Source organism: Pseudomonas sp. IPO3749 (genome assembly GCF_013386605.1).
Lineage (GTDB): Bacteria > Pseudomonadota > Gammaproteobacteria > Pseudomonadales > Pseudomonadaceae > Aquipseudomonas > Aquipseudomonas azotoformans_A.
On sequence record NZ_JACARN010000019.1, the window covers coordinates 1 to 56946 of the forward strand.

Annotated in this window: 52 protein-coding genes (1 of these 52 only partly in view); 19 read left to right on the forward strand and 33 right to left on the reverse strand. The window is 61.0% G+C overall.

What is annotated here, in order from left to right; all coding sequences use genetic code 11:
• Positions 1-68: 68 nt before the first annotated feature.
• The 7 genes from HX812_RS09375 to HX812_RS09405 form a co-directional block, all read right to left on the reverse strand.
• Complete coding sequence (locus HX812_RS09375) at positions 69-2510, reverse strand: penicillin acylase family protein (RefSeq protein WP_038849500.1); 2442 nt, start codon at positions 2508-2510, stop codon at positions 69-71.
• A gap of 227 nt (positions 2511-2737) precedes the next feature.
• Positions 2738-3382, reverse strand: coding sequence for a glutathione S-transferase N-terminal domain-containing protein (locus HX812_RS09380; RefSeq protein ID WP_038849696.1), 645 nt, complete (start codon positions 3380-3382; stop codon positions 2738-2740).
• A gap of 105 nt (positions 3383-3487) precedes the next feature.
• Complete coding sequence (locus HX812_RS09385; RefSeq protein ID WP_038849698.1) at positions 3488-4273, reverse strand: ABC transporter ATP-binding protein; 786 nt, start codon at positions 4271-4273, stop codon at positions 3488-3490.
• Complete coding sequence (locus HX812_RS09390) at positions 4270-5328, reverse strand: iron ABC transporter permease (RefSeq protein ID WP_038849700.1); 1059 nt, start codon at positions 5326-5328, stop codon at positions 4270-4272. Before HX812_RS09390 ends, HX812_RS09385 begins: the two co-directional genes overlap by 4 nt.
• The gene (locus HX812_RS09395; RefSeq protein WP_038849703.1) at positions 5325-6437 is read right to left on the reverse strand and encodes an ABC transporter substrate-binding protein; all 1113 of its coding nucleotides are present in this window, start codon (positions 6435-6437) and stop codon (positions 5325-5327) included. The genes HX812_RS09390 and HX812_RS09395 overlap by 4 nt, the downstream gene beginning before the upstream one ends.
• A 28-nt stretch (positions 6438-6465) precedes the next feature.
• Positions 6466-7146: a Fe2+-dependent dioxygenase gene (locus HX812_RS09400; RefSeq protein ID WP_038849706.1), complete on the reverse strand. Its 681-nt coding sequence runs from the start codon at positions 7144-7146 to the stop codon at positions 6466-6468.
• Positions 7147-7149: 3 nt separating this feature from the next.
• Positions 7150-9531 (reverse strand): TonB-dependent siderophore receptor, encoded by a 2382-nt coding sequence (locus HX812_RS09405; RefSeq protein WP_038849708.1) that lies wholly within the window; start codon positions 9529-9531, stop codon positions 7150-7152.
• 198 nt (positions 9532-9729) lie between these two features.
• On the opposite strand from HX812_RS09405, the gene HX812_RS09410 reads away from it, so the two are divergent.
• Both HX812_RS09410 and HX812_RS09415 read left to right on the forward strand, forming a co-directional pair.
• Positions 9730-10440 carry a response regulator gene (locus tag HX812_RS09410; protein WP_038849710.1) on the forward strand — a complete coding sequence of 237 codons (711 nt, stop codon included), beginning with the start codon at positions 9730-9732 and terminating at the stop codon, positions 10438-10440.
• The gene (locus tag HX812_RS09415; protein WP_038849712.1) at positions 10437-11831 is read left to right on the forward strand and encodes an ATP-binding protein; all 1395 of its coding nucleotides are present in this window, start codon (positions 10437-10439) and stop codon (positions 11829-11831) included. Before HX812_RS09410 ends, HX812_RS09415 begins: the two co-directional genes overlap by 4 nt.
• 24 nt (positions 11832-11855) lie before the next feature.
• On the opposite strand, the gene HX812_RS09420 is transcribed toward HX812_RS09415, so the two are convergent.
• From HX812_RS09420 to HX812_RS09435, 4 genes are read right to left on the reverse strand one after another with little or no spacing between them, the layout of a single operon-like run.
• A complete protein-coding gene (locus HX812_RS09420) occupies positions 11856-12056 on the reverse strand; it encodes an SEC-C metal-binding domain-containing protein (protein ID WP_003189235.1) in 201 nt (66 codons plus the stop codon).
• Positions 12053-12535, reverse strand: coding sequence for an LEA type 2 family protein (locus HX812_RS09425; protein ID WP_038849715.1), 483 nt, complete (start codon positions 12533-12535; stop codon positions 12053-12055). Before HX812_RS09425 ends, HX812_RS09420 begins: the two co-directional genes overlap by 4 nt.
• Before the next feature lie 20 nt (positions 12536-12555).
• Positions 12556-13026 (reverse strand): YchJ family protein, encoded by a 471-nt coding sequence (locus HX812_RS09430; protein WP_033902756.1) that lies wholly within the window; start codon positions 13024-13026, stop codon positions 12556-12558.
• 4 nt (positions 13027-13030) lie between these two features.
• Positions 13031-13528 carry a DUF6231 family protein gene (locus tag HX812_RS09435; RefSeq protein ID WP_038849717.1) on the reverse strand — a complete coding sequence of 166 codons (498 nt, stop codon included), beginning with the start codon at positions 13526-13528 and terminating at the stop codon, positions 13031-13033.
• A gap of 190 nt (positions 13529-13718) precedes the next feature.
• Between HX812_RS09435 and HX812_RS09440 the strand changes: the two genes are divergently transcribed.
• Both HX812_RS09440 and HX812_RS09445 read left to right on the forward strand, forming a co-directional pair.
• Entirely contained in the window at positions 13719-14414 is a 696-nt protein-coding gene (locus HX812_RS09440) for an OmpA family protein (RefSeq protein WP_038849718.1), read from the forward strand.
• 160 nt (positions 14415-14574) lie between these two features.
• Complete coding sequence (locus tag HX812_RS09445) at positions 14575-15333, forward strand: collagen-like triple helix repeat-containing protein (RefSeq protein ID WP_038849720.1); 759 nt, start codon at positions 14575-14577, stop codon at positions 15331-15333.
• Positions 15334-15390: 57 nt separating this feature from the next.
• Here the strand turns inward: HX812_RS09445 and HX812_RS09450 are convergent, their stop codons facing one another.
• A complete protein-coding gene (locus HX812_RS09450; protein WP_038849723.1) occupies positions 15391-15855 on the reverse strand; it encodes a CopD family protein in 465 nt (154 codons plus the stop codon).
• A 99-nt stretch (positions 15856-15954) separates the two neighbouring features.
• On the opposite strand from HX812_RS09450, the gene dinG reads away from it, so the two are divergent.
• From dinG to HX812_RS09480, 6 genes are all read left to right on the forward strand, one after another.
• Positions 15955-18099 carry an ATP-dependent DNA helicase DinG gene (dinG, locus tag HX812_RS09455; protein ID WP_038849724.1) on the forward strand — a complete coding sequence of 715 codons (2145 nt, stop codon included), beginning with the start codon at positions 15955-15957 and terminating at the stop codon, positions 18097-18099.
• An 89-nt stretch (positions 18100-18188) separates the two neighbouring features.
• Positions 18189-20486: a beta-galactosidase gene (locus HX812_RS09460; RefSeq protein ID WP_038849725.1), complete on the forward strand. Its 2298-nt coding sequence runs from the start codon at positions 18189-18191 to the stop codon at positions 20484-20486.
• Positions 20487-20568: 82 nt separating this feature from the next.
• On the forward strand, positions 20569-21714 hold the full coding sequence (locus HX812_RS09465; protein ID WP_038849834.1) for an EstA family serine hydrolase: 1146 nt from the start codon (positions 20569-20571) through the stop codon (positions 21712-21714).
• A 143-nt stretch (positions 21715-21857) separates the two neighbouring features.
• Positions 21858-23003, forward strand: coding sequence for an OmpA family protein (locus HX812_RS09470; RefSeq protein ID WP_080642430.1), 1146 nt, complete (start codon positions 21858-21860; stop codon positions 23001-23003).
• A 27-nt stretch (positions 23004-23030) separates the two neighbouring features.
• On the forward strand, positions 23031-23678 hold the full coding sequence (gene pdxH, locus HX812_RS09475) for a pyridoxamine 5'-phosphate oxidase (RefSeq protein ID WP_038849730.1): 648 nt from the start codon (positions 23031-23033) through the stop codon (positions 23676-23678).
• Between the two features lie 269 nt (positions 23679-23947).
• On the forward strand, positions 23948-24412 hold the full coding sequence (locus tag HX812_RS09480; protein WP_003189251.1) for a glycine zipper 2TM domain-containing protein: 465 nt from the start codon (positions 23948-23950) through the stop codon (positions 24410-24412).
• 703 nt (positions 24413-25115) lie between these two features.
• Here the strand turns inward: HX812_RS09480 and nhaA are convergent.
• Positions 25116-26303 (reverse strand): Na+/H+ antiporter NhaA, encoded by a 1188-nt coding sequence (nhaA, locus tag HX812_RS09485; protein ID WP_038849732.1) that lies wholly within the window; start codon positions 26301-26303, stop codon positions 25116-25118.
• A 216-nt stretch (positions 26304-26519) separates the two neighbouring features.
• On the opposite strand from nhaA, the gene HX812_RS09490 reads away from it, so the two are divergent.
• Positions 26520-27614, forward strand: coding sequence for a PLP-dependent cysteine synthase family protein (locus HX812_RS09490; RefSeq protein ID WP_038849734.1), 1095 nt, complete (start codon positions 26520-26522; stop codon positions 27612-27614).
• 43 nt (positions 27615-27657) lie between these two features.
• Here HX812_RS09490 and HX812_RS09495 read toward each other — a convergent pair whose 3' ends face one another.
• Both HX812_RS09495 and HX812_RS09500 read right to left on the reverse strand, forming a co-directional pair.
• Positions 27658-29271, reverse strand: coding sequence for an NAD(P)/FAD-dependent oxidoreductase (locus HX812_RS09495; RefSeq protein ID WP_038849735.1), 1614 nt, complete (start codon positions 29269-29271; stop codon positions 27658-27660).
• Positions 29272-29377: 106 nt separating this feature from the next.
• Positions 29378-30049 (reverse strand): COG3650 family protein, encoded by a 672-nt coding sequence (locus HX812_RS09500; protein WP_038849737.1) that lies wholly within the window; start codon positions 30047-30049, stop codon positions 29378-29380.
• 182 nt (positions 30050-30231) lie between these two features.
• Between HX812_RS09500 and HX812_RS09505 the strand changes: the two genes are divergently transcribed.
• Positions 30232-30612: a hypothetical protein gene (locus HX812_RS09505; RefSeq protein ID WP_050572485.1), complete on the forward strand. Its 381-nt coding sequence runs from the start codon at positions 30232-30234 to the stop codon at positions 30610-30612.
• Here HX812_RS09505 and HX812_RS09510 read toward each other — a convergent pair.
• Positions 30597-31196, reverse strand: coding sequence for a short chain dehydrogenase (locus tag HX812_RS09510; RefSeq protein ID WP_038849739.1), 600 nt, complete (start codon positions 31194-31196; stop codon positions 30597-30599). The two genes, HX812_RS09505 and HX812_RS09510, sit on opposite strands and share 16 nt — an antisense overlap.
• Positions 31197-31300: 104 nt before the next feature.
• Between HX812_RS09510 and HX812_RS09515 the strand changes: the two genes are divergently transcribed.
• The gene (locus tag HX812_RS09515; RefSeq protein ID WP_038849741.1) at positions 31301-32209 is read left to right on the forward strand and encodes a LysR family transcriptional regulator; all 909 of its coding nucleotides are present in this window, start codon (positions 31301-31303) and stop codon (positions 32207-32209) included.
• Here the strand turns inward: HX812_RS09515 and HX812_RS09520 are convergent.
• From HX812_RS09520 to HX812_RS09560, 9 genes are all read right to left on the reverse strand, one after another.
• Positions 32206-32691: a DoxX family protein gene (locus tag HX812_RS09520; protein ID WP_038849743.1), complete on the reverse strand. Its 486-nt coding sequence runs from the start codon at positions 32689-32691 to the stop codon at positions 32206-32208. The two genes, HX812_RS09515 and HX812_RS09520, sit on opposite strands and share 4 nt — an antisense overlap.
• Positions 32688-33464 carry a DNA-binding domain-containing protein gene (locus HX812_RS09525; RefSeq protein WP_038849745.1) on the reverse strand — a complete coding sequence of 259 codons (777 nt, stop codon included), beginning with the start codon at positions 33462-33464 and terminating at the stop codon, positions 32688-32690. The genes HX812_RS09520 and HX812_RS09525 overlap by 4 nt, the downstream gene beginning before the upstream one ends.
• Entirely contained in the window at positions 33461-34339 is an 879-nt protein-coding gene (locus tag HX812_RS09530; protein ID WP_038849747.1) for a DUF692 domain-containing protein, read from the reverse strand. Before HX812_RS09530 ends, HX812_RS09525 begins: the two co-directional genes overlap by 4 nt.
• 23 nt (positions 34340-34362) lie before the next feature.
• Complete coding sequence (locus tag HX812_RS09535) at positions 34363-34659, reverse strand: DUF2282 domain-containing protein (RefSeq protein ID WP_012722651.1); 297 nt, start codon at positions 34657-34659, stop codon at positions 34363-34365.
• Between the two features lie 171 nt (positions 34660-34830).
• Complete coding sequence (locus HX812_RS09540) at positions 34831-35532, reverse strand: ABC transporter ATP-binding protein (RefSeq protein WP_010212366.1); 702 nt, start codon at positions 35530-35532, stop codon at positions 34831-34833.
• A 1-nt stretch (position 35533) separates the two neighbouring features.
• Complete coding sequence (gene livG, locus HX812_RS09545; RefSeq protein ID WP_016975067.1) at positions 35534-36301, reverse strand: high-affinity branched-chain amino acid ABC transporter ATP-binding protein LivG; 768 nt, start codon at positions 36299-36301, stop codon at positions 35534-35536.
• Positions 36298-37551 carry a high-affinity branched-chain amino acid ABC transporter permease LivM gene (locus tag HX812_RS09550; RefSeq protein WP_016975068.1) on the reverse strand — a complete coding sequence of 418 codons (1254 nt, stop codon included), beginning with the start codon at positions 37549-37551 and terminating at the stop codon, positions 36298-36300. The genes livG and HX812_RS09550 overlap by 4 nt, the downstream gene beginning before the upstream one ends.
• Positions 37548-38471 carry a high-affinity branched-chain amino acid ABC transporter permease LivH gene (gene livH / locus HX812_RS09555; RefSeq protein ID WP_028619257.1) on the reverse strand — a complete coding sequence of 308 codons (924 nt, stop codon included), beginning with the start codon at positions 38469-38471 and terminating at the stop codon, positions 37548-37550. Before livH ends, HX812_RS09550 begins: the two co-directional genes overlap by 4 nt.
• A gap of 226 nt (positions 38472-38697) precedes the next feature.
• Positions 38698-39825: a branched-chain amino acid ABC transporter substrate-binding protein gene (locus HX812_RS09560; protein ID WP_016975069.1), complete on the reverse strand. Its 1128-nt coding sequence runs from the start codon at positions 39823-39825 to the stop codon at positions 38698-38700.
• 340 nt (positions 39826-40165) lie between these two features.
• On the opposite strand from HX812_RS09560, the gene HX812_RS09565 reads away from it, so the two are divergent.
• Together HX812_RS09565 and HX812_RS09570 are read left to right on the forward strand one after the other, a co-directional pair.
• Entirely contained in the window at positions 40166-40477 is a 312-nt protein-coding gene (locus HX812_RS09565; RefSeq protein ID WP_038849750.1) for a DUF2288 domain-containing protein, read from the forward strand.
• Between the two features lie 252 nt (positions 40478-40729).
• Positions 40730-41818, forward strand: a complete 1089-nt coding sequence (locus HX812_RS09570) for a hypothetical protein (RefSeq protein ID WP_038849752.1) — start codon at positions 40730-40732, stop codon at positions 41816-41818.
• 39 nt (positions 41819-41857) lie between these two features.
• On the opposite strand, the gene HX812_RS09575 is transcribed toward HX812_RS09570, so the two are convergent.
• The 3 genes from HX812_RS09575 to HX812_RS09585 form a co-directional block, all read right to left on the reverse strand.
• The gene (locus HX812_RS09575; RefSeq protein WP_038849754.1) at positions 41858-44035 is read right to left on the reverse strand and encodes a hypothetical protein; all 2178 of its coding nucleotides are present in this window, start codon (positions 44033-44035) and stop codon (positions 41858-41860) included.
• A 204-nt stretch (positions 44036-44239) separates the two neighbouring features.
• Positions 44240-46504: a bifunctional diguanylate cyclase/phosphodiesterase gene (locus tag HX812_RS09580; RefSeq protein WP_038849756.1), complete on the reverse strand. Its 2265-nt coding sequence runs from the start codon at positions 46502-46504 to the stop codon at positions 44240-44242.
• A 140-nt stretch (positions 46505-46644) separates the two neighbouring features.
• Complete coding sequence (locus HX812_RS09585) at positions 46645-47010, reverse strand: YkgJ family cysteine cluster protein (protein ID WP_038849758.1); 366 nt, start codon at positions 47008-47010, stop codon at positions 46645-46647.
• A 251-nt stretch (positions 47011-47261) separates the two neighbouring features.
• On the opposite strand from HX812_RS09585, the gene HX812_RS09590 reads away from it, so the two are divergent.
• Entirely contained in the window at positions 47262-48608 is a 1347-nt protein-coding gene (locus tag HX812_RS09590) for an MFS transporter (protein ID WP_038849761.1), read from the forward strand.
• A gap of 150 nt (positions 48609-48758) precedes the next feature.
• Here HX812_RS09590 and rapA read toward each other — a convergent pair whose 3' ends face one another.
• Positions 48759-51605 (reverse strand): RNA polymerase-associated protein RapA, encoded by a 2847-nt coding sequence (gene rapA / locus HX812_RS09595; protein WP_038849764.1) that lies wholly within the window; start codon positions 51603-51605, stop codon positions 48759-48761.
• A gap of 219 nt (positions 51606-51824) precedes the next feature.
• Here rapA and HX812_RS09600 point away from each other — a divergent pair, with 219 nt between their 5' ends.
• The gene (locus tag HX812_RS09600) at positions 51825-52166 is read left to right on the forward strand and encodes a hypothetical protein (protein ID WP_033902733.1); all 342 of its coding nucleotides are present in this window, start codon (positions 51825-51827) and stop codon (positions 52164-52166) included.
• Here the strand turns inward: HX812_RS09600 and HX812_RS09605 are convergent.
• The 3 genes from HX812_RS09605 to HX812_RS09615 all read right to left on the reverse strand — a co-directional run bounded on the left by HX812_RS09605 (position 52163) and on the right by HX812_RS09615 (position 54768).
• Positions 52163-53344 (reverse strand): aminotransferase class V-fold PLP-dependent enzyme, encoded by a 1182-nt coding sequence (locus HX812_RS09605; protein ID WP_038849766.1) that lies wholly within the window; start codon positions 53342-53344, stop codon positions 52163-52165. The two genes, HX812_RS09600 and HX812_RS09605, sit on opposite strands and share 4 nt — an antisense overlap.
• Positions 53341-53811 carry a RidA family protein gene (locus HX812_RS09610; protein ID WP_038849769.1) on the reverse strand — a complete coding sequence of 157 codons (471 nt, stop codon included), beginning with the start codon at positions 53809-53811 and terminating at the stop codon, positions 53341-53343. Before HX812_RS09610 ends, HX812_RS09605 begins: the two co-directional genes overlap by 4 nt.
• Before the next feature lie 90 nt (positions 53812-53901).
• Positions 53902-54768 (reverse strand): LysR substrate-binding domain-containing protein, encoded by an 867-nt coding sequence (locus tag HX812_RS09615; RefSeq protein WP_038849771.1) that lies wholly within the window; start codon positions 54766-54768, stop codon positions 53902-53904.
• Between the two features lie 98 nt (positions 54769-54866).
• Between HX812_RS09615 and HX812_RS09620 the strand changes: the two genes are divergently transcribed.
• Together HX812_RS09620 and ccoM are read left to right on the forward strand one after the other, a co-directional pair.
• A complete protein-coding gene (locus HX812_RS09620; protein ID WP_141537463.1) occupies positions 54867-55061 on the forward strand; it encodes a hypothetical protein in 195 nt (64 codons plus the stop codon).
• A 143-nt stretch (positions 55062-55204) separates the two neighbouring features.
• Positions 55205-55321: a cytochrome c oxidase subunit CcoM gene (gene ccoM / locus HX812_RS32245; RefSeq protein WP_003172387.1), complete on the forward strand. Its 117-nt coding sequence runs from the start codon at positions 55205-55207 to the stop codon at positions 55319-55321.
• Between the two features lie 150 nt (positions 55322-55471).
• On the opposite strand, the gene HX812_RS09625 is transcribed toward ccoM, so the two are convergent.
• A protein-coding gene (locus HX812_RS09625; RefSeq protein ID WP_028619266.1) for an inorganic phosphate transporter crosses the window boundary here: on the reverse strand, positions 55472-56946 show its 3' portion. The gene runs 1 nt beyond the window's last position; 1475 of the gene's 1476 nt are visible here — the last part of the coding sequence; the start codon is cut by the window's right edge — 2 of its three bases fall inside, at positions 56945-56946; its stop codon occupies positions 55472-55474.

Genomic DNA, 56946 nt, shown 5'->3' on the forward strand with positions numbered 1-56946 from the left:
GCAAGCCCGCTCACCACAGCCACAACAAGCCCGCTCGCCACAGTAAAAGCCAGCCCCACGCTTTCCGGTTACTTGCCCGGCGTCAGGGTCAACCGGGTTTTCCCATACACCTTCTCGAAGTTCTGCGGCTGCATCGGGAAGCTCAGGTATTGCGCCTTAAGCGACGGGTCGATGCCATTGGCATAGTTCGGGCTGGCCGGGTTGCCGGACTGGCCGATGCCACCCTGGCCCATCATCGGCTCCACTTGGCCGAAGTCGACGATCATGCGCAGCGCCGGCACTTGGGTGGTGCGGAAGTCCTGGCCCCAGCTGTACGGCGCCGGGTTCAGGGTATTGTGGTCACCACCGGCGGCCAGCGGACCGCGAATCACCTGGCCGTTGGTGTTTTTCCAGGTGGTGGTGTGCAGCTTGCCCCACTGCCAGGCCTTGTGATCGGCGCCCAGCTGGCTGTCACCAGCCGTGATTGCGGCGGCCAGGCTACGGGCGAGGATCGCCGGTTTGTCTTCTTTCTGCGGGGTGCGCACGTCGTCCCAGAACGGGCTGTCTTCGCGGCCCAGCAAGTGGTCGGCCTGGGCGGCGTAGGACAGGTTGGCATTGCTGACAAACGCCTTCCAGCTGGCACTGTTTTCCGGGCCGAGTTCGTCGAGGAAGATCTGTTTGGTGCTTTCCTGCAGGAACAGTTCATAGATCGCCGCGTCGGCGGAGGTGGACACCAAACGGCCATCAAAGGCCATCAGGCGGCCCAGTGCTTCACGTGCCTTGGCCTGCTCAGCGGCTGGCAGCGCGTCAATCGCCTGCTTCAGCGGCTGGGCCATGCCTGGCGCCTGGAACATGGTCTTGAGCTTGGCGGCGAAGGTGGTGGTCTGGTCGTACTGCATGGCGATCACGCTGCGGCTGTCGTGCTTGCCGGCGTTGGCCAGTTGCGCCAGACGTTCGCTACGCTCCGGTGCATCCCAGGAGTTGGACAGCTGCATGCCATAACCACGCGGCGCGGTGCGTTGGTTGGCGGTGCCGATCCAGCCTTGGGCCGGGTCCTGGTCATACGGGTGCAGCATTGCGTCGGCGTAACCGTCCCAGTCAAATCGCGTGTCCCAGCCCGGCGACGGCAACAGGCCTTCGCCCTCGCGACGGTTGGGGAAGCGTCCGGTGACTTGCCAGCCAATGTTGCTGGCGTCGGCGAAGATCATGTTCAGCGCAATGGCGCGTATTTCGCGGGTGGCGTCCGAGGCCTTGCCGGCGTTTTTCGCACGGGAAAGGTCGAAGAACGCATCCAGGCTCTTGTCATCCTTGAAGTCGGCGGTTTGCAGCGCCAGGCCCAGGCCGGTGGTCAGCGCCTGGCTGCTGTTGAGCAGGGCGCCGTGGCGGGTTTCGTACACCACTTCGCGAATCGAGCGTTGGCCTTTGATGAAGAAGGTTTCGTTACGCACCCCGGCGGGTAACCATTTGCCGTTGTTCTCGTAGTACAACGCGCTGCCCTGGCGTCTGACTTTTTCCAGGAACAGGTCCTGGGTGTCGCCCTTGACCGTGCTCATGCTCCACGCGACGTTACCGTTGAAGCCGGACAACAGCGTCGGCAGGCCGGCAATAGAGGCGCCCACGGCCTGGTATTTTGGCGCACGGATCTGCACGTAGCTCCACGGCGACGGTGCTTGCGGCTGGGCGGCGAGGTCGCCGGCCAGCAGGCTTTTACCGCTGCGGCTGCGTTGCGGGCCGATGGCCCAGTTACTTGAGGTGGTCACTGCCAGCGAATTGAGGCTGCTCAGTTGCTGGCTGACCGCGTCCAGCCCGGCCAGGCCGGTGATCTGGCCCAGGTTCACGCCCTTGAGTTTCTCGGCCTCGGCCAACGGGATCGCTTCGTCCGGCGCACTAGGCGTGAGCCACGCGAGTTTGTCGACGCCGACTTTCTGCGCCAGCACCAGCGAGGCAATTTCTTCCTGCAGGTTGGCCGACTCGCTGAAATTCAGCAGGCAGAACAGCAGTGCCGAATCTTCCGGCTTCCAGTACTCGGGCTTGTAGCCGGTCTGGGCCAAGTCCGGCGGCAGCTTGTCGCGGTAGCGGAACAGGTAGGCGTTGACGCCACGCGCATACACTTCAAAGAAGCGCTTGAGGCGCGGGCTTGAGGCGTTGTACAGCTCGCCGGCGCTTTTTTTCAGGTTGACCGCGCGCATGAACCGGTCGACATCCAGCACCTCAGGCCCGGACATTTCTGCCAGGCGGCCCTGGGCCAGCAGGCGCAAGGTGACCATCTGGGTGATGCGGTCACTGGCGTGCACATAACCGAGGCTGAACAGCGCGTCATGGAAGGTGTTGCTTTCGATCAGCGGCATGCCCTGGGCATTGCGGCGCACAGAAACATTCTGTGCCAGGCCTTTGATCGGCTGCACGCCGGCGACCGGTGGCAGGGTGTCCTGGGTGCTCTGGAGCTGGCAACCGGCCAGGCTTAACGCACTGGCCACTGCCGCGGCAACGCCGAACCGGGGAAGAAAATGTGAGAGGGCTGGCGAGGCCATGGCAAAGCTCCTGCGGGGGTAGCGTCAGTAAAGGCGCTACGTTAGTGAGCGCGGCGAAACGACGCAAGCGGGAGTTTGGGTTAACCGTTAGATCTTGAGTCTTGCACAGAATAATGTGGGAGCGGGCTTGCTCGCGAAGGCAGAGTGTCAGTCACTGAATATGTCGACTGACAGATCGCCTTCGCGAGCAAGCCCGCTCCCACATTTGGATCGAGCAAGGCTTCAACTCAGGATTTAGGCGGGTTCACCTTCTGCACCAGCTCATACGCCCGGACTGTTGCCGGCCGTTCCTTGATGCTGTTGAACCAGCGATGCAGATGTGGGAAATCTTCCAGGCGCTGGCTCTGCCACTTGTGGGAAACAATCCACGGGTAGATGGCCATGTCGGCAATGCTGTAGGCCTCCCCTGCCACGAATGCACGGTCTGCCAAACGTCGGTCCAGCACGCCGTACAGGCGGGCGGTTTCGTCCACATAACGCTTGATCGCGTAGGGGATTTTTTCCGGTGCGAACTGGCTGAAGTGGTGATTCTGACCGGCCATCGGGCCCAGGCCGCCCATTTGCCAGAACAGCCATTGCAGCGCCTCCTGGCGACCGCGCAGGTCTTTTGGAAGGAACTCGCCGGTTTTTTCCGCGAGGTACAGCAGGATTGCACCGGATTCAAACAGCGAAATCGGCGCGCCGCCGTCGGTCGGGTTTTGATCGACGATGGCCGGAATGCGGTTGTTGGGAGCGATCTTCAGGAAGTCAGGCTTGAACTGGTCGCCCTGGCCGATGTTGATCGGATGCACCTTGTAGGGCAGGCCGGCTTCTTCCAGGAACAGCGATACTTTGTGACCGTTAGGGGTAGTCCAGTAATACAGGTCGATCATGAAGCTCTCCAAAAGTGGTGATGCTTGAGCGGATGCCTGTAGGTATAGGTAATGTTGGGTGTGCGAAAATTCAATGAAACATTTGCGCATACCCTTAGAAGCAAATCAAAAAGCGCCATCCACCAGCACCTGCAACGATTGCTGCGAACAGCGCTCGATGCGCGCCCGCACGCGATACACCTCGGCAAACAACAACGGGTTGAGCACCTCATCCGCCGCACCGCTGGCGTACAAACGTCCCTGGCGCAGCACGGCGATATGGTCGGCGAAGCGCGCAGCCAGGTTGATGTCGTGCAGCACCACCACGGCGATCAGGTTGTGTTCGCGCACCAGCCCGCGCACGCAGTCCATCACCTTCAGTTGGTAATTGAGGTCGAGTGCGCTGGTGGGTTCGTCCAGCAGCATCACCTGAGGACGACGGGCGATCAGTTGCGCGAGGCTGACCAGTTGGCGTTGGCCACCGGACAGTGTGCTTAACAGTTGATCGGCCAAATGCGCGATGCCAATGCGCTGCAAGGCGTCGAAGGCTTCACGCAGGCACGCATCGCTGGACAAGGGAATGCCCTCGACATTCGCCACGCGCAGGGCGGCGATCACACTTTCCATCACGCTGAGGCTCAAGCCCGGCGGCAGGTTCTGCGGCATGTAGGTCACGCGTCGCGCACGTTCGGCGACGGACATGGCCGACAGGTCGAGGTCACCCAATCGTACAACGCCTTGCATCTTTTCCAGCCCGGCCACGGCACGCAACAGGGTGGACTTGCCGGCGCCATTGGGGCCGATCAGGGCGGTCAAACTGCCATGGGGCAGGGTGGGCAGGCTCAGGTCGTGCACGATCTGCCGGCGCCCGTAACTCACCTGGGCGTTGTGTACGCTCAAACCTTCGCTCATAACTGCCTCCCGCGCTTGAACACCAGCACCACAAAAATCGGCACGCCCACCAACGCGGTGACGATACCCACCGGCACGATCACACCGGGCATGATCAACTTGCTGGCAATCGACGACAGCGCCAGCAGCAACGCGCCGGTCAAAGCGCTGGCCGGCAACAGGAAACGTTGATCTTCACCCACCAGGATCCGCGCGATATGCGGACCGACCAGGCCGATAAATCCGATGGTGCCTACAAAGGCCACGGCGGTGGCCGACAGCAGGCTGATGCGTAGCAATGAGAAAAACCGTAGCCGCTTCACATCCACGCCAAAGCTTTGTGCGCGGTCCTCACCCATGCGCAACAGGGTCAGGCGCGGTGCGGCGGCAAAGGAAAACGGTATGACGACCGCCACCACCAGGGCCAGGATGCCGAGCTTTTCCCAGTTGGCCCGGGTCACGCTGCCCAGGGTCCAGAACACCAGTTGTTGCAGCACATCTTCGGTGGCAACCAGTTGCAGCAAGGCCACCACCGCGTTGCAGCTGAACACTAGGGCGATGCCGAACAGCACCAGGCTTTCCACTCCGGCGCCCCGCAGGCGCGACATGGCTTGCAGCAAAAACACCGAGGCAGCGGCGAAGATGAAGGCCGAGATGGAAATCGCCGTGTTGGCCGACACCCACAGCGTCGTCACCGGAAACACAATCACCAGCGATGCGCCCAACGCTGCCGCCGACGACACGCCCAGGGTGAACGGGCTCGCCAGCGGGTTGTTCAGGATCGCCTGCATCTCGGCCCCGGCCAGCGACAACGCGCAGCCCACCAGCACCGCCATCAGCGCGTAGGGCAGGCGCACGTTCCAGATGATCACCTGGTCGGTGGCGCTCAGATGCGACGGGTGCACAATCCCGTCAAGCAGCGCCAGCAGGCCCATGCCCGACGGGCCGCTGGCCAGGTCCACCAGAATGGCGCAGACCAGTGCGGTGCCGAGCAGGCCCAGCAGCCAGGTACGCCGCGCCAGCAGGCGGCGGTAGCCGTGGGTGGCGCTGGCGAGGTCGAGTGTCTGGGTGGTCATTTAGGGGTGTCGATCCAGTACGCACCCTGCAACGGCATCCCCAGGAACTGCGCGTTGATCTGCTCCATGGTCGCGTGCGGATCCAGCTTGGCGAACAGTTCTGGGTGCACCCATTTGGCCAGTGACTCAATCGCCAGCAGGTTGTACGGCGAGTTGTAGAAGTCATGCCACAGGCCGTGGGCATTGCCTTCGCGGATGGCGCGAAGGTTGGCGAATTCCGGGCGTGCCAGCACGCGGTCGAAGGCTTCACGCGCCTCGTCGTTGCTGACGCCAGCCCCCAGGATCAGCCCAGGCTTGTGGTTGCCGGTGGCGACATAAATATCCGGATCCGCTTTCAGCGCGTACTCCACACTGATATCCCCCAGCGCCCCCGGCACCACGTCGGCGGCGATGTTGCGCCCGCCCACCAGCTTGATCACTTCACCCATGCCGCTTTTGCCGGTGGTGTGCCCCGGCGCCTGCCAGGCCCCGGCCAGCAGTTCGAGGAACACACTCGGGCGCGGCCCCGCCGGCAAAGTGGCGACCGCATCGGTGATGACTTTGAGGTGCTGGTCATAGAAATCCAGGAACCCCTTGGCCTGGGTTTCACGCCCCAACGCCTGGCCCAGCGCGGTCATGCTGGTGTGGGTGCCCTGCACCGGATTGATGCGGAAGTCGACGAACAGCACGGGGATGCCGGCCTTGGCCAGCACGTCGGCGACCGGGCTGTGTTCGGTGGGGCCGTGGCCGGAAATGCTGAACACCGCCAGGTCAGGTTTCAGCGAGAGGATTTCCTCGGCGCTGACGCTTTGTTCCGACGCTTGGCCGATCAGCGGGATGTCTTTCACCGTGGGAAATTTCGCCACGTAGGCGTTATAGGTGTGCTGGTCCAGCAGCTTCAAATCGTTCTGCCAGCCGACGATGCGTTGGAACGGCGCGTCTCGGTCCAGCAGGGCAAACGCCGAGATCAACCGGCCTTCTCCGAGGACCACGCGTTTTACGTTGTCAGCCACTTCGACCTTGCGGCCCAGCACGTCGGTGACTTCATGGGCGGCAGCGGTTTCAGCGTGGCCGAGGACCAGGGCGCCGAACAGCACACCCAGCTTGAGCAGGTGACGGGGTTTCAACATGGCAGGGACTCCAGGTGAAGGCGGCGCATCAGACATCGCTCCAGCGCCGCAACAGGTTGTGGTAGGCGCCGCTCAGTTGCAGCAGCGCGTGGTGGTCGGCGTCGTGGGCGGTGAGGGTCTGGATGGCGACGTCCATGTCCAAGAGCAACTGGCGCTGGCTGTCTTCGCGCACCAGGCTTTCGATCCAGAAGAAACTCGCGATGCGTTCACCGCGGGTCACTGGGTTGATCTTGTGCAAGCTGCTGCCGGGGTAGATCAGCAGGTGCCCGGCGGGCAGCTTCACTGCGTGCTCGCCGAAGGTGTCGCGGATCACCAGTTCACCGCCGTCGTAGCTGGCCGGGTCGGCCAGGAACAGCGTGGCGGAGATGTCGGTGCGCACCCGCTCGCGCACGCCCTTGATGCCGCGAATGGCGTTGTCGATATGCCAGTCGAACGCTTCACCGCCGCTGTAGCGGTTGAACAGCGGCGGGTAGATGCGCTTGGGCAAGGCGGCCGACATGAACAGCGCGTTGTCCGACAGCCGCGCCAGAATTTGCTCGCCGATGCGCAGGGCCACTGGCGACTCTTCCGACAACTGTCGGTTGTTTTTCGCCATGGCCGAGCGCTGTCCGGCGGTCACCTTGCCGTCAACCCAGGGCTGATCGAGCAAGGTGACCACGGTGGTTTCGACTTCGCTGGCGCTGAGCAGCGCCGGGATTTCGATCAGCACGCTTCAGAACTCATAGTCGACGCTGGCGGTGAGGGTGCGCCCGGCACCTGGGATGCCGTAGAGCTGGAAGCCGTCGAGGGATGCGCCGACCTGGCTGTAATAGAACTTGTTGAACACGTTGTTGAGGTTGAGGTTGACCGTGGTGTCCTTGTTCACCTTGTATTGCGCGGCCAGGTTGCTCAGCCAGTAGCCGGGGGCTTTTTCGTGGTCGCGGGTGTAGATCGCGTACACACCGGACGGGCCATTGGCGTAGCTGCTGTTGTTGTTCAAGCCGCCGACGTACTTGTTGTCGGTGTAGCGGCGTCGGCCCACGTATTGCTCGCCGTAGCTGAGGCTCAGGGCGTCGGTGACGGCATAGGTGGTCCACAGGTTGGCGGTCAGGTCGGGGACGTTCTTGGCTTCGGCGCCTTTGTTGATGCCTTTGGTCTGTGTGCTCTTGAGTGCCGAGAACCCGCTGTAGGCGGTCCAGCGCGGGGTGATATTGCCTTGCAGGCCAAGTTCGATGCCGTCTACACGCTTGGCGGGCAGGGCACGTACCGGGGCGGATTCGCCGTCCTGGTATTCCCAGGCATTGTCCAGTTCGGTACGGAAGATCGCCGCCGTGACGTTGAGCCTGTCGTGGGCAATGTCCCACTTGGTGCCCAGTTCATAGGTCTTGGACTTGGCCGGGCTGTAGTTGCTGGTGCTGGCCGCGCCGTAGATCTGGTTGTTGGTCGATGCGCCCAGTGCCGACGGCTGCGCCGCTTCGCTGTAGGACACGTAGATACTGCCGTTGGGCAGCGGTTTGAACACCGCGCCAACCCGACCGCTGACGGCACCGTCAGTGCTGCTGATGCTGGCCTGGCCACGCTGGCTGGTTTGTGCGCGCCAGTTGTCATAGCGCAACGAGCCCAGCACTTGCCACTGATCGTTGAGGGTGATGGTGTCGCCCAGATAGATCCCGGCGTTGTCGATCACCGAGCGCGGGTCGCCTTCGCCTTTGGTCACGTAGGTGCTAGCGAAGCTGTGGCTGGGGTCGTTCATGTCGAACAGCAGGTCGCCGGCCGGCACCTTGGCGTTGCGTTTCAGGCCGCCGTAGGTCTCGTGATAGAACTCCAGGCCGCTGACCACGGCGTGTTGCAGGCTGCCGGTGGTGAGGTTGAAATTGAAGTCGGTCTGGTTGTCGAGGATGGTGTAGCGCTTGGACAAACCGAAGTCACTGCCGCGCAGGATGCCGTAGGCGGTATTACTGTTATTTACATAATCGGTGTAGGCATTCACCGTGCTGCCCGGCACTTGGCTGATAGGTCCTACACCGGTGTAGCCCAAGGTCGCACAGCGGGTGCCGGTGCAGGTCTTCTGGCCGTTGGCGTTGGCGGCGAAGAATCGCGCCGGGGAGAGCACGGCAAAATTGTCGCTGCGTTCCCAACGGGTCTGGTTGCGCAGGTTGGCGTCATTCCAGTCGAAGTCATGCTCGAAGCGTGCGGTGAGCGAGGTGGTTTTGTTCTCTTGGGTGTAGAGGCTCGAGTCGCCGTACCAGTTGGAGCGCTTCACGCCGGGCATGCGGTCGCCATTCGTCCCACGCTGGATCGGCACGCCGCCGTCCGGGGTGTTGGTATCTTTCTGATAGAAAGTGTCGATGAAGAAGCGCGTGTCAGTACCCAGGCCGAAGCCGAACGAGGTGGCGATGCCCCAGCGGTCGTAGTCCACGTCGTCACGTTCGGCCACCTGGTTGTAGTGCTTCATCAGGTTGACGCGTACGGCGGTGGTGTCGTTGATCTGTTTATTCAGGTCAGCGGTGAGACGGCGGTAGGCATCGGTGCCGATACCGGCGGAGACGCGGTTGGCATCACCCAGGTGCGCTTCTTTACTCACCAGGTTGACGCTGCCACCCACGGCGGACACGCCGGACTCGATGGAGCCGGTGCCCTTGAACACTTCCGCCTGTTGCAGGTTGAAGGTGTCGGTACGGGTGGACATGCCCGCATCGCGCACGCCGTCGACGGTCAGGCTCTGCTCTGAAGAAAACCCGCGAATCGAAAACAGGTCGCCCCAGCCCAGGTTGCCCTCGCCGGACATGAAGGTAATGCCCGGCACGTTGCGCAACACTTCCTGCAGGGTCTGCGCGTTCTGCTCCTTGAGCACCTGCTGCGGCACGATGGTCACGCTTTGCGGGGCGTCCAGCAGCGGTTGGCTGATTTTTGCCGAGGTCACCCGGTCCACCTTGAAGGTGGAGGTGGCTTCGCCATCGACCTTGATTTCCGGCAGGCTCAGCACCGAGTCATTGGACGTGGCCGTTGGCGCGTCAGCCAAGGCAACCGGTACGACGCTGCCGGCAGCCAGCAGGCCGAACATCGGCGCCAGAGTAGTGTGCAGCGTGTGGCTGCGAGGTGTGGGCAATGACATGAGTGGCTTCCGAGTCTAAATTACAATTACTCTCATTTAGGTTCGGTAGTCTAAAGAGCGATTTCCCCTGCCATACCCCAGGTTTGTATCGCTGATGCGTGATTATGGTTTCCTACAACATTCCATTACATTTGCCTGCACGGCTGGCTGAACTTTCGGCTATTTGCTGCGTTTCATTGTTTTTCGGATTGACTGCCCATGGCCAAGCAAGACCACCTGCTGATCGTTGATGACGACCCGCAAATCCGCCAGTTGCTCTGCGACTACTTGAGCGACGCTGGCTTCCAGGTGTCCACCGCCGCCGACGGCAAGGAAATGCGCCGTCGCCTGGCGCTGAATGTCATTGACCTGATCGTCCTTGACCTGATGCTGCCAGGCGAAGACGGCCTGAGCTTGTGCCGCGAACTGCGGGTGAACTCCAACACGCCGGTGGTGATGCTCACGGCCAAAGGCTCGTTGATCGACCGCATCGTCGGCCTGGAAATCGGCGCGGACGATTACTTGCCCAAGCCGTTCGATCCGCGTGAACTGCTGGTGCGGATCAAGGTGGTGCTGCGCCGGGTGCAGAGCTTTCCCGACCGCGCGCGCCTGGATGAAGCGCCGAGCATCCGTTTTGCCGGCTGGCAGCTCGACACGCGGGCGCGACAATTGCTGTCGCCGGAGGGCGTGGTGGTCAGTCTGGGCAACTCGGATTACCGCGTGTTGCGCCTGTTGTTGCAGCACCCCAATCGCCCGTTGAGCCGCGACTTTTTGCTCAACCACGTGTTCGACAAAGACAGCACGCCGTTCGACCGTTCCATCGACGTGTGCGTCAGCCGCCTGCGCTCGCAACTGCCGGCCCATTTGATCAAGACCGTGCGCAACGAAGGCTACATGCTCACTGCCGACGACGTGGTGCTGGAATCGTGAGACTGCTGCCGCGTTCGCTGTTCGGGCGGTTGGTGCTGATTTTGGTCAGCGGCATGCTCGCGGCGCAGGCGCTGACCAGCAGCATCTGGTACGACCGACGTCATGGGCAGGTACTGGAAATCCCGGCGCGCTTGATCGCCACGCGCCTGGCGGACGTGGTGCGCCTGGTGCACAGCGACCCGCAACAGGCGGACCTGCTGATCAAGATGCTCGACACGCCGACCTTCCGCCTGACCCTCAGCGACCAGGCCAGTAATACGCCCAGCACGCTTCACGACAGCGACCGGCCCACCGAACGGTTGATCAAGAAGGTATTGTCGGAAAAAACCGGTTACGCCCAGACGCTGATCCTGTTGCGCCTGTCGCTGGTGGATGGCGAAGGGCAAACCGCCGGGCTGTCGACCCTGCTCGGTTCCAAGCCGGTGGTGGGGCAGTTTCTGATTGACCTGCGCCTGCCTGACGGCCGCTGGTTGCAGGTGGATGCCAGCGAAGAACAGGGTTGGACCAGCACTTCACCGCTGGACCTGCTGTTCGATTACGTCATGCGCATTTATTTGCTGCGGGTGCTGGTGCTGGTGTTGATCGCGTTGGTGGCGGTGCGCCTGGCGATCCGCCCGCTCAACGCGTTGGCCAAGGCGGCCGAAGCCCTGGGGCGGGATATCCAGCGTCCGCCGTTATCGGTGGACGGCCCCACCGAAGTACGCCGTGCTGCCCAGGCGTTCAATGCCATGCAACAGCGGCTGATCGCCAACATCGCCGAGCGCACGCGCTTTCTTGCGGCTATTTCCCACGACCTGCGTTCACCGATCACACGCCTGCGCCTGCGCACCGAAATGCTGGAAGACAACCGTACGAAGGAGCGTTTTCGCAGTGACTTGGAAGAAATGGAGCACATGGTCTCCAGCACCCTGGATTTTGTCAGCAGTGGCGAAATCAACGAGGCACGGCAGAACATCGATATCAACGCCTTGCTGCAAAGCTTGCAGGCGGATTTGCAAGATGTGGGCGAAAACGTGGTGATCGAAGGCCGGGCCAAACAGCCACTGCCGGGCTACGCCCGCAGCCTCAAGCGTTGTGTGCAGAACCTGCTGGAGAACGCGGTGCGCTATGGCAGTGAGGTGGTGGTGCGGGTCGAGGACCAGGCGGAGAGCTTGAAGATCGTCATCAGCGACCGGGGGCCGGGGATTCCCCAAGAACAGCTGGAGCAGGTGATGGAGCCGTTTTATCGGGTGGAAGGTTCACGCAATGCCGAGACCGGCGGGTATGGCTTGGGGTTGAGCATCGCTCACACCATCGCCAAGGCGCATGACGGCCGGCTGAGTTTGCGTAATCGCGAAGGTGGGGGGCTTGTGGTGGAGCTGCTTTTGTGGAGAGCCCGCTCACCACAGTAAGTGGGCTCCTCCGGGGTCAGGGCCTTACGCCCCGTGGCACTTCTTGAATTTCTTCTCGCTGCCGCATGGGCAAGGATCATTGCGACCCACGTCCTTCAAGGCGTTGCGCACTGGCTCCTGGTGAGCGTGGCCGCAGTTCGGGCCGTGGACATGGCCGTGGTCGTGATCATGGTGATCGTGATCGTGGTTGCAGTCAGGACCATGGACATGGGGTTGCTGAGTCATCGATGTCGCTCCGGAATAAAATCGCCGGGGATTATCTCGCCATTGTGGTTCACCTGCACGTCATAACCGATGAATAATCCGGTTTTCAGCTCACCTTCCAGGCGATACGGCACTGGCCGGTCAGGATTTTTCAGCATCTGCACCACATCGCGGATTTGCGGCCAGAGGTTGGTGCGCACCGACACCCGAAAAAACTTATGACTGCGCGGCGGTACGGTAAGCCATTCATTGGACTCGCCTTCGGTCAGCACAAAATCATCCAAGGTGACCTTGTAGATCAGGCCACGCACGGTCAGGTCGGCGTCGTCGCGGTTGTCCACGCGAAAGTACAGCTTGAATTTCTGCTCCAGCAACTTGGCGCGCACCACTTCGACTTTGACCAGGGAAACGTGGGGCGGCGGGGAGTCGTCTTCGAACCACGACGCGCAGCCGGTCAGGCCAAGGGTCAACGCCAGCATCAAGCTGTACATCCGGAGCATGGCGTTAATCCTTTGAGGGTTTAGAGGTAGCTGGAGCAGCACTTCTTGAATTTCTGCCCGCTGCCGCACAGGCAGGCATCGTTGCGTCCGGCCTTCACTTCCACCGTCGGGTCGATGAAGTACCAACGCCCGTCATTCTGTACGAAAGAAGACTGCTCGCGGTGGCTATGTTCGCCAGTGCTGTCATGCCAGCGCGCGGTGAAGGTCACGAAAGCGTGTTCCGGCTGGCCGCCGAACACCTCGGAGCTTTCCACCTCAAGGCCGAGCCAGGTGCTTTGGGCACTCCAGGCGGCGATGGCGTTACGGTCCAGACCGGCCTGTTGCGCGGGCAGGGTGGTGGCGACCAGGTAGTCCACCAGGCCCAGCACATAGGCGCTGTAGCGCGAGCGCATCAACGCGGTGGCGCAGGGTGCCGGATGGCCGGCGTGATAATGGCCGCAGCAGGCATCCAGCAGGTTGCCACTGCCGCAGGGGCAAATGGATGTACTCATCGGGTTACCACCAATACTTTCCGAAGTTTTCCGGGTTGGCCCAGAAGCGGGCGTTGAGCCAGTCCGGCACCTGTTTATAGTCAAGCAGATCATAGGTAAACAGCGTCAGAACCTGGTCGTCGCGCTGGAAGCGCTCGCCGGCCTGCAGGGCCAGGGAGAAGAAGTCGGTGTCCTTCCAGTCGCAGGCGCCCAGGTCCACCAGCACCGCGATGCGGCTGGCATTCAGGTTGCGGATGCCGCCGAGCAGGGTCAGGCCTTGCGGTTTTGACAGGTGCTCCAGGCAGTCCACCACCAGGGCCAGGTCAAACCGCTGTGCGGCAAGCTCCGCGGGCAACGCGCCGGGCTGCGCGAGGGACACTTGGGTATCCGGGTGGGCTTTTTGAAAAGCCTCCAGTGCCGGGAACTGGCTGGCGCCCAACAGCAACAGGCGTTTGGGCTGGTGCAGGTCGAGCAAGGCGGCCAAGGCTTGCTGGGGGGTACGGGCAGAAATACCGGCGATCATCAGAGATCCTCACATCAGGACCCTAGAGACTAGCGCGGCTGAGCGTGCGGGCCTAGAGCGGGCGGCCGAGAAAAGTCTTAAGAATGCGGCGATCCTCAATGAATACAGGGGCGCGGCGTAGTGGCGCAGATGAAAAGAGCGGTCTTTACTCCACCCATCGGCCCCCGCCGATCCCCTCAGGAGAAATCAGATGAGCATCATGCGGACAGCTCTACCCTTGGTTCTGCTAACCGGAGTATTGACAGGTTGCGCAGGTTTGCAAAAAACCGATTGGCCCACCTGCGCCGCCCTTGGCGGTGTGACCGGTGCGGCGATCGGTGCCACTGAAAGCTCGGCCTACGCGGGCGCTGGTGCGCTGCTGATCGGCGGCATGGCGGGCGCCTATTGCTGGGTGCACGGCGATGGCGACGAAGACGGCGATGGTGTGCCGGACAGCCGCGACAAGTGCCCAGGCACGCCAAAAGGCGTGCAGGTGGATGCCAATGGTTGCCCACCGGCACCGCCAGCGGCCGTGGTTGAGGAGGTGGTCGTGGTCAAGGAAGAAACCATCGTGATCCGCGATGTGCACTTCCAGTTCGACTCGGCCAAGCTGACGGCGGCGGACAAAACCAAGCTCGATACCGTCGCCACGCGCTTGAAACAGGAAGCCCCGAGCGCCCAGCTGCGGGTCAGTGGCCACACCGACAGCGTCGGTAAAGACGCCTACAACCAGAAACTTTCGGAAAAACGCGCCCATTCGGTCACGGACTACCTGATCGGTGCAGGCGTACCGCGCAGCAACTTTGTCTCGGTGACCGGCGCGGGCGAAAGCCATCCGGTCGCCGACAACAAAACCGCTGAAGGCCGCGCCTTGAACCGTCGTACGGAAATCCAGATCAACCGCTGACGGCCCTTGCCCCTGTGGGATCCACAGGGGCATTGCTGCCAATCCTCCCCCTTTATTAACTTTTTTGATCCTTCACTGGCAAAGCGCCTGCGGAAGTCGTTACTGTGCGTCCAAAGAAAAACTAGAAATAATTTTTAAAAGAATTCTGGGGAGCTCCACGATGCGTAAGGTTTTACTGCTGGCCCTGTTGGTCAGCCCTGTTGCCCTGGCTCAAAGCGTCAGTGTGGAAACCAACTCGTTGATGCGCCTGCCCAGCAGCACCAGCGTGTTGCAACTGGAGCGCTTGGATGTGGCGGATTACGGCACCTTGCTGATCCCCGCCACCATCAGCCAGGTCACGGTGGATGAACTGCACCTGGGCCGCGACGCGCGCATCGCCATCGTGCCCGGCAACACCGCGCTGCAATTGCAGGTGCGCCATGCGCAGTTGGACCACGGCAGCCAGATCACCTCGCGCGGCGCGCCCGGCACCCACGAAAAACCGGCCAAGGCCGGGCGTGACCTGACCTTGCGCATCAATTCCCTGGCAGCAGACGAACTTTCAGTCGACGCTCGCGGCGGCGCCGGTGCCCAAGGCTATGCCGGGCTGGACGGTGCCAATGGCGCGGACCCAGGTTGTACCTGGGGTTCGGCCGGTCGCGGTGCCAATGGTGACAACGGCGGTGATGGCTTGCCTGGCGCGTCCGGTGCGCAGGTGCGGGTCGAGTTGCCGCAGGACTTCCCGACGCAGCAGATCAAGGTCTGGGTGGACGGTGGTCCCGGCGGATTGGCCGGCACGGCGGGTAAGCCTGGCAAGGGTGGACAGTCCAAGGGCTGCCTGGTGTATCGCGCTGATGGCGGCGAAAAGGGCCGCCCAGGGTTGGAAGGGCAGCCGGGGCCGGCTGGGCCTGCGGGTACTGTGACTATTCAGCGGCTGTGAACCGTTTGGGCTGACGTCTTCGCGGGCTTGCCCGCGAAGAGGCCCTAAAGAACACCCTTAGAACATGGGTCGAGCCGAAGCAATCGCCACCACCACCAACCCCACGATCAAATTGATCCCCACCAACCGGCGGATCTGCCCCAGCACCGCAGCCCCCGCCGGCCAGTCCTCGGCCGCCACCGCCGTACGCAATTCCGGGAATTTCAGCGCCTGGATACGGATAAACAACGCCGTCATCACCAGGTACAACCCCATCATCACCTGCACATAACGCGGCGCTGTCTCAAAGCCGTTGAAGCGCAACTGCAGCAGGCCTATGCCGCTGATCGGCAAAATCGCCACCGCGACCCACACCCACACGAAAAAACGTTGAAACACATTCGCCCACAACCTGAGCCGGGCAGGGCCCTCAAGTGCCGCCACAGCGGCGGGGCGCAGGATCATCCAGGCGAAAAACATACCGCCGACCCATACCAGGGCGGCCAATACATGCAGGGTGTAAGCGAGGCTAAACGCGGTCATTGTGGTACTCCGTTCTGCGCGGGATTCATTAGCGGGGTATGATAGCCGCCGATCCGAACCACTGAAAATTTATCCAGCGTTTTTTGCGCCCGACTATCCATGATCAGCACTGAACTCAAAACCACGATCCAGGGCGCCTATTCGCGTTTTCTCGAAGCCAAGAGCTTGAAACCGCGCTACGGCCAACGCCTGATGATCGCCGAAGTGGCCAAGGTCCTCGGGGATATCGACACCGACGACGAAGGCCGCCGCGAGGGTGAGCCCGCGGTCGTGGCCGTCGAGGCCGGCACCGGTACCGGCAAGACCGTGGCCTACAGCCTGGCCGCGATCCCCACCGCCAAGGCCGCCGGCAAGCGCCTGGTGATCGCCACCGCCACCGTCGCCCTGCAGGAGCAGATCGTCTACAAAGACCTGCCCGACCTGATGCGCAACAGCGGCTTGAACTTCACCTTCGCCCTGGCCAAGGGCCGTGGCCGCTACATGTGCCTGTCCAAGCTCGACGTACTGCTACAGGAAGGCCACGCGCAAACCGCCACCGCGTCACTGTTCGAAGAAGAAGGCTTCAAGATCGAGGTGGATGAAGTCAGCCAGAAGCTGTTCACCAGCATGATCGAGAAACTCGCCGGCAATAAATGGGACGGCGACCGCGATAGCTGGCCCACCGCCCTGGAGGATGCCGACTGGGCGCGCCTGACCACCGACCACAGCCAGTGCACCAACCGTCATTGCCCCAATTTCGGCCAGTGCGCTTTCTACAAGGCCCGCGAAGGCATGGGCAAGGTTGATGTGATCGTCACCAACCACGACATGGTCCTGGCCGACCTGGCCCTGGGCGGCGGCGCCGTGCTGCCGGACCCGCGTGACACCCTCTACGTTTTCGACGAAGGCCATCACCTTCCCGACAAGGCCATCGGCCACTTTGCCCACTACACGCGCCTGCGTTCCACTGCCGACTGGCTGGAAACCACCGCGAAGAACCTCACCAAGTTGCTGGCCCAGCACCCGCTGCCCGGCGACCTGGGCAAGCTGATCGAACAGGTGCCGGAGCTGGCGCGGGAGATCAAGACCCAGCAGCAATTCATGTTCAGCGCCTGCGAGCAGGTGGCGGACTTCAAACCCGGTGAAGACGTCGAGGGCCGCGAGCGGCCGCGTCATCGGTTCGTCGGCGGTTTGATTCCCGAGCACATGCGCGAAATGGGCATTGAGCTGAAGAAGGGTTTCTCACGCCTGACCGATCTGTTCACCCGCCTCACCGACCTGCTCAAAGAGGGCATGGACGGCGAGGTCAATATCGGCATCGCCAGCAACCAGGCCGAGGAATGGTACCCACTGTTCGGCAGCCTGTTGTCCCGCTCCCAGGGCAACTGGGAGTTGTGGACGGCCTTCACCGTTGAAGACCCGGAAGACAACCCGCCGATGGCGCGTTGGCTGACCCTGTCGGAAAGCGGTGCGCTGTTCGACATCGAGGTCAACGCCAGCCCGATCCTGGCGGCGGAAATGCTGCGCCGCAACCTATGGAACGTGGCTTACGGCTGCCTGGTTACCTCGGCCACGCTGACCGCCCTGGGCACCTTCGACCGCTTCCGCATGCGCGCCGGCCTGCCGAAAAAGGCCGTCACTGCGGTGGTGCCGAGCCCGTTTCATCATGCCGATGCCGGCGTGTTGCGGGTGCCGGACCTCAAGGCCGACCCACGGGATGCGGCGGCTCACACCGCCGCAATCATCCGTGACCTGCCGGAACTGGTAGAAGGTTCACGCGGAACGCTGGTGCTGTTCTCGTCGCGCAAACAGATGCAGGACGTGTTCGACGGCCTCGACCGTGACTGGCGCAAGCAGGTGTTTATCCAGGGCAACCTGTCCAAGCAGGAAACCCTGAACAAACACAAGGCGCGGGTAGATGGCGGTGATTCCAGCGTGCTGTTCGGCCTGGCGAGCTTTGCCGAAGGGGTGGACTTGCCCGGCGCCTACTGTGAGCACGTGGTGATCGCCAAGATCCCGTTCTCGGTGCCGGATGATCCGGTCGAGGCGGCCTTGGCCGAATGGATCGAAGCACGGGGCGGTAACCCGTTCATGGAAATCTCGGTGCCGGATGCTTCCTTGAAGCTGGTCCAGGCCTGCGGTCGCTTGCTGCGTACCGAAGAAGACCGAGGCACCATCACCTTGCTCGACCGCCGTTTGGTCACCCAGCGCTATGGCAAGGCTATCCTTAATGCGTTGCCGCCGTTCAGGCGCGAAATTTCTTAAGCCACCGTGGGCGGATTCGCCCACTTCGTGGTCTATCTCACTGTATTTCATCAGGCCATTCATCGGCCGTCTGGGAGAACCTTGCTCGTATGATTCGCACGCTGCCCGCTCTTTTTGCCCTGCTGTTCGCTGCGCCCTTGCTGGCCGCGCCCGCCGGGCAACAGACCCTGTTCAATTTCGTCCGGCCTGCCGATGTGGTCAAGGTGGCGACCCAGGACGCCAGCCTGCCGCAGTACAACGCTGAACAGACCCCCGAAGGCGAAGTGCTACGCCGCATCACCTTCAACCCGGCTGCCGAACCCAGCCTGGTGCTCAGCCCACAGACGGGCGCCTGGGACTGGTCTCAGTCGGGGGCCATGAGCCTGCGCATCCAGAGTGCGATGGATTGGGCGCTGACGCTCTACGTGAAAGTGCAGAGCAGTGATGGCCGCACTCTGATCAGCCGCATCGACCTGCCGGCGGGCCCGGCGCAGACCCTGCTGGTGCCGTTGCAGGCCAACTCGCCGCTGAGCCAGGGCATGAAGGCCGGCCCGCCGATGCCGATCACCGTAGACGGCCAGCGCGTCTTGCTGGCCAGCAGCGCGGGTGAAATCGACCGTAGCCAGGTGGTTTCGGTGACGCTGTCGATGATCAAGCCCAACGCCGCCCAAAGCATCCTGCTGGAACGCTTTGGCGTGCAGGACAGCGAGCCGGTGTTGAAGGCCGCCTACAGCGAATTGGTGGATGCCTATGGTCAATCCACCCGTGCCCGCTGGCCGGAAAAGGTCAGCAGCGACGAACAGCTCAAGGCTGCCGCCGCCAAGGAGCAACAGCAGCTCCAGGGCTGGCTGGCCACGCGAGAGAAATCGTCACTGGATAAGTTCGGCGGTTGGAACAAAGGCCCGGCCTTCGACGCCAGCGGCTTTTTCCGCACCGAGAAGCGCGACGGGCGTTGGTACCTGGTGACGCCGGAGGGGCATCCGTTCTATTCGCTGGGCGTCAATACCGTGGCCCCGGACAACAACCAGACCTACGTGTCCGGCCGAGAATGGATGTTCGCGGCGCTGCCCAAGGCTGGCGAACCGTTCGACAAGTATTACGGCAGCGGCGACAACCGCACCGGCAACGGCGCAGGTGAAGGCCGCAGCTTTGGCGCCGGGCGCTGGTATGATTTCTACGGCGCCAACCTGCAACGCACCTACGGCGGTGACGGGTTTGACCAGAAGCGCTGGACCACTCACACCCTCGACCGCCTGCAAGCCTGGGGTTTCAACACTGTGGGCAACTGGAGCGACGACGATCTCGCCCGTGCCGATCGCGTACCCTACACCTTGCCGCTGTCGATCGTCGGCGACTACACCAGCATCAGCACCGGCACCGACTGGTGGGGCGGCATGCCCGACCCGTTCGACCCGCGTTTCGCCATGGCCACCGAGCGCGCCGTCGCTATCGCCGCCCGCGATCACCGCGATGATCCGTGGTTGATCGGCTTCTTTGCCGACAACGAGTTGGCCTGGGCCGGCCCAGGTGATGATCCGAAGTCTCGCTATGCCTTGGCCTACGGCACCTTGCGCATGACCACCGACGTTCCGGCCAAGCGCGCGTTCCTCAAGCAACTGCGTGACAAGTACCGTAACGAAGAGGGCCTGTCGAAAGCCTGGGGCATTGAATTGAAGGGCTGGGAGTTGATGGAAGACCCAGGCTTCGAACCGCCGATGCCCAACCCTGAGCACCCGGAGATCGAAGCGGACTTCAAATACTTCCAGAAGACCTTTGCCGATGCTTACTTCAAGACCATTTCCGACTCGCTGAAATGGCATGCGCCCAACCAGCTGCTGCTGGGCGGTCGTTTCGCCGTGAGCACGCCGGAAGCCGTGGCGTCCTGCGCTCAGTATTGCGATGTGCTGAGCTTCAACATGTACACCCTCAAGCCGCAGGACGGTTATGACTTCGCTGCCCTGCGTGCGCTGGATAAGCCGGTGCTGATCACCGAATTCAACTTCGGCTCGGCTGACCGTGGCCCGTTCTGGGGCGGTGTGACGCAGTTGGCCAAGGAAGAGGACCGCGGTGTGGCGTACGGCAACTTCCTCAAGCAGGCCATGGCTGAACCGTCGATTGTCGGCGTGCACTGGTTCCAATACCTGGATCAGCCGGCAACCGGGCGTCTGCTGGACGGCGAAAATGGCCACTTTGGCCTGGTGGGCATCACCGATGTGCCGTTCCAGGGTTTTGTCGACAGCGTGCGCAAAAGCAATCTGGCAGCGGTCGATCAACTGGGCAAGGAAGCGGAAAAGGCCAAGGCGGCGGGCGCCGTGCGTGAAAGCGAAGGCGGCAGGGCCGGGCACGAAGGCAAAGGCCCGGGGCAGGGCGCCGGGCATGCGGGCGGGCACTCAGGGAATGGTCATTGATTGAGGGCTGACGGGTTCACAAAACCCACCAGTACTGGAACAATGTCGGCCACTTTTTGCTGTGTTGTCCGAGGGTGTTCAGGTGCAGATCCAGGGTCATTACGAACTCCAGTTCGAAGCGGTACGGGAAGCCTTTGCCGCGTTGTTCGATGACCCGCAGGAGCGTGGTGCCGGGCTGTGTATCCAGATAGGCGGCGAAACCGTTGTCGACCTGTGGGCCGGCACCGCCGACAAGGACGGTGCCGAGGCCTGGCACAGTGACACCATCGTCAACCTGTTCTCCTGCACCAAGACCTTCACCGCCGTGACAGCCCTGCAATTGGTGGCCGAAGGCAAGTTGCAACTGGACGTACCCGTTGCCAACTACTGGCCGGAATTTGCGGCAGCGGGCAAAGAATCCATCACCCTGCGCCAGTTGCTCTGCCACCAGGCCGGGTTGCCGGCAATCCGCGAAATGCTGCCGACCGAGGCTTTGTACGACTGGCAACTGATGGTCGATACCTTGGCGGCCGAAGCCCCGTGGTGGACGCCCGGCCAAGGTCATGGCTACGAGGCGATCACCTACGGCTGGCTGGTGGGTGAATTGCTGCGTCGCGTCGATGGGCGTGGCCCGGGAGAATCCATCGTGGCGCGGGTTGCGCGGCCACTGGGGCTGGACTTCCATGTGGGCCTGGCGGATGAAGAGTTTTATCGCGTGGCACATATAGCGCGTAGCAAAGGCAATATGGGCGATGAAGCCGCACAACGTTTGCTGCAAGTAATGATGCGTGAACCCACGGCCATGACGACCCGTGCATTTGCCAATCCGCCGTCTATTCTGACCAGCACTAACAAACCTGAATGGCGCCGTATGCAGCAGCCAGCGGCAAATGGTCACGGTAATGCACGCAGCCTGGCGGGCTTTTATAGCGGCTTATTGGACGGTAGTTTGCTCGAAGCCGACATGCTCGAACAATTGACCCGTGAACACAGTATCGGGCCGGATAAAACATTATTGACCCAGACCCGTTTTGGCCTGGGTTGCATGTTGGACCAACCGCAGTTGCCCAATGCCACGTTCGGCCTTGGCCCGCGTGCATTCGGGCATCCCGGCGCAGGCGGCTCGGTCGGGTTTGCCGACCCTGAGCATGATGTAGCGTTTGGTTTCGTGACTAATACATTGGGCCCTTATGTACTTATGGACCCACGGGCACAGAAGTTGGTCGGAATATTGGCCGGTTGTCTGTAAACCCCTTGCTGTTTCACATTTTTTTGTTACAAAGGCAACTATAAGAAGGCGCTGAACGAAATGATGTAACTTTAATGTTCTCTAAGCGTCTGTTTAACGGGTCATCCAGACCCCCGTTTCTTTTCTCATTTTGTGGATATCTCATGTTATCGAACAAGTCCTTGGCACTGGCGCTATGCCTCACTATTACCGGCTGCGCACAAACTCCACAAAATGATGCCGAGGGCGGGCATTGGTGGTCATTTGGATCTGATAAGGCCGCCACCAAGGATGCAGTGACCCAAACCGATGCCAAGCCGGACGCTAAACCGGACGCCAAGCCCGCTGCCGGCGCCAAGCCTGCCGCCCCGGTAGTCGCCGCTGCCGCGCCCGCTCCAGCTGCCAAGGCTGACACCGGTTCCAGCTGGTGGCCGTTCTCTTCCAAGACTGCCGACGAAAAGGCCGCCGATGCCAAGGCCGACCTGAAAGCCGACCTAAAGGCCGCCGAGCCGGCGCCTGCCGTCGCCAAGACCGACAGCGAAACCCACTGGTGGTGGCCGTTCGAAAGCAAGCCCAAGCCACTGGCCAAGGTCGACGTGACCAACGTGCCGATGCCTGATCCAAAAATCACCCAGGCCTGGTTGGACGACTATGAGCCGCGCCTGCGCGCCGCCATCAAGGATAGCAACCTGCAACTGGAGCGTCGCGACAACGTACTCGTCGTGATTGCCCCGGTAGACGGCTCCTACAACCCGAAACGCCCGGCCATGCTTCTGCCGGTCACCCTCGGTCCGTTCACCCGTGTTGCCAAGGCTGTAGAAGCCGATCCCAAGACCGCCGTGCTGGTACTGGGCCACGTCGACGCAACGGGCACTGCCCCAGCCAGCCAGGCGCTGACCAAGGAACGTGCACAATCCATCGCGTCGATCTTCAGCCTCAGCGGCCTGAAGCAGGATCGTCTGATGCTGCGTGGCATGGGCGACCTGATGCCACGTGCCGCCAACGACAGCAACCAGGGCCGTGCCCTGAACCGTCGTATGGAAATCATGTTCACTCAGCGCACCACCATGCTGGCGCTGTTGAGCAAATACCAGTCGGGCAAGACCCCGCCTGTCGCCGAGATGGTTGCAGTGCAGGACGTTCCAGCACCTGCCCCAGCGGCCAAGGCTGCAGCTAAAAAGGCGCCAGCCGCCAAGAAAGCCGCCGCCAAGCCAGCCGCCAAAAAAGCTCCGGCCAAGCCAGCTGCCAAAAAGCCAGCGCCGGCCAAAGCCAAGGCCGCTGCACCGGCCAACGACCAGGCGAAAAACTGATCCGCTGAACCAGAAGGATAAAGTCGCATGACCCAGGCACTGGCCGATATGCGCCGTGACTACACACGGGATGGTTTGAGCGAGGCCCAGGCCCCGAGCGAGCCGTTTGCCTTGTTCCACCAGTGGTTTGCTGATGCGCTGAAAACCGAGCAGCCTCCGGTGGAAGCCAATGCCATGACCTTGGCCACGGTCGACCAGGACGGTCGCCCGCACTGTCGCATCCTGTTGCTCAAGGGCCTGGACGCGCAGGGCTTTACCTTCTTCACCAACTATCAGAGTGCCAAGGGCCAACAGCTCGCGGCGCGGCCGTTCGCGGCCATGACCTTCTTCTGGCCAACCCTTGAGCGCCAAGTGCGTATCGAGGGGCGGGTAGTCAAGGTCACGGCTGAAGAGTCGGACGCTTATTATCAGGTCCGCCCGCTCGGCAGCCGCCTGGGCGCCTGGGCGTCCCCGCAGAGCCAGGTCATTCGTGACCGCGAGGAACTGCACGACCTGCTCAAGGCCACCGAGCAGCGTTTCAGCGACACCCAGCCCGACTGCCCCGAGCATTGGGGTGGCTATCGATTGCTGCCGGAGCGCATCGAGTTCTGGCAAGGTCGCGCCAGTCGCCTGCATGACCGCCTGAACTATCGCCAGCAAGGGGCTGACTGGACGCGCGAGCGACTGGCGCCCTGAGCTGCACCTTTCGTCACTTCCCTTGAATGCAGACCGTCACCCCGAAGTCTCTATTACAGAGACTTCGGGCGTGCACTGCCGCGCCGAGTTCTCGGCGACCGTTGCGACTACAATCAATGTAATGCTCGAAGGTTGAATTACCGTTCGTCGATTTTTCTGGTGCGGGCAGTCTGTACTCAGGCTGAATGAAAGCAATTTTCTGCGGTGCTTGCCGTGACAGGCGGCAAGCTGCAGCGTTTAATGACCACCTGTCCTTTGGAGTTGATGCTATGCGTAAGTCCGTTTTACTGGTTGCCTGCTTTACCACCCTGTCGTTGCTGCTGGGTGGCTGCGCCTCGAGTCTGACCGGCGACTCGTACTCCCGTGACGAAGCGCGTCGTGTACAGACCGTGCGCATGGGCACCATCGAATCCCTGCGTCCTGTGAAGATCGAAGGCACCAAGACCCCAATCGGCGGCGCTGCCGGCGCAGTCATCGGCGGTGTTGGCGGCAGCGCCATCGGCGGTGGCCGTGGCAGCATCGTGACCGCCGTGATCGGCGCTGTTGCTGGCGGCCTGTTGGGTTCGGCCACCGAAGAAGGGCTGACTCGCACTCAAGGCGTGGAAATCACCGTTCGCGAAGACGACGGCAGCATGCGCGCCTACGTGCAGGCTGTGCAGGAGAATGAAATCTTCCGCATTGGTGACCGCGTGCGCATCATGACCGTTGATGGCACCAGCCGCGTTACTCGCTAAGCGCGGGTTGTAGAAACACAAAACCCCAACCGGGTGACTGGTTGGGGTTTTTGGTTTTCTGGGCGGGCATTTTTAGGTGGCGGCCGGGTTGAATGCAAAAACGCAGGCAATAAAAAACCGCCTTAGTAGGGCGGTTTTTTATTGCATATCCAACTAGCAGCTGGCGATGCGCCTCAAAGATGCATTGACCTGCAGCCCGATATTACCCCTGGTCATACTGTCATGCAAGGTTGGGAGATAGACCACGAGCGCAGTAAAAACTTGCAATAGATCTCACAAGAGTACTGGATATTTGATCACTGTTCGTCACACCTTCATTTGGGATATCCGTTAGGCTCTTCCCTGTTCTACGTTTGTTGCTTTTAGGTGAGCCGGGTACGCGCGCGAATTCTTGGACTGACCGCCACGGGCTAGTAATCCGTGCCGGATTCACGCGGAAAGCCCATCAACCCGGCCGCCTCAAAGATGCATTGACCTGCATCCAAAGGCCACGTGTTCCGGTAAGTGTGCTGGAGGTAGGCCCAACGTAAGGGGGCCGAGTATGTCGAAGTTTGCACGACGTATGTGGAACCTCGTAGTGAACTGCCTGCGTGCTTATCACGTATGGAAGTTCCTGCGAGACAGCTTCGATGACCTGTAAGGTCTGAGAAGTGGAGCCGCCTCGGTCAGTCCGAGGCGGCTTTTTGGTTTTCGGTCTGTCAGTTCAACCCTGAAGTGTGGCCTTCTTACGACTCGCCATCGCCGTCACCGCATAACCAATACACGCTGCCAGAATCGATCCGGTCAAAATCCCCATTCGGTCCTCACCTGCAAACTCACTGGCACCCGGCACAAACGCGAGCGAACCAACAAACAGGCTCATGGTAAAGCCGATCCCACACAGGATCGCCACACCAAACACCTGCCCCCAATTCGCCCCGCTGGGCAGGGCGGCGAGGCCGGTCTTGATAGCCAGCCAGGTGAGGCCAAACACACCCACGGTCTTGCCGATCAACAAACCGGCGGCGATGCCCATGGGCACGTGGTGGGTGAAGCTTTCCAGGCTGACGCCGGTCAGGGATACGCCGGCGTTGGCGAAGGCAAACAGCGGCAAGATGCCGTAGGCCACCCACGGGTGCAGGGCGTGTTCCAGCGTGAGCAGCGGCGAGGGCTCGGCGTTCTTGGTACGCATGGGGATGCAGAAGGCCAATGTCACACCGGCCAGCGTTGCATGCACGCCGCTCTTGAGTACGCAGACCCACAGGATCAGCCCAATGATCAGGTACGGCCCGAGCTTGATGACGCCCAGGCGGTTCATCGCAATCAAGGCAACCAAGCACGCACCCGCGCCAGCAAGGGCAGCGCCGGACAGGTCGGCGGAGTAGAACACCGCAATCACAATGATCGCGCCCAGGTCGTCAATGATCGCCAGGGTCATCAGGAACAGCTTCAGCGACACCGGCACGCGCTTGCCGAGCAAGGCCAGCACGCCGAGGGCGAAGGCAATGTCGGTGGCCATGGGGATCGCCCAGCCGGAGAGTGCGGCGGGGTAATCCTTGTTGATCGCCCAGTAGATCAGCGCCGGCACGACCATGCCGCCGATAGCCGCCGCGCCGGGCAGCACCACTTGCGAGGGCTTGGACAGGTGGCCGTCGAGCAGTTCACGCTTGACCTCCAGGCCGATCAGCAGGAAGAACAAGGCCATCAGGCCATCGTTGATCCACAGCAAGGCCGGCTTGGCGATTTTCAACGCGCCGACCTGTGCCACCACCGGTACGTCGAGAAACGCCTCGTACAGGTGCGACAAAGGTGAATTGTTGATGATCAACGCCAAGGCGGCAGCCGCGATCAATAACAGACCGCTGGCGGCTTCCAGCTGGAAGAAACGGGTAAAAGTGCTACGCAGAGGCAAGGGATGCTCTCCAATCCAGATTCAATAGGTGGGTACCCTAACCCGTACCGTTAGTTGTTAAAACAAAAGTTATATTCTTATTTGTTATAAGCAGCTGTTTGGCATGACGTTGCGTCTAAGCCTAGCAATTGTGTGTCCGATTGAGTCGGTACTGTATCTGTGTGACACGTAGGAAACCCCCTAAAATCAGGGCTTACACCTTCAGAGAAACCCTCCATGAGCGACCACCGTCCCTGGGCCCGCGAAGCCATTCGCATTATTGAAGCCGACTTCCAGCGCAGCGCCGACACGCACCTGATTCCCTTGCCGCTACCGGGGTTGCCGGGTATCGAGTTGTACTTCAAGGACGAGTCCAGCCACCCCACCGGCAGTCTCAAACACCGACTTGCCCGCTCGCTGTTTCTCTACGCGCTGTGTAACGGTTGGCTCAAGCCGGGCGCGCCGGTGATCGAGGCCTCCAGCGGTTCGACGGCAATTTCCGAAGCCTACTTCGCGCGCCTGCTTGGTTTGCCGTTTATTGCGGTGATGCCGGCCACCACTTCCCAGGAAAAAATCGCGCAGATTGCCTTCTACGGCGGCAAGAGCCACCTGGTACAGGATCCCACGCAGATCTACGCCGAATCCGAACGCCTGGCGCGGGAAAGTGGCGGTCACTTCATGGACCAGTTCACCTACGCCGAACGCGCCACCGACTGGCGGGCGAACAACAATATCGCCGAGTCGATCTTCCAGCAGATGCGCTTCGAGCAGCATCCGGAACCGAGCTGGTTGATCTCCAGCCCCGGCACTGGCGGCACCACCGCGACCCTTGGTCGTTATGTGCGTTATCGCCAGCACAGCACACGCGTGTTGTGCGCCGATGCCGAGCGATCGGTGTTCTTTGATTTCTACCAGAGTGGCGATGCGAGCTTGCGCCTGGACTGTGGTTCGCGCATCGAAGGCATTGGTCGGCCACGGGTCGAGGCGTCGTTTCTGCCCAAGGTGATCGATGCGATGGTCAAGGTGCCGGATGCGCTGTCGCTGGCGGCCATGCACTATCTGGCCGAGCGCTTGGGACGGCGGGTCGGTGGTTCCAGCGGGACCAACCTGGTCGGCGCTCTGGTGGCGGCGCAGCAAATGAAATCGGCGGGGGAGTCGGGTTCGATTGTGGCGATCTTGTGTGATGGCGGGGAGCGGTATGCCACGACTTACTACGATCAGGCCTGGCTCAACGCCCAGGGCTATGAATTGGCTGGGTTGATTGCGGCCGTTGCGGCCAGTGTCGAGCGGGGCGAGCCGTTGCCGGACAGCATCCTGCGCGCCAACATTTAATCGTGTAGGAGCCCGGCGAACCGGGCTCCTACAAGGGCATGTGTCAGGCTTCGATACCCAGCATATCCCGCGCCAACGCCTCGGCAATCCGAATCCCATCCACGCCTGCCGACAGAATCCCACCGGCATAACCGGCGCCTTCCCCGGCAGGGAACAGGCCTTTCACGTTCAGGCTCTGCATCGATTCGTTACGGGTGATCCGCAGCGGCGACGAAGTGCGTGTCTCAATACCCGTCAACACCGCGTCGTGCAGCGAGTAACCCTTGATCTGCTTTTCGAACGCCGGCAGGGCTTCACGGATCGCTTCGATGGCGAAGTCCGGCAAAGCCAGCGCCAAATCGCCCAGGGATACGCCCGGTTTGTAGGACGGTTCCACACTGCCGATCGCCGTCGACGGCTTGCCGGCGATGAAGTCACCCACCAACTGCGCCGGCGCCTCGTAGTTGCTACCGCCGAGGACGTAGGCGTGGGACTCCAGGCGCTCCTGCAACTCGATACCCGCCAGCGGGCCACCCGGATAATCCACCTCAGGGGTGATGCCGACCACGATGCCGGAGTTGGCATTGCGCTCGTTACGCGAGTACTGGCTCATGCCGTTGGTGACGACACGGCCTGGTTCGGAAGTCGCTGCGACCACGGTGCCGCCTGGGCACATGCAGAAGCTGTAGACCGAACGGCCGTTCTTGGCGTGGTGCACCAGCTTGTAGTCGGCCGCGCCGAGTTTCGGGTGGCCGGCGTATTTGCCCAGTCGCGCGGCGTCGATCAAGGATTGCGGGTGTTCGATACGGAAACCCACCGAGAACGGCTTGGCTTCCATGTACACACCACGGCCATGGAGCATGCGGAAGGTGTCGCGGGCGCTGTGGCCCAGCGCCAGGATCACGTGCTTGGACAGGATCTGCTCGCCGCCATCGACGACGACGCCGTTCAACTGGCCATCTTCGATCAGTACGTCGGTCACGCGCTGTTCGAAGCGCACTTCACCGCCGAGGGCGATGATCTGCTCGCGCATGTTCTCTACCACGCCGGTCAGGCGGAACGTACCGATGTGCGGCTTGCTGACGTAGAGGATCTCATCCGGTGCACCGGCCTTGACGAACTCGTGCAGGACTTTGCGGCCGTGGAACTTCGGGTCCTTGATCTGGCTGTACAGCTTGCCGTCGGAAAAGGTCCCGGCGCCCCCTTCACCGAACTGCACGTTGGACTCGGGGTTAAGCACGCTTTTGCGCCACAGGCCCCAGGTGTCCTTGGTGCGCTGGCGCACTTCCTTGCCGCGCTCAAGGATGATCGGCTTGAAGCCCATCTGCGCCAACAACAAGCCGGCGAAGATGCCGCACGGGCCGAAACCGACCACGATTGGACGCTCCGTCAGGCCTTCCGGCGCCTGGCCCACGACTTTGTAGCTGGCATCCGGCGCCGGGTTGACGTTGCGGTCATCGGCGAACTTGAGCAGCAGGGCGGCTTCGCCCTTCACGTTCAAGTCGATGGTGTAGATGAAGCACAGCTCCGAGGATTTCTTGCGGGCGTCGTAGCTACGCTTGAACAGGGTGAAATCGAGCAAGTCATCACTGGCGATGCCCAGGCGCTGCACGATGGCGGGCCGTAGGTCTTCTTCGGGATGGTCGATGGGCAGCTTGAGTTCGGTGATTCGTAACATGACAGGATCCGGTAGGCGGCGGGCTCGGAGGCCGGCTGTTTTGCAAACCGGCGATTATAAGCCCCAATGGCGGTTTCCCGTCATGTTAAAACAGCACGGCGTGGCGTCAGTCGTCGCGCGAACCGCCGAACGACGCACAACCGCGCTGCACCTGGCCGTTGACGCGCAGTTCGGCGGTCATGTGTTGCAGGCTGCCGCTGACCGGGTCGACGCAACGTTGCGGGGCTACCCATAACTCCACGTGCTGGTTGTTGGCCTCGGTCATCAGGTTGAAACGGCCGTCACCGATTTGTTCTTCTACATAAGGCACCGCCAGTGGCGGCTGGCCTTCGCGTTCCAGCACCAGGCCCTTGGCGGTGACGTTCATCACCCAGGTCGGCTTGTGGCCGTTGGCGCGCAGGATCATGCGTTTGAAGTCGGGGTCGTTGCAGGCCGAGGTCGACCGCTCGACGCGGTAGAGTTGTTGCAGGTCGACGCTGCCCTGGGTGCCACTGGCAACCCCGGAGAACTTACCGCGCAGGTCGGCAAACAACGCGCCTTGCTCGCCAGCAAGGGAGGCTGCCTCCTGCAGGATGCTGGTGCCGCCGGTGTCGTTGACCACGTAATTGCGTTTGTCGCTGCAGGGCTGGAACAGCAGTTTGCCGCCGACTGCCGTGAGTTCGCCCTGCATGCGGGTCAGTCCGGCGATAGAAGGCTTGGCCGGATCGTTATCGAACATCTGGCAGGCGCCAAACAGGGGAAACAAGGCAAGTAGAGCGAGGGTATGGGCGGCACGCATGGTCGGGTCTCCAGACAAGTGCCGTCACGTTACGCAGGCCTGCGCTGCATCACAAGTCCGGGACAGGGTTTGAGCCGCCTGCCCCGCAATGATGGGAAACGGCGCGTTGTTGTTTGAAACTTTTCCTACACTCAGGTTCGGAGAGTTGTGAGAGGGTCGACCTCTTTTGACCGGAGGTCGCCATGAATATCAAATGGAGCATCTGCATGCTGCTGCTGTGGGCAAATACTGGCTTTTCGGACGAGCCCGCCCGGCTTTCTTACTCGTCAGCCACTGACTTCACGGATATTTCGATGACGCTCAAGCGTGCTGGAAAGTCCGATTCGGCTTATGTCGACGTGGATGTCTCGCTGAGCCCAGAGGCGAAGGCAAGGACACAATCCATTACGCTGCTGGCCTACCAAAAGTACGTAACACTCTATGTAGACGGTTACCCGTTAAGCACGTCCAAGGTTCAAAGCCAGCTGGGCGGGGCGTTCAGGTTTTCCGCCCCGCGTGCGCTGGTGGTTGAATGGATGTCTCGGTTCTCACGTGAGGCGGTGGCCGCTCAACCCACGATGTAGGTCTGACCGGTTTGCAAGCCCTCGACGCTTTTTGCGTAGGCCAGTGCCACGTCGGCACCTGTCGCCGGTTTGAACCCGCGGAAGTACGGCGCGTAGCTGCCCATCGCCTCCAGCAGGACAGTCGGGCTCACCGAGTTGACGCGCAGCCCGCGCGGCAACTCGATCGCCGCGGCTTTGACGAAGGCATCGAGTGCGCCGTTGACCAGTGCCGCGGAGGCGCCGGTGCGGATTGGATCGCGGTTCAGAATGCCACTGGTGAAGGTGAATGAGGCGCCATCGTTGGCGTACTCGCGGCCGATCAACAGCAGGTTGACCTGGCCCATCAGCTTGTCGCGCAGGCCCAGTTCGAAATCGCTTTCGCTCATCTCACCCAGCGCCACAAAGTTCACGCTGCCTGCCGCACAGACCAGGGCATCGAACTTGCCGGTCTGTTCGAACAGCTTGCGGATCGACGCGCTGTCGCTGATATCCACTTGGAAGTCACCGCTGTTGCGGCCGATGCTGATCACGTCGTGACGCTGAGCCAGCTCTGCCTTGACCGCAGAGCCAACCGTGCCGCTGGCACCAATCAATAGGATTTTCATCGTGCTGTTCCTCCAAGGGGTAAGTGAGGATTCAGTCTAGTGTGGCTTTTTGGGCGGATAAACGTGCTAATAGGCAACCTTTGGTTTTCAAATGGAAACAATCCATGAGCGAGATGGATGATCTGGCGGCCTTCGCCGTGCTGATCGAAGCCGGTAGCTTTACCGTGGCCGCCGAGCAACTGGGCTGCAGCAAAGGGCAGTTGTCCAAGCGGATCAGCCAGTTGGAAGCGCGGTTTTCCGTGGTGCTGCTGCACCGCACCACGCGCAAGCTCAGCCTGACGGCCGCCGGCGCAGCGTTGCTGCCCCAAGCCCAGGCTTTGGTGGTGCAGGTGGATCGGGCCCGGCAGGCATTAGCCCGGCTTAAGGACGACCTGGCCGGACCGGTGCGCATGACAGTGCCGGTGTCGTTGGGGGAAACATTCTTCGACGGCTTGTTGCTGGAGTTTTCCAAAGAGTACCCGCAAGTGCAGATCGAGCTGGAGCTCAACAACAGCTACCGGGATCTGGCGCGGGACGGCTTTGACCTCGGCGTGCGCTCAGGTGCCATCGAGAACGAGCGCCTGGTGGCCAAACCATTGCTGGCCTGGCATGAGATGACCTGCGCCAGCCCGGCCTACCTCGAGCAGCACGGCGAGCCGCAGACCCCGGCCGACCTGGCAACCCACACCTGCCTGCTCAACAGCCATTACAGCGGGCGCGAAGAGTGGCTGTACCACCAGCAGCACGAATTGCTGCGGGTGCGGGTCAGCGGCACATTCGCCTCCAACCATTACAACCTGTTGAAAAAGGCCGCGCTGGTGGGCGCCGGTATCGCACGGCTGCCGTCCTATGTGCTTCCAGCAGAATTGGCTGACGGCCGCTTGCGTTGGCTCCTGCGCGAGTATCAGACGCGAAGCCTGCCGATGTACCTGGTGCATCCTTATCAGGGCGGTTTGCCGCGTCGCACCCAGGTGTTGGCCGATTACCTGGTGGATTGGTTCAAGCGCAGCGGCGAGGCGCTGGATCGGCTTTAAGCGCAGCGACGGGCGATCAGGTGATCGATGGACAGACGCCCCGGCCCTTTGGCCACGAGCAGCAACAGCAGCGCGATCCAGGTGCCATGGGTTGGGTAGGCGTCCGGGTAGACGAACAGCTGAATCACCAGAGTCATACCGATCAGGGCCAAGGCCGAGAAGCGCGTGGCGAACCCCACCAGGATCAACACCGGGAAAAAATGTTCGGCGAATGCGGCCATGTGCGCCGCGATTTCCGGCGACAACAGCGGCACGTGGTATTCGCTGCGAAACAGCGGCAATGTCGAAGCCGCCAGTTTCGGTGCACCTAGTTGGAAGGTGCCGCTGATCAAATCAATCGCGAAGCCTTCGACTTTGGTTTGCCCGGATTTCCAGAACACGGCTGCAATGGAGAAGCGTGCGAGAAAGGCGATCAGGCTGTAGGGAATCTGTTCGAAAAGCGCGATAACCCGATTGATCAGGCACGATGGACGAGTATTCATGGCGATACCTTTTGTTCTGGTTGCAAATGGGTGATTGCGTTGTGGCTGATCAACAGCGTCAGGCATTGGTGCAGATCGAACTCGGTGGACGTTTCAAGCGCCTGCTCCACGGCTTTTTCCAAGGGCGTGCCATGGGCCAGGCTGTCGATAAACGCGACTGAGCCGTGGTCGATAGCAAACACCTGAACGTCCAGGCCCTGACGCATGACCAGCGCACCCTGGGCGTGCCAGGGATTCAACGTGGCCAGGCCACCCTCGGTCTGGTGCGCGGCCCACACGGCCACCACCGCATAGGCTGAATTCAAGGTGGCCAGGGAGGGATGCAGTTGCAGGCGCAGTTTCCCCAGGTCTGCCTGGCCTTGCAGTGCCAGGAGAACCGTCTGCTGGTCCAGCGGCTGGGTATCCGCTGCGTGATAGGCACGCACACGCAAGCGTTCCAGGCGCGCGACATCCGCCAGGTAGGGCACGCTGGCGGCAGGCTCGAAATCCTGGATAAACGCCGCGAACGCACTGCCGTACTCGCTGATCAACGGGCTGGTGGGTGGGCAAACCTGTACAAACAGGCCAGCCATTGCTCGGAAGAACTCATCGCCCACCAGTTGCAATGTCACGGGATATGCGGTCGCCAGTGCGTTGATCAATGAGCTGTGCACATTATTGCGATACACCACGAAGCGGCTGGCGGGGTCGGCGCCATTGGTGCTGAATAGGCCCTCGGGGCAGGCCAGGTCCGGCGCCAATAAGGCCTCGGCGAAATCGTCGTGCAGGCTCATGCTTTCACCTTCGACAGATGCCATTCGGCTTGTTGAGCCTCGGCCAGCAGTACGCTGAACGCTGGCACCTGGTTGTCCCGCTCGATCAAAGTCGCCACTGAGCCGACCTGTGTCAGTACCTTTTCGTACAGCTGCCACACGGCGTTATCAATCGGTGCGCCGTGATCATCGATCAGCAGGCGATCACCAAGGCTGTCAGTGTCTTCGGCAAAACCGGCCAGATGAATCTCGCCCACCGCGTGCAATGGCAACGCGTCGAGGTAGGCAAGTGGATCGCGCTGGTGGTTGATGCACGACACATAGACGTTGTTTACATCCAGCAGCAAACCACAGCCAGTGCGGCGGATGACTTCGCTGATGAAGTTTGTCTCGTCCAGGGTAGAGCGCTGGAATTGCAGATAAGTCGACGGGTTTTCCAGCAGCATCGGGCGCTTGAGCGTGCTTTGCACCTGGTCAACGTGTTCGCACACCCGTTGCAGGGTCGCGCTGTCGTAGGCCAGGGGCAGCAGGTCATTGAGAAACACCGGGCCGTGACTTGACCAGGCCAGGTGTTCGGAAAAAGAGTGGGGTTGGTAGCGTTCGATCAGCGCGGCCAACCGTGCCAGGTGCTCACGGTCCAGCGGGTCTTCGCCGCCGATGGACAGGCCCACGCCGTGCAAGGACAGCGGGTACTGCTCGCGGATCAACCCCAGGTAATGATGAAACGGGCCGCCGGCCACCATGTAGTTTTCGGCGTGCACTTCAAAAAAACCGATGTCGGGCGAGGTCTCCAGCACTTCAAGGAAATGCTCATGCTTGAGCCCCAGCCCGGCCCGGCGGGGAAGGCCGGGCGCCTGAGCCTGGGAGACGGCTTGCAGGGATGAAAGGGTCATCATCAGTACTCAGGTTTTACGAGGTTTCAGGACTTGGCGGTGAAGGCTGCTTCCTGGCCGAAACCGGTGGGCGAGGTGGAGCTTGGGGTCTTGAGGCAGGTGCCGGCTGGGACCAGTTTCCAAGCGTTGGCTTGATCCTTGGTTTTCGAGGTGCCAGCGCAGGAAGTGCCTGCACCCGCGGCGCAATCGTTCTTGCCAGCTTCTGCGACGCCGAAACATTTCTGCATGTCGTCGGCAGCGTGGGCGGTGGTGGTCAGGGCGGACAGGCTCAGGGCGGAACCGAGGGCCAGAACGAGGGTGGCGGCGGACAGTTTGGTCGTCATGGTGTATCTCCAGCAGTAGGTTGAGGTGGCAGGCTTACATGCCTGCTTACACCTCTAGAGACGGTACGGAGAAAATCGTTACAAGCGCGTAGGGAAAATCTTTTATTTTTCCCAAAAAAATGAGGAGCTGGTTTCCCAGCTCCTCTGATGGCTTTCATCAAGGGCCTTTTATCAGCCGCCCAGATACGCCTCGCGCACCTTCGGATCGGTCAGCAACTGCTCGCCCGTCCCCTGCATCACTACCCGGCCGTTTTCCAGCACATAGGCACGGTCAGCGATTTTCAGCGCCTGGTTGGCGTTCTGCTCCACCAGGAACACCGTCACACCGTCCTTGCGCAGCTGTTCGATGATGTCGAAGATCTGCTGGATGATGATCGGTGCCAGGCCCAGTGAAGGTTCGTCCAACAGCAACAGCTTGGGTTTGCTCATCAGCGCCCGGCCGATGGCGAGCATCTGCTGCTCGCCGCCGGACATGGTGCCGCCGCGCTGGCTGAAGCGCTCCTTGAGCCGAGGGAACAGGTGCAGCACCTTGTCCATCTGCTCCTGGTAATCGCCCTTGTCGGTGAAGAACCCGCCCATGGCCAGGTTCTCTTCCACGGTCAGGCGCGAGAACACACGACGGCCTTCCGGCACCACCGCAATGCTCTTGCGCATGATCTGTGAGGATTGCTGACCCACCAGTTCTTCACCCATGTAGCGGATGCTGCCACTGTGGGCCTGGGGCGAACCGCACAGGGTCATCAACAGGGTCGATTTGCCGGCACCGTTGGCGCCGATCAGCGTGACGATCTCACCCTGACGCACTTCGACGTTGACGCTGTGCAGGGCCTGGATCTTGCCGTAGAAAGTGGAAACGTTTTCGAATTGCAGCATTTTACGCTTCCCCCAAATAGGCTTTGATCACTTCAGGATTGTCGCGGATCTGCTCCGGCGTCCCGTCGGCCAAAGGCGTGCCCTGGTTGATCACCACGATGTGGTCGGAAATGCTCATGACCAGTTTCATGTCGTGTTCAATCAACAACACCGTGGCGTTGTTTTCCTCACGCAACACGCTGATCAGCGCCTTGAGGTCTTCGGTTTCCTTGGGGTTCAGGCCGGCCGCGGGTTCGTCGAGCATGAGGATCCGCGGGCGGGTCATCATGCAGCGGGCGATTTCCAGGCGACGTTGCTGACCGTAGGCCAGGGTGCCGGCTGGGCGGTTGGCAAACTCGGTCAGGTTGACCTTGTCCAGCCAGTACTCGGCGTACTCCATGGCCTCGCGCTCGCTCTTGCGGAACGCCGGGGTCTTGAACAGGCCTGCGAAGAAGTTGGTGTTCAGGTGTCGGTGCTGGGCAATCAGCAGGTTCTCGACCGCCGTCATGTCCTTGAACAACCGCACGTTCTGGAACGTCCGCACCACACCCTTGCGGGCGATTTCGTGACCGGCCAGGCCCTGGATCGGCTGGCCGTCCAGCAGGATGCTGCCACCGCTCGGCTTGTAGAAACCGGTGAGGCAGTTGAACACCGTGGTCTTGCCGGCGCCGTTGGGGCCGATCAACGCTACCACTTGTTTCTCTTTCACGGTCAGGGCCACGCCGTTGACCGCCAGCAAGCCGCCGAAGCGCATGCTCAGATTTTCGACTTTCAGGATCTCGCGGCTCATTTGCGCAGCTCCATGTGTGGACGTTGCATGGGCAGCAGGCCTTGAGGACGCCAGATCATCATCAGCACCATCATGGCGCCGAACATCAACATGCGGTATTCGCTGAACTCACGCATCATTTCCGGCAGCAGGATCATCACGATCGCCGCCAGGATCACGCCCAGTTGCGAGCCCATGCCACCCAGTACCACGATGGCGAGGATGATCGCCGACTCGATGAAGGTGAACGACTCCGGCGTCACCAGGCCTTGGCGAGCGGCGAAGAAGCTGCCGGCGAAACCGGCAAACGTTGCCCCGAGGGTAAATGCCGAAAGCTTGATGACTGTCGGGTTCATGCCCAGTGCACGGCAGGCGATTTCATCTTCACGCAGCGCTTCCCACGCACGGCCGATGGGCATGCGCAGCAGGCGGTTGATCACGAACAGGGCAGCCAGTGCCAGCAGCAACGCCACCAGGTACAGGAACACCACTTTGCTCACCGGGTTGTAGTCGATCCCGAAGTACTCGTGGAAGGTCTGCATGCCTTCTGCGGCGCTACGGTCGAACGTCAGCCCGAAGAAGGTCGGCTTGGGGATGCTGCTGATGCCGTTGGGGCCGCCGGTGATGTCGGTGAGGTTACGCAGGAACAGACGGATGATTTCACCGAAACCCAGGGTCACGATCGCCAGGTAGTCACCGCGCAGGCGCAACACCGGGAAGCCCAGCAGGAAGCCGAACGTAGCCGCCGCCATGCCCGCCAAAGGCAGGCAGATCCAGAAGCCCCAGCCCAGGTAGTGCGAGAGCAGCGCGTAGGTGTAGGCACCCACCGCGTAGAAGCCCACGTAACCCAGGTCGAGCAAGCCGGCCAGGCCCACCACAATGTTCAGGCCCAGGCCCAGCAACACGTAGATCAGGATCAGGGTGGCGATGTCGACCGCACCGCGCGAGCCGAAGAACGGCCAGATCAACGCGGCCACGATCAGGCCGATGATGATGTAGCGCTGGGTACGCGGCAGGGTCAGGAATTGGCTGACCTTGGGCGATACCAACGGGCCACGGTTGCCCTTGAACAGGGCGCCGACCTGCTGGGTGAACAGCACGCGCAGGAACATCAGCACCGAACACAGGGCGATGATGGTCAGGGTCACGGGACCGGTGCCATGCACTTCCAGGTTGATGCCGACAATGCTCAGCTTGAGGCCGAGTACCGGAAAGGCCACGGCCCATACCAGCAAGGCGCTGAAAAACGCCGATTTAAGATATCTGCTCATACTTTCTCAACCTCCGGACGGCCCAGGATGCCGGTCGGACGGAACAACAGCACCAGAACCAACAGGCCGAACGCCACGACGTCCTTGTACTGGTCGCCGAAGATATCGGCGCCAAAGGCTTCGGCCACACCCAGCACCAGGCCACCGAGCATCGCGCCCGGGATACTGCCGATGCCGCCCAAAACCGCCGCAGTAAAGGCCTTGAGGCCTACCAGGAAACCGGCGTTGGGGTTGATCACGCCGTACTGCATGCTCAGCAGCACCGCCGCAACGGCAGCCAGTGCGGCACCGATCACGAAGGTCAGGGCGATGATGTTGTTGGTGTTGATGCCCAGCAGGTTGGCCATCTTGATGTCTTCGGCGCAAGCCCGGCAGGCGCGCCCCAGACGGGAGCGAGAGATGAACAGGGTCAGGCCCAGCATCGCCACCAGGGTGACGACAAAGACCAGGATCTGCATGTACGAAATCAGCACTTCTTGTGCGCCACCTGGGCCGAAGGAGATGCTCCCCGGGATCAGGTTGGGAATGGACTTGTCCTTGGAGTCCTGGGACAGCAATACGGTGTTCTGCAGGAAAATCGACATGCCGATGGCGGAAATCAGCGGGATCAGACGGTTGCTGCCACGCAAGGGACGATACGCAACGCGCTCGATACTGTAGCCATAGGCACTGGTCACGACGATCGACGCCAGGAACGCGGCGGTCATCAACAGCGGCAGGGAGTGGATACCCATCATGGCCAACCCGGCAAGGGCGATAAAGGCCACGTAGGAACCAATCATGTACACCTCGCCATGGGCGAAGTTGATCATTCCAATGATGCCGTAAACCATTGTGTAGCCAATGGCTATCAAGGCATAGGTGCTGCCAATGGTCAGGCCATTAACCAGCTGTTGGAAAAAATGATAGATCTCAGGCATTACAGCGCTCCTAAAAACCCGATACGCATTTCACTGGTGGAGTCATTTCCGGCCTGTGCCCTGTTCTGTGACCAGGTTGCACAAAGCGTTTGCCAGCGAACCGCTGGTGACGGTTTTAAGATTTTCAGGTGAGCCAGCGCCCGGATCGCGGGTGACAGGCCCATAAACCTCGTAAAACAAAGCCCACTGCTCTCACAGTGGGCTTGTTGGACCAGTAACGCCTGGCTTACTGAGGGGAAACTTCGGTTTTTGGTTTACCGAAGTGCCATTCGTAGACCACGAATTTGAAGTCCTTCAGGTCGCCCTTGGCGTCGAAGCTCAGATCGCCGGTAGGGGTCTTGAAGGTGCCCGCGTGAATGGCGGCTGCCACTTTGGCGGTGTCTTCGCTCTTCGCAGCGGCAATACCGCCGGCGATCACTTCGATGGCCGAGTAGGCTGGGAACACGAACGGACCGGTTGGGTCCTGCTTGTTCTTGGCGAACTCTTCAACGATGGCTTTGTTGGCCGGGTCGGTGTCGAAGGATTTAGGCAGGGTTACCAGCAGGCCTTCGGAAGCGCCCTGGGCGATTTGCGAGATGGAGTCGTTGCCGACGCCTTCCGGGCCCATGAACTTGGCGTTCAGGCCTTTTTCCTTGGCTTGGCGCAGGATCAGGCCCAGCTCAGGGTGGTAGCCGCCGTAGTAGACGAAGTCGACGTTGGCTTGCTTGAGTTTCTGGATGATCGAGGAGAAGTCTTTGTCGCCGGCGTTCAGACCTTCGAAGACGGCAACCTTGGTGCCTTTCTTCTCGAGGGTTTGTTTAACGGCGGTGGCGATGCCTTCACCGTATTGCTGCTTGTCGTGCAGGACGGCAACGATCTTCGGCTTCACGTGGTCGGCGATGTAGTTGCCGGCGGCCGGGCCTTGGGCGCTGTCCAGGCCGATGGTGCGGAAGATCAGCTTGTAGCCACGGGCGGTGATTTCCGGGCTGGTGGCAGCCGGAGTAATCATGATCACGCCTTCGTCTTCATAGATGTCGGAGGCAGGTTGAGTGGAGCTGGAGCAGAGGTGACCGACCACGAACTTGACGCCGTCGTTGACCACTTTGTTGGCGACGGCAACGGCTTGTTTAGGATCGCAAGCGTCGTCGTATTCCTTGGCCTCAAGCATCTTGCCGTCTACGCCGCCCTTGGCGTTGATGTCGGCGATGGCTTGCTTGGCACCCATGAATTGCATGTCGCCGTATTGCGTCACTGGACCGGTCTTAGGCCCTGCGATACCGATCTTGATGGTGTCGGCTGCGAACGAATGGCCGGCAACCCCAGCCAGGACCATAGCGGCAAACAGTTTGGAAATCTGCTTAGTAGCCTTATTCATAGTGCTCCACTCTTACTGTTGTATTTTTTATAGTTCTAGCGGCCTTGTGAGCTGCAGAACCGGATCAGATATCTCGGATATCCCCCCGGCAGTGCCCTGGCAACTGTACCGGTACAGTGTAGAGCGCCGGTTGATCGCTTGAAAAGCTGGCTGCTGGGGGCAAAACCCGGGTATGTCGCTTAAATGAAAGAAAAAGACAGAATTGCGGCGGGGTGATGCCAGAGTTTCGGGCAATCCTTGGCTTTCCTGACACTTTCTCTCGGTGACTCATTTGCAACTGGGTTTTTCTACCAGGGCCACGACGTTATGATTGCGCCGTTTTTTACTCAGGTGAATTCCCATGACGCAAGAACCTAGCACCCTCTATGCCAAGCTGCTTGGTGAAACCGCCGAAATATCCTGGAAGGAGCTTGAGCCGTTCTTTGCCAAGGGTGCCCTATTGTGGGTCGACGCTGGCCTGGATTTGATCGAAGCCGCCGAGGGAATGGCCGAGGACAACCGCGACAAAGTCGCTGCCTGGCTGGCCTCTGGCAGCCTGGGCGAAGTGTCTGCGACGCGGGCGCTGGACCTGGTTGAGCGCGATCCGAGCCTGTGGGCCGTGGTGGTTTCGCCGTGGATCCTGATCCAGGAAAGGGCGGTGGCTTCCAAGTAGGCACTGAAACGGTGCGTGAATTTCAGGTTTGAAAGTGTGTAGCGGGGTAACCGCTGGCGCCGTGATGGCATCTTGCCGTGAAGAAAGGTCACAGCTCAGGGTGACGCGCACGTCATGGGAACAGTTTTTCCATGGCTGACAGCGGGGAAGAATTGTTTCCCGGTGTTTGAAAAGCCTGGCGATTGTCGGATCTTGGCAGTAGGAAGACATGGAATTCCGGTAAAGTGCGCAGCCTGTCACCCGGAGCCCATCATGCCGTCTACGCTGCCCCCCTCAGCGAAACCCTCGCACCAGCTGCTCTACCTTATCTACGGTAAACAAGACGTTTACCGGCGTGAGGCCAAATTCAGCATGCTCACTGCCTTGGCACGGCTCAAGCCGGGTGAGTCATTGTGTATCCGGGTCATGACCGATCGTCCGCAGGATTTTATCGGCTGGCCGGTGGAAACCATCGAGCTGGACGAGCAGACCCTGATCCAATGGCAGGGCGACAACGGTTACCTGCACCGGCGCAAGGCCTGTGCGATCGCCCAAGGCTTGACGCTGGCGGACACCACGCTGTTCGTCGACACCGACACGCTGTTCCTCAAGTCGCCCCATCGCGTCTTCGAACTCATCGGCTCGGGCCAGTATGTGATGGACGAATTCGAGTACGACTGGAGCTATGTCTGCAAACGCCCGGACTACCTCAAGCTGGGCCAGCACCTGCATGCCCACGGCATTTCTGCCAGCAACAGTTTCAAGCTCTACAACAGTGGCCTGTGCGGCGTGCGCGCCAGCGACTGCGCGTTGCTCAAGACCGCGATTGGCCTGATCGACGAGTGGACGCAGGGTTCATTCGACATTCACACCATCGAGCAAGTCGCGATTTCCTTCGCGATGCGTGGCAAGAAGGTGCGCGAGGCCAGGAAGTTCGTTCATCACTATTACGCCGAAAAGCGCTTCTTCCACGCCATGCAGGCGCATTTTTTCAGCCTGCATGGCGAAACCTTCAGTCCTGAGTTGGTGGCGCGTTGCCTGGAGGTGCCGCAGGTCAAGCCCGTGCCATCAGCCTGGCAACGGTTGCTTATCAAATGGAAGCTGCGCAATCAGCGCAAACACCTGAAAAGGGTCGGGCGCGACCTGCTCTACGGCAGCGCGGCGCCTGAGAACCCCTATTACGAGGTGTGTCGCCAGGGTTGGTGGGAATCGGCCTCGCGTGAAATCCGCGATTGGGATGAGGCAGAGCAGAACAAGTTCTTCGGTTCGAGCCAAGCCGGCTGGCCCCAGCAACTGCCCCGGCCGATGAAGTCTGCGGACGAACAAGCCATCGTCGACTACCTGCACCAACGAAGAACCTGATGAGCCTGCGACGGCGCCCAGAAGCGCCGTCGCATGGCTTCAGGCGGTCTTGCCAGTGTGGTTATTCAACGAAATAACCTTGGTCTTACCGATGCGGTGGCGGTAGATCTCGCGCAGGTACTTGATCGCCTTCTTGACGCAATCCCGTGACAGGCGAATGTCATTGATCGACACGAATTTCTCTTTGTCGTTGATCAGCTCGCGGTACTTCTTCTCATACATCGGCTTGATCGCGTACCAGTTGGTATCGAGGATCTTCGCCGGGTTTTCGAACTCGTTGAGCAGCTCGTCGATACGGTCTTCGTCGAAGTCCTCGTGGATGATGAAATCCAGGATCGAGTTATCCAGGGTGTCATCGAACCGGTAGGGGTTGCGCGCAAAGCAGCGTTTGATAAACGCCACGATCAAGGTAAGGAAGTCATCCGACAGGCACGGGCTTTTGGCGATCAGCGTGGTCAGCGACAGGTTGGCAGAGGCACCGATCACCAGGGCATAGCGCTTGAGCGTGGTGTTGGGGAACAGGCTGTTGAGGTGGGTCTTGAGCCGGTTCAGGTCCATGTAGGACAGCTTGTAGTCCTTGGGCAACGAAACAATCGACACCACCGACGAGCAGTTCTTGAAGAAATGCAGGTCATGCAATGCGGCCGCGTCGTAGCCCGAATTCTTGTACTGCTCCAGCGACGCCTTGTAGCGCTTGGATTCGATCGGCAGCAGGCTGATGCCTTCGATAGCCTGGGTGACCTTGTTGAAGTGCGGCAGGTCGATGGAGCGGAAGAACAGGTCATCGATGTTCAGGCGCTGCGGCTCTTTCTCGAATACCTTGAACTTGTCGCTCGACGGCGCCGGGGTTTCCGGCACGACGGACTCGGCGTAGGCAATCGCCACCGGGCCGGCCAGGCTCATGAACAGGTCGTTGGCATCCAGGCGGATGGTTTCGCCGATGTCGATCCCGGCGCGCCGGAAGTAGTTCTGGTCGTAGTCGGTGGTCACCGCCTGGGCCGTGAGGATGTTGAAAATCTGCTGGGAAATGTACTGGTTGGCGTGTTTTTCCATGGCATTGACGTCAATGTTCTGGATGTTGCCGTCATCGCTTTCTTCGGCATAACGCATGATGTCGTTGGAGATCAGCATCATCGCGTTCCACGGCCGGATACGCCCCTTCACGCTGGCTTCGCTGCTGTCTTCATTGGCGAAGTTGTACGAGAAGTCCCATTCTTCCGACAGGTATTTGCACAGCAGACGCCCGGCGTTGATGTGCAGCGCCTCGGACATTTCGCTGCGGTGGTCGGAAATGTTCGGCAGCACGCAAATGCCGCTGGTGAAGATCGGCTCGAACACGAAGGCATGGCCGCTTTTGCTGTCGTGCTCATCGGCGGGCTTGGTGTCGAACGTTTTGTTCATGTACGAGTGCTGCTGGGCCAGGCCGAACTCCGAGGCCATGCCCGAGCCGGTGCCACCGCCAGCGCTGAAGATCGAGAAGTACAGGCGTGACTGGTTGGCCTTGATGCCGCACGAGTCGATCAGGTACGAGTGGATCATCTTCCAGTCAGGGCTGGAAAAACGCTGGGTATCTTTATTGAGGATGATCTTGGCCAGGTACTGGCCAAGGATCGGCGCGTTACCGGCGCCACCGGCATGGACTTCCGACAGGTCCATGATTTTCATCTTGCTGTAGTCGCGCAAAAAGCCGCTTTTTTCGCCTTTGCGCGAGAAACGGATGCGCCCGGCGATGTCCTTGTCCAAGTCGCCGAGCATCACCAGCGGCTCCACCAGGAACACCGGTTTGCTGGCCTTGCCGCTGCCCAGGCGCAGGTTGTTGCGGATCCACTGGGCGGGGCTGTAGCCCTTGTCCTGCGACTTGTCTTCGTTGCTGAATTCGTTCAGGTAGAACTTGCGCGCGTTGTACACCAGTTCCGCCACGTCGAGCGCGATGTTCGAACCGCAACGGCCCAGGCCGATCAGGCACACCGAGGGGAATTCCTGCTCGTTGCGCGGATCGTTGTCGCCTTCCAGATGGGGCGGGCGGGGGAACACCATGTCGCGCAGGCCATCGAGGTTGTCGAGGATGCGGTCGGTATTGGTTTCGGTGAAGTACAGGTATTGCTGGGTGGCCAGCGGGCGGGCGGTGCTCAATGACTGTGAACCTGAGGGTTTTTCCGCAGGAGCTGGGAGCAACACGTCGGATACCACGGTGGCAGAGTTATTTTTAGAAGTCATTGTGCGCCATGTGCCTGGGCGGATGGCTGGAAAACATCAAAAGGCCATCACGGAATGGGAGTTCGCGACTTTACAGTGCGTCCTTGTCCTGGGCGAGTGGGCTAAACCCTAGTGTTTTCGGGGAAAACCTGGCCGGACTCTGATGAATCGGCCGTTCGTCGGCGTTCTTTAGGCGAATGATGGCGAAATGCCAAAGAATCGGCGTCAGCGAATTGGCCTGACGACGGACGGGGAGCCGCCACGGCTCGGGGCGGGATCTTTCGGCACATTGCTGTCTTTGGTGACCCCCACGTTGAGCGGGTAGAGCGGGTTGCGTTGATTGATGCCCTGCATCACACCCATGATGTCACTGGCCGACACCGCCGGGCTAAGCAGGTAGCCCTGCACGAAATCACAGCCATGCTTGAGCAGCAGGTCAAATTGGGCCTGGGTTTCCACGCCTTCGGTCACCACCTGCAAGTGCAGGGTGTGGGCCATGCCAATCACCGCCTGGACGATCTCGATGTCGGCGGTGGACTTGGGAATATCCTGGATAAACGAGCGGTCGATCTTCAGGGTGTTGAGGGGCAAGCGCTTGAGGTAAGCGAGGGATGAGTAGCCGGTGCCAAAGTCATCGATGGCCAGCGACACGCCCAGCGCACGGATTTGCCGCAGCAACGCCAAGGTGCTGCTGATGTTGCCCATCAGGGCGTTTTCGGTGACTTCCAGCTCCAGGCGGTTGGCGCCGATCCCGCTGAAGCGCAAGGCGTCTTCGATTTCATCTGCCAGCTCATCGCGGGCCAGGTTCAGGGCCGAGCAGTTCACCGCCATGGTCAGGTCGGTATAACCCCGTTCAGACAGCAGGCTCAGGTCATGACAGGCTTGGCGCAGTACCCAGTGGTCCAGTTCGGCAATCAGGCCATTGCTTTCGGCGATGCCGATAAAGCGGTCCGGAGCCAGCAAACCATGCTGTGGATGTTGCCAGCGAACCAGCGCTTCCAGCCGCGTGACCTTGCCCTGTTTCATGTCGAAAATCGGTTGGTAGAACAGCACCAGTTGGTTGCGGGCGCGCAGGGCGCCGCGCAGTTCCTCTTCCAGTTGCAGTTCGAGGAAGGCGCGGGTTTTCAGGTTGGAGCTGAAGAAGTTCAGGCTGTTACGCCCGGTGTCTTTGGACTGGTACAGCGCCAGGTCGGCGGTTTTCAGCAGTTCTTCGCAGGTCAGGCCGTCATCGGGGAACAGGCTGATACCGATGCTGGTGGTCATCACCATGCGTCGGCCGGCCAGTTCGATGGGTTCTTTCATCTGTTGCATGATGCGCTGGGCCAGGTGTCGGGCTTCGTCGCGGTGGTGGATGCTGATCAGGATGCAGAACTCATCGCCGCCAAACCGCGCAACCACATCGGCGTGGCTGCGTACCGAGCCCTTGATGTGCCCGGCCAGCACGGTGAGCAATTGGTCGCCGGCGTCATGCCCGAGGCTGTCATTGATGCGCTTGAAGTGGTCGATATCGAGGAAAATCACCGCCATCATGCCGTGGGAGGCGGTTTTTTCGGCGAGCTTTTCCGCGAAGATCTGGTTGAAGCCTCTTCGGTTGAGCAGGCTGGTCAGGGCGTCGTAATGGGCTACCTGCTGCAGCGAGGCGCGGGCCTGGTCGAGTTCGCTGAGCAGGGCATTGACCCGGCGCAGGTCACGTTCCTTGTGCTGCAGCTTCTTGTCGGCCAGGGCCGCGCTGATGCTGCTGCCGATTACCAGCAGGGTGATGACGGCGACCGACAGGCCAAGTTGGATAGGGTTGTTATCCAGAGGCAATGAGAGGTCAGCCCCGGTGGGGACGATCAGTTGCATGGCCGCCATGCCGGTAAAATGCATGCTCAAAATGCCTGCGCCTAATACCAGGCTGGCGGCGTACTTGAGCAGTTGATGGAATACACCGCTACCGCTACGCAAATAGCTCGACAGCAACAACGCCGCAAGGCTGGCGCCCATGGCGATACCTACCGAGGCCATGAACAGTTTCGTTTCGAAATACACCTGTGCCTGGGAGCGCATGGCCGACATGCCGACGTAATGCATCAAGGCGATGCCGATGCCCATCCACACCGACGCCAGCAAATACTGGTGGAAGCGCAGGTGGGAGTGACTCAGGGTTTGCATGGCGATCAACGATGCGATCAACGCGATCAGCAAGGACGCGAACGTCATGAGCAGTTCGTAGTGGATGGCAATCGGGGCTTGGAAGGCCAACATGCTGATGAAGTGGGTGGACCAGATTCCGCCTGCCAGGCAACCGGCGCCAAGCCAGCGCCAATGGCGCCGTGCAGTGGGGTCTTCGACGTGGCCGACGCGTTCGGCCATGTCCAGCGTGCCGAAACCCGCCGCGCACGCGACCAGATAGGCCAGTAGCACCAGAAAGGGGTTATGACTGCAATTGAGTAATAAGTGCCCGCTCTCAGGAAGCTCGGTAAAAAAGTGCAGACCCAGCCATTCCATAGCATGTCCCGTCATAGCGTCACGTCACTGCCTACGGCGATGACCTATGGGGACCAGTGTAGACGTGTAGGAGAATTCGCCAAGGAGTAATGGCACTTTGCTTCTCTACGATTTTGGCATTCGACCCATAGCGTTTGATGCTAAGCACTGATGGGCAGGTCCAGTTCGAACGGTGCTTCCAGTGGCGCCAGGCCAAATGCGGCGCGGGCTGCATCGCAATCAGCGTTGTGTACACCCTCATACCAGGAGGACTCGAATTCGCGGCACACACTGGAGCGCTGATCGTAGATCGTGCAGCGGGTGCCTTGGCCTACTTCCCCTTCAAGGCTGCAGCAGCGCGCCGGTTTCTGGTCGGTGCCGATCATCGCCACCCGGGTGGGGTTGATTTGCACCACCAGGTCATCGGGCACCGTACCCCCTGACGAGGCACACTCGCCCCAGAAGAAAGACACGCGAAAGTGTGAACAGCAGGCACCGCAATTCAGACACGGACTGGCTTCGGACATGGGCGTCATCGATAAGAAAAGTAGGGGTGGGGTGTTACGGAAGGCTCGCCATTCTATCCGGGCCATGGCCTTTGGGAAGGGGGGCAGGCACTTATATTTTTGTAGGCGAAGTCCCGTGCTGCCGGGCGAAATCATGCCCTATCAGCTTTACGAATCATTACAGACAACCGGGTGCTGGCTGACTATGTTGCAGGTACCGGGCAGGATGCATCGGGCATCGCAGCTCTCATAACAATAAAAGAGACGGACCCATGCAGAACTCGACCCAAGCGGCGAATGCCTGGCGCATTCTGTTCCTGCTGTTCCTCGCCAACCTGTTCAACTTTTTCGACCGCACGATTCCGGCGATCATCATTGAGCCAATCCGTATGGAATGGCATTTGAGCGACTTCCAGCTCGGCATCATCGGTACCGCCTTCACTATCGTCTACGCCATTGCCGGCCTGCCCCTCGGGCGCCTGGCCGACACCGGCTCGCGCAGCAAACTGATGGGTTGGGGCCTGTTCGCCTGGAGCGGGTTGACGGCGGTCAATGGCATGGTCGGCAGTTTCTGGACCTTTCTGCTGGTGCGCATGGGCATTGGCATTGGCGAAGCCAGTTATGCGCCGGCGGCCAATTCGCTGATTGGCGATCTGTTCCCGGCGCACCGTCGCGCGCGGGCCATGGGCATTTTCATGCTGGGCCTGCCGCTGGGGCTGTTGCTGGCGTTCTTCACCATCGGCTGGATGGTCAAGGCGTTCGACAGCTGGCGCGCGCCGTTCTTTATCGCGGCGGTACCGGGGATGATCCTGGCGGTGTTCATGTTCTATATCAAGGAGCCCAAGCGCGGCGCCGCCGAAACCGTGCAGGTCTCCCAGGAACGTGTCGACCGCCCGATCCGCCGTGTGCTGGCAGTGCCGACCTTCCTGTGGCTGGTGCTGGCCGGGCTGTGCTTCAACTTTGCGACCTACGCCTGCAACTCGTTCCTGGTGCCGATGCTGCAGCGTTATTTCCTGATGCCGTTGCAGGAGGCGGCCGTCGCCACGGGCGTCATCGTCGGGTTGACCGGTCTGGTCGGCCTGACGCTAGGCGGCTGGGTCGCTGACAAGATCCACCAGCGTGTTGCCAATGGTCGCCTGTTGTTCGCCGCGTTCAGCCTGATCATCTCCACCGTGACCACCGCCTGGGCGTTGCACGCCGGGCGCATTGAGATTGGCGTGTTTGTGGCGTTGTTCAGCGTGGGCTGGTTGTTCGCTTATAACTTCTACACCTGCGTGTATACGGCGATTCAGGACGTGGTTGAACCGCGCCTGCGGGCCACGGCCATGGCGCTGTTTTTTGCCGGGTTGTACTTGCTGGGCGGTGGGATGGGGCCGATCGTGGTGGGTGGGCTTTCCGATCATTTCGCCCATTCGGCGATGTACGCGGCCGGGGCGGAACAGATGACTGAAGCGTATAAAGCGGTGGGGTTGCATGACGCCATGTACCTGATCCCGGTAGCGCTGTTCTTGACCATGCTGTTTCTGTTCCAGGCGTCGCGCAGCTTTGTGCGCGATGCCAAGAAGATGAAGGAGGGGTTGAGTGCGGTGGAGGTGCCGGGTTCGGCGGTGGCAGCTTGAGACCGAGGTGACTCCTTCGCGAGCAAGCCCGCTCCCACATTCGACTGCATTCCAACGTTGGAACTCGGTCAACTGTGGGAGCGGGCTTGCTCGCGAAGAGGCCCGAAAGGCTAATTAAAGAAGGCCCGCATTGCGCGGGCCTTCTTTTTACTAGCCTGCGACCAGGACCCGAATCGCTTCCAAGCGCAGCGCCGCCTTATCCAGCATCGCCAAGCCTTGCTCACGTTGGGCACGCAAGGCCACCAACTCACTGTCACGCACGGTCGGGTTGACCGCTTGCAACGCGGTCAGGCGTGCCAGTTCTTCGTCGGTGTCCGCCGCCAGGCGACGCTTGGCCTCGGCCACGCGCTCGGCATGTTGCGGGGAGATCTTCTCTTCACCGGCGTTGATCCGTGGCGTCAGCTGGTCGCGCTGGGCCTGGATGAACTTGTTGGCGCTGGCCCGTGGCACGCTTTCCAACTGGTCATTGAGGGTCACGAACGACACACGGCTCGACAGGTCGTTGCCGTTGGCATCCAGCAGGCAGCGCAGGGCGGCAGGCGGCAGGTAGCGGCCCAGTTGCAGCGAGCGCGGGGCGACCACTTCGCTGACGTAGAGCAGTTCCAGCAACACGGTGCCAGGCTTGAGCGCCTTGTTCTTGATCAGCGCCACGGCGGTGTTGCCCATGGAACCGGACAGCACCAGGTCCATGCCGCCCTGCACCATCGGGTGTTCCCAGGTGATGAACTGCATGTCTTCGCGGGACAGCGCCTGGTTACGGTCGTAGGTGATGGTCACCCCTTCGTCGTCGCCCAGGGGGAAGCTGGCGTCGAGCATTTTTTCGCTGGGCTTGAGGATCAGCGCGTTTTCCGAATGGTCTTCGCTGTCGATACCAAAGGCGTCGAACAGGGTTTCCATGTAGATCGGCAGGGCGAACTGGTCGTCTTGCTCCAGGATGTCCTCGACCAGCGCATCACCTTCACCCGCGCCGCCGGAGTTGAGTTCCAGCAGGCGGTCGCGACCAGTGTGCAGCTCGTCTTCAAGACGCTCGCGCTCGGCACGGGCCTCGTCGATCAGGGCTTGCCACTCGCCGTCGTCGGCGTTTTCCAGCAGCGGCAGCAGGCGTGGGCCGAACTGATGTTGCAAGGCGTTGCCGGTCGGGCAGGTGTTGAGGAAGGCGTTGAGCGCTTCGTGGTACCACTGGAACAGGCGCTCTTGCGGGCTGGTTTCCAGGTACGGGACGTGCAGTTCGATCACGTGTTTCTGGCCGATCCGGTCCAGACGGCCGATGCGCTGCTCCAGCAAATCGGGGTGGGACGGCAGGTCGAACAGCACCAAGTGATGGGAGAACTGGAAGTTGCGACCTTCACTGCCGATTTCCGAGCAGATCAACACCTGGGCGCCAAACTCTTCATCGGCGAAGTAGGCCGCGGCGCGGTCACGTTCGAGGATGTTCATGCCCTCGTGGAACACCGTGGCCGGAATGCCGGAGCGCACGCGCAGGGCGTCCTCCAGGTCCATGGCGGTTTCGGCGTGGGCGCAGATCACTAGGACCTTGGTGCGCTTGAGCATTTTCAGCTGGTCGATCAGCCACTCGACGCGCGGGTCGAAGCGCCACCAGCGGTTTTCTTCTTCGATGTCCGGTTGCGACTGGAAGCTGACTTCCGGGTACAGCTCGGCGTGTTCGCCCAGCGGTAATTCCAGGTATTCGTCCGGGTTCGGCAGCGGGTAAGCGTGCAGCTTGCGCTCCGGGAAACCTTGCACAGCGGCGCGGGTGTTGCGGAACAGTACGCGGCCAGTGCCGTGACGGTCGAGCAGCTCACGCACCAGGCGTGCGCTGGCTTCGGTGTCGCCATCGTTGACGGCGGTCAGCAGGGCTTCGCCTTCGTCACCGAGGAAACCCTGGATGGTCTTGTGTGCGGCAGGGGAGAGGCGACCCTTGTCGAGCAGCTCCTGCACGGCTTCGGCGACCGGGCGATAGTTCTCGCTTTCGGCGCGGAAGGCCGCGAGGTCGTGGAAACGGTTCGGGTCGAGCAGGCGCAGGCGTGCGAAGTGACTGTCCTGGCCCAATTGCTCCGGGGTGGCGGTCAGCAGCAGCACGCCAGGAATCACTTCGGCCAGTTGCTCGACCAGTGCGTATTCCGGGCTGGCCTTTTCTTCGTGCCACACCAGGTGGTGGGCTTCGTCGACGACCAGCAGGTCCCAGCCGGCGGCGAACAGTGCGTCCTGGGCCTTCTCGTCGTCCACCAGCCATTCCAGCGCGACCAGGGCGAGTTGGGTGTCTTCGAACGGGTTGGTGGCATCGCTTTCGATAAAGCGTTCTTCGTCGAACAGCGCAACCTGCAGGTTGAAGCGGCGGCGCATTTCCACCAGCCATTGGTGCTGCAGGTTTTCCGGGACCAGGATCAACACGCGGTTGGCGCGGCCCGACAGCAGCTGGCGATGGATCACCAGGCCGGCTTCAATGGTCTTGCCCAGGCCCACTTCGTCGGCCAGCAATACCCGTGGCGCGATACGGTCAGCGACTTCACGGGCAATGTGCAGTTGGTGAGCAATAGGTTGTGCACGCACGCCACCCAGGCCCCACAGCGAGGACTGCAATTGGCGGCTGGTGTGTTCCAGGGTGTGGTAGCGCAGCGAGAACCAGGCCAGCGGGTCGATTTGCCCGGCGAACAGGCGGTCGCTGGCCAGGCGGAACTGGATGAAGTTGGACAGTTGGGTTTCCGGCAGGGTGACCTGCTCGTTCTGCCCATTGAGGCCGTGGTACACCAGCAGGCCGTCGACGTCGTCGACTTCCTGTACGGTCATTTTCCAGCCTTCGAAGTGGGTGATGCTGTCACCCGGCGAAAACCTCACACGCGTGAGGGGCGCATTCCGTAGCGCATACTGGCGAGTGTCGCCAGTGGCCGGATAGAGCACGGTCAACAAGCGGCCGTCCTGTGCCAGAACGGTGCCTAACCCCAGCTCTGCTTCGCTGTCACTAATCCAGCGTTGCCCCGGTTGATACTGCTGCGCCATGCTGCCTGACTCCCGCCGTGAAAAAGCCGACTATCTTAACGGAACAAGCCCCCACGCCCAAGGACTCTGACAAAAAGTACTCCGTTTGCGCCGCAAGCCGGAAGCCGAATCGACGGGTGGCGGGCACTTGGGAGTGTCGACTGGGTCACAGCTTGGCGAGCCTGCGCTCAAGTCGCCCTGCCACCCGCCGACAGCCTGTTGATCAGGAGAATAATCACTATGCTGCCACCCATGCTGCCCGTCAGCGTTGTGCCGGTGACGTCACAACTCGATCCGGTGCGACAGAAGCCGGATATCCCGCCCGTGGTGCCAGTTCAGCCGGGCTCCAACGAGAGCACTATCGACCTGAAAAAGGGCGACGCCGAGACCTCGGCTTTTTTGCTGCGCGAAGAACAACGCCGTCAGCAGGAACAACAGAAACGCCGGCGTGAAGCCGATGAAGACCCGGAGCAGCACCTGGCCATTCCGGGCGACATACTCAACGCCGATAACACCGTGCCGGTGGTGCCACTGATCGAAGATGCCCCGCGCCAGGGCTTGTGGGTGGACGTCGAGGTTTAGTCGCGTAACTCGCGCAGGGCGGCTAACAACATCTCGATATCCTGCTCGGTATTCAGCGGGCTGACCGAGATCCGCGCCACGCTCTCCAGGCCCCGCACCTGCATATCCAGCGGTGTGTAGGCCACGCCATTGGCGCCGATATTGATGCGCTTGAGGCCCAGCCGCCGCTTCAGTTCGAATGCATCCCAGCCCGCCAGATTGAAAGCGATCAAGCCTGATTGCTGCGTGCCCAGGTCATGCAGGGTAATGCCTGACATCCCACGCAGCGCCTCGCGGATTCGCTCGGCGGTTTGCGACACTCTTTCCCAGACGCGCTCGATGCCCAGACGATTCATCTCTTGCAACGCATTGCCCAGGCCTGCCAGCAAGGCGAAAGAAGTTTCGCTGGTTTCGAAGCGCCGTGCGTCGTTGCGCAGGTCAAAACCCTGGGCGGTCCATGGCGCTGAAAACACGTCGCGCTGGCCCGGGTTCAACCGTTCAAGAAAGTCCGGTCGCACATACAGCAGCGCGGTGCCCCGCGGGCCGCGCAGGTGTTTGCGGCCGGCCGACTTGAGCACGTCGCACTGCAACGCCTGTACATCCACCGGCACCTGGCCGACGGCTTGGCCGGCGTCGATGAAGTAGGGGATGGCATGCCGCCGCGCCACTTCACCGATGGCCTGGGCAGGGTTGATCAGGCCGCCATTGGCGGGGAGCCAGGTGAGGTCGATCAGCTTGACGTGTGCATCGATCATCGATTCCAGCGCCAGTGGGCAGACCGCGCCGGATTCATCGCAAGGGATGACTTCCACTCGGGCACCGGCCTGCACTGCCAGCTCCATGCTGGCCAGGTTGCCGCCCCATTCGTGACGGCCTACCAGAATACGGTCGCCTGGTTGCCAGGGCGCCAAGGCCTGGAACGCCAGGCTCCAGGCGGTCGAACCGCTGCTGGCAAAGGCAATCGAAGCGGCGGGGGCGTTGAGCAGTTGCGCGGCGGCGCGGCGGGCTTTTTCCACCAGTACGGCGCCATGTTCACCGGCTTCCATCGGGCCGTCGCGGGCCTCGCGTTGCAGTTGTTCGATGATTGCATCGAGGGTCGCCTGGCTCGGCAGGGAGGCGCCAGCTGGGTTGAAGTGCACGATGCCGGATCGGCAGCCCGGCGTGTCGTCCCGCAGCTGCTGGACTTCGAGCGGGCTCAAGGGCGCAGCTCGAAAATGGCATCCACCTCCACGGCCACACCGGCCGGCAGGCTGGACACACCTACGGCGGTGCGCACATGCCGGCCTTTTTCACCAAGGGCGTTGACCAGCAGGTTGGACGCGCCATTGGCGACCACGCTTTGCTGTTTGAAATCACCGCTGCTGGCGATGAATACACCCAGGCGCACGGTGCGCACCAGGCGCGAGAGGTCATCGCCCAGGGCATTGCTCAACTGCCCCAGTAGGCCCAAGGCCGCCAATTGCGCCGCCTGTGCGCCTTCTTCATCACTGAGGGATTCGCCCAGGCGACCGATGTAGGCGGGCTTGCCGTCTACCAGGGGAATTTGTCCGGAAACGAATAACTGGTTTTGGCTGATGACATGATTGATGTAGTTGGCAATTGGCTGGCTTGGGGTGGGCAGTGTGAGGCCAAGGGCTTGCACGCGCTGGTGAAGGGAGTCGCTCATGATGAATCCTCTGGGTTCGGGAGGCTTCAGCATGTTGGCTGCATCAAGGGGCGACAAACGGATAGATCTCACGCGACGTATCGAAATTACTCACGCGTCGGTGCAGGCTTCCTTCAGCCATTGGCTGAAACAGGCGGCGGCTTCAGTGGCGGGGCCCTCGGGCGCGATGAGCCAGTAGCCGATATCGCTGTGATAGGGCGGCCAGTCGAACGCTTCCACCAGGCTTCCGTCCTGTAGTCGACGTTCTATCAGGCGATGGCGGCCCATGGCGATGCCTTGTCCGGCCACGGCGGCTTCGACCACGATGTTGTAGTCATGCAGCATTACGCGGGGATGGTGGATGAGGTCGACCTGATAGTGCGCGGACCAGTCGGTCCATTCAAACGGGCGGTGCGAAGTGGCCATCAGCAGTGGGCCGTTCTGGCGTGCCTTGAACGACGGGCTGCACACTGGGGAGATAACCTCGGGCATGAGTCGCGTAGCTAGGACATCGGGCCAATCGCCCTTGCCGTAGCGGATGGCCAGGTCAACCTCGGCGCCTGTGACATCCGCCAGTTGAATCGCCGGCAACAACTCTACCTGGATATGCGGATAGCGGTTGAGAAAGTCCGCCAATCGCGGCGCCAGCCACAGCGTGGCAAAGGAGGCCAGCAAGCCGACGCGTAACACGGTGGTGCTAGGGGTAGCCCGCTGGGCACGGGTGGCGGCAGCGATGGCATCGAGGGCAGGGCGGATTTCATCGTAGTAGCGTTGGCCGTCGGCGGTCAGATCGATCGCGCGGGTGCGTCGGATAAACAGCGGTTTGCCCAGATGCTGCTCAAGTTTCTGCACCTGATGACTGAGGGCGCTCTGGGTCACCGATAACTCGCTGGCGGCTTTGATGAAGCTCAAATGCCGCGCCACCGCTTCGAAAGCGCGCAAGGCCAGCAACGGCGGAAGGTCCTTGTGCAGTGCCACCTGGGAGCGTCTCCGGGTTCGGGAAAGGCCTCGATTTTGTGCGATGCCCTGCCTTTTGTCGCCCGTTGATTTGCCGTTGAGCGCTTGAGCCCGCATTATTGAGCCATTCCCTCCACGACGTAAGCCAAGCCATGAGTGAAGACGACAAGCTGATCGATTTGAATGCCGAACGTGCCAAGCGCGTGCATGACCTTAATGACAAGCGCCTGAATGAAGTGCGCCAGGCATTTGAACAAGCGATGCCACTCGGCAAAGTGAAGAAAAAGCCGAAGAACAAACCGAAAAAGCGTTGAAACAGCCTGCATCCCTTGATGCAGGTCAGTTATTGCCCTTCTTTACGCCCCGTCGCGGGCGACATTGATCCCCGTCAATTTTCCAATCCGCCTTCTCCGTTAACTTAGCCCTATCGCAACAGGGCAAGCACAGGAGGCCGGTCATGTTCATCGATAATGTGGTGTTTGCCGGAGTGCTGACTGTAAGCCTCATGGTGCTGTTTTTTGTAGGGTTTGGAATTTTTATCTGGAAAGACGCGAACAAGCGTAAAAAACCTTAGTTTTTCCAGGTTACATGAGCACGCAAGGCATTTTGGGCGACTTCGGTCGCCCTTTTTTTGCCTGTTATTTGAGTCGGCTTCTACAGAAATACGAACATAAAAAAAGGTGCGAACCTCGCGGATCGCACCTTTTTTATTGCGGCGGGGTTATCAACTGCCCAGCGCCTTCGACGCCAACCAGAACAACCCGGCCGACAAACCTACCGTCGCCGGCAGGGTCAGGACCCAGGCCATCAGGATGGTCTTCACGGTGCCGCCTTGCAGGCCGCTTTTGTTCGCGACCATGGTGCCGGCCACGCCGGAAGACAGCACGTGGGTGGTGGACACCGGCAGGGCGAAGATGTTGGCGAAGCCAATCATGGTCGCGGTGGTGATCTGTGCCGACATGCCTTGGGCATAGGTCATGCCCTGCTTGCCGATCTTCTCGCCGATGGTCAGCACCACACGCTTCCAGCCCACCATGGTGCCCAGGCCCAAGGCCAGTGCAACGGCGAGGATCACCCAGAACGGGGCGTACTCGGTGGTGGCGGTCAGGTCTTTGCGCAGCTTGTCGAGGTCGGACTTCTCACGCGCATCCAGGCCCGGCAGCTTGCCGACTTTTTTCGCGGTGTCATCCAGGCAGAGCAAATAGCGACGCACTTCAATACGCTGGTCAGACGTCAGCGAATGATAGTCGGACACGCCTTTCAAGGTGTCGACCAGCGCGTTGATGGTCGGCTCGGTCTGTTGCGGGTTGCACTGGAACTTGCCCGGCAGATCGTTCTTCACGCTTTTGCCCAGGGCCAGGAACTCACCGAGCGTGGCGTTGTTGCGCTGGTAGAACTGGCTCAGGTGCACGGTCGCATCGCGGGTACGTTCGATCTGGTAAGTGGTGCTGCCCAGGTCGAGCACGAACTGCGCAGGCACGATACCGATCAGCACCAGCATGATCAGGCCGATGCCTTTCTGGCCGTCGTTGGAACCGTGCACGAAACTCACGGCCATGGCGGAAATCACCAGCACCAGGCGGTTCCAGAACGGCGGGTGTTTCTTGTCGTCGAGCTTGCGACGCTGGTCCGGGGTCTTGTGCATCTTCGACAGTGGGCGCCACCACTTCAGGCCAATCAACACCAAGGCTGCGACGAGGAAGCCGGCCATGGGCGAGAACACCAGGGAAGCGCCGATATCGATCGCCTTCTGCCAGTTCACACCGTCAGCCAGGGGGATGTCGTTGATCAGGGCATTGGCCAGGCCGACACCGAGGATCGAGCCGATCAGGGTGTGGGAACTGGAAGCCGGGATACCGAAGTACCAGGTGCCCAGGTTCCAGGTGATCGCCGCTGCCAATAAAGAGAAGACCATTGCCAAACCATGGCCGGTGTTCACATTGATCAGCAACTCCACCGGCAGCAAGTGCACGATGGCGTAGGCGACACCGACACCACCGAGCAACACGCCGAGGAAGTTGAACACCCCGGAGAAGAACACGGCCAGGTGCGGCGGCATGGCTTTGGTATAGATGACTGTGGCCACCGCGTTAGCGGTGTCATGAAAGCCATTGATGAACTCGAAGGCGAGGACAAAGGCCAGGGCGAGCAACAGGCTCACGAGAACCCAAGCATCCAGTCCGCTGAATAAATCGATCA

Excerpts from the sequence above, each read along its gene's own strand:
- HX812_RS09600 (WP_033902733.1), top strand. The coding sequence starts at position 51,825 with ATGCTGCCACCCATGCTGCCCGTCAGCGTTGTGCCGGTGACGTCACAA.
- HX812_RS09445 (WP_038849720.1), top strand. The coding sequence starts at position 14,575 with ATGCGTAAGGTTTTACTGCTGGCCCTGTTGGTCAGCCCTGTTGCCCTG.
- HX812_RS09470 (WP_080642430.1), top strand. The coding sequence starts at position 21,858 with ATGTTATCGAACAAGTCCTTGGCACTGGCGCTATGCCTCACTATTACC.
- HX812_RS09580 (WP_038849756.1), bottom strand. The coding sequence starts at position 46,504 with ATGGAATGGCTGGGTCTGCACTTTTTTACCGAGCTTCCTGAGAGCGGG.
- HX812_RS09535 (WP_012722651.1), bottom strand. The coding sequence starts at position 34,659 with ATGACGACCAAACTGTCCGCCGCCACCCTCGTTCTGGCCCTCGGTTCC.
- HX812_RS09565 (WP_038849750.1), top strand. The coding sequence starts at position 40,166 with ATGACGCAAGAACCTAGCACCCTCTATGCCAAGCTGCTTGGTGAAACC.
- HX812_RS09375 (WP_038849500.1), bottom strand. The coding sequence starts at position 2,510 with ATGGCCTCGCCAGCCCTCTCACATTTTCTTCCCCGGTTCGGCGTTGCC.
- HX812_RS09450 (WP_038849723.1), bottom strand. The coding sequence starts at position 15,855 with ATGACCGCGTTTAGCCTCGCTTACACCCTGCATGTATTGGCCGCCCTG.
- HX812_RS09405 (WP_038849708.1), bottom strand. The coding sequence starts at position 9,531 with ATGTCATTGCCCACACCTCGCAGCCACACGCTGCACACTACTCTGGCG.
- HX812_RS09380 (WP_038849696.1), bottom strand. The coding sequence starts at position 3,382 with ATGATCGACCTGTATTACTGGACTACCCCTAACGGTCACAAAGTATCG.
- HX812_RS09490 (WP_038849734.1), top strand. The coding sequence starts at position 26,520 with ATGAGCGACCACCGTCCCTGGGCCCGCGAAGCCATTCGCATTATTGAA.
- HX812_RS09585 (WP_038849758.1), bottom strand. The coding sequence starts at position 47,010 with ATGTCCGAAGCCAGTCCGTGTCTGAATTGCGGTGCCTGCTGTTCACAC.
- pdxH (WP_038849730.1), top strand. The coding sequence starts at position 23,031 with ATGACCCAGGCACTGGCCGATATGCGCCGTGACTACACACGGGATGGT.
- HX812_RS09520 (WP_038849743.1), bottom strand. The coding sequence starts at position 32,691 with ATGAATACTCGTCCATCGTGCCTGATCAATCGGGTTATCGCGCTTTTC.
- HX812_RS09550 (WP_016975068.1), bottom strand. The coding sequence starts at position 37,551 with ATGAGCAGATATCTTAAATCGGCGTTTTTCAGCGCCTTGCTGGTATGG.
- HX812_RS09395 (WP_038849703.1), bottom strand. The coding sequence starts at position 6,437 with ATGTTGAAACCCCGTCACCTGCTCAAGCTGGGTGTGCTGTTCGGCGCC.
- ccoM (WP_003172387.1), top strand. The coding sequence starts at position 55,205 with ATGTTCATCGATAATGTGGTGTTTGCCGGAGTGCTGACTGTAAGCCTC.
- HX812_RS09540 (WP_010212366.1), bottom strand. The coding sequence starts at position 35,532 with ATGCTGCAATTCGAAAACGTTTCCACTTTCTACGGCAAGATCCAGGCC.
- HX812_RS09430 (WP_033902756.1), bottom strand. The coding sequence starts at position 13,026 with ATGAGTACATCCATTTGCCCCTGCGGCAGTGGCAACCTGCTGGATGCC.
- HX812_RS09390 (WP_038849700.1), bottom strand. The coding sequence starts at position 5,328 with ATGACCACCCAGACACTCGACCTCGCCAGCGCCACCCACGGCTACCGC.
- HX812_RS09480 (WP_003189251.1), top strand. The coding sequence starts at position 23,948 with ATGCGTAAGTCCGTTTTACTGGTTGCCTGCTTTACCACCCTGTCGTTG.
- HX812_RS09420 (WP_003189235.1), bottom strand. The coding sequence starts at position 12,056 with ATGACTCAGCAACCCCATGTCCATGGTCCTGACTGCAACCACGATCAC.
- HX812_RS09610 (WP_038849769.1), bottom strand. The coding sequence starts at position 53,811 with ATGAGCGACTCCCTTCACCAGCGCGTGCAAGCCCTTGGCCTCACACTG.
- HX812_RS09410 (WP_038849710.1), top strand. The coding sequence starts at position 9,730 with ATGGCCAAGCAAGACCACCTGCTGATCGTTGATGACGACCCGCAAATC.
- HX812_RS09510 (WP_038849739.1), bottom strand. The coding sequence starts at position 31,196 with ATGAAAATCCTATTGATTGGTGCCAGCGGCACGGTTGGCTCTGCGGTC.
- HX812_RS09505 (WP_050572485.1), top strand. The coding sequence starts at position 30,232 with ATGAATATCAAATGGAGCATCTGCATGCTGCTGCTGTGGGCAAATACT.
- HX812_RS09385 (WP_038849698.1), bottom strand. The coding sequence starts at position 4,273 with ATGAGCGAAGGTTTGAGCGTACACAACGCCCAGGTGAGTTACGGGCGC.
- HX812_RS09525 (WP_038849745.1), bottom strand. The coding sequence starts at position 33,464 with ATGAGCCTGCACGACGATTTCGCCGAGGCCTTATTGGCGCCGGACCTG.
- HX812_RS09495 (WP_038849735.1), bottom strand. The coding sequence starts at position 29,271 with ATGTTACGAATCACCGAACTCAAGCTGCCCATCGACCATCCCGAAGAA.
- HX812_RS09590 (WP_038849761.1), top strand. The coding sequence starts at position 47,262 with ATGCAGAACTCGACCCAAGCGGCGAATGCCTGGCGCATTCTGTTCCTG.
- HX812_RS09425 (WP_038849715.1), bottom strand. The coding sequence starts at position 12,535 with ATGCTCCGGATGTACAGCTTGATGCTGGCGTTGACCCTTGGCCTGACC.
- livG (WP_016975067.1), bottom strand. The coding sequence starts at position 36,301 with ATGAGCCGCGAGATCCTGAAAGTCGAAAATCTGAGCATGCGCTTCGGC.
- HX812_RS09560 (WP_016975069.1), bottom strand. The coding sequence starts at position 39,825 with ATGAATAAGGCTACTAAGCAGATTTCCAAACTGTTTGCCGCTATGGTC.
- livH (WP_028619257.1), bottom strand. The coding sequence starts at position 38,471 with ATGCCTGAGATCTATCATTTTTTCCAACAGCTGGTTAATGGCCTGACC.
- HX812_RS09575 (WP_038849754.1), bottom strand. The coding sequence starts at position 44,035 with ATGACTTCTAAAAATAACTCTGCCACCGTGGTATCCGACGTGTTGCTC.
- dinG (WP_038849724.1), top strand. The coding sequence starts at position 15,955 with ATGATCAGCACTGAACTCAAAACCACGATCCAGGGCGCCTATTCGCGT.
- HX812_RS09570 (WP_038849752.1), top strand. The coding sequence starts at position 40,730 with ATGCCGTCTACGCTGCCCCCCTCAGCGAAACCCTCGCACCAGCTGCTC.
- HX812_RS09515 (WP_038849741.1), top strand. The coding sequence starts at position 31,301 with ATGAGCGAGATGGATGATCTGGCGGCCTTCGCCGTGCTGATCGAAGCC.
- HX812_RS09440 (WP_038849718.1), top strand. The coding sequence starts at position 13,719 with ATGAGCATCATGCGGACAGCTCTACCCTTGGTTCTGCTAACCGGAGTA.
- HX812_RS09435 (WP_038849717.1), bottom strand. The coding sequence starts at position 13,528 with ATGATCGCCGGTATTTCTGCCCGTACCCCCCAGCAAGCCTTGGCCGCC.
- HX812_RS09460 (WP_038849725.1), top strand. The coding sequence starts at position 18,189 with ATGATTCGCACGCTGCCCGCTCTTTTTGCCCTGCTGTTCGCTGCGCCC.
- HX812_RS09500 (WP_038849737.1), bottom strand. The coding sequence starts at position 30,049 with ATGCGTGCCGCCCATACCCTCGCTCTACTTGCCTTGTTTCCCCTGTTT.
- HX812_RS09530 (WP_038849747.1), bottom strand. The coding sequence starts at position 34,339 with ATGATGACCCTTTCATCCCTGCAAGCCGTCTCCCAGGCTCAGGCGCCC.
- rapA (WP_038849764.1), bottom strand. The coding sequence starts at position 51,605 with ATGGCGCAGCAGTATCAACCGGGGCAACGCTGGATTAGTGACAGCGAA.